At 73.0% G+C, this 57,671-nt stretch carries 46 protein-coding genes, 3 tRNA genes and 1 pseudogene (2 of these 50 cut by a window edge); 38 read left to right on the top strand and 12 right to left on the bottom strand.

The features are described from left to right. The 17 genes and pseudogenes from HUT16_RS11230 to HUT16_RS11150 all read left to right on the top strand — a co-directional run. A protein-coding gene (locus HUT16_RS11230; RefSeq protein WP_033217100.1) for a rod shape-determining protein crosses the window boundary here: on the top strand, nt 1-181 show its final stretch. It extends 845 nt beyond the left edge of the window; only the last 181 of its 1,026 coding nucleotides appear in the window; the start codon falls outside the window, past its left edge; it ends in the stop codon at nt 179-181. Nucleotides 182-250: 69 nt separating this feature from the next. Beyond that, the gene (gene mreC / locus HUT16_RS11225; RefSeq protein ID WP_176187878.1) at nt 251-1,186 is read left to right on the top strand and encodes a rod shape-determining protein MreC; all 936 of its coding nucleotides are present in this window, start codon (nt 251-253) and stop codon (nt 1,184-1,186) included. After that, nucleotides 1,186-1,830, top strand: a complete 645-nt coding sequence (mreD, locus tag HUT16_RS11220) for a rod shape-determining protein MreD (protein WP_176187876.1) — start codon at nt 1,186-1,188, stop codon at nt 1,828-1,830. Before mreC ends, mreD begins: the two co-directional genes overlap by 1 nt. 21 nt (nt 1,831-1,851) lie before the next feature. Then, entirely contained in the window at nt 1,852-4,086 is a 2,235-nt protein-coding gene (gene mrdA, locus HUT16_RS11215) for a penicillin-binding protein 2 (RefSeq protein ID WP_176187874.1), read from the top strand. After that, nucleotides 4,083-5,282, top strand: coding sequence for a rod shape-determining protein RodA (rodA, locus tag HUT16_RS11210; protein ID WP_176187872.1), 1,200 nt, complete (start codon nt 4,083-4,085; stop codon nt 5,280-5,282). The genes mrdA and rodA overlap by 4 nt, the downstream gene beginning before the upstream one ends. A gap of 87 nt (nt 5,283-5,369) precedes the next feature. Beyond that, a complete protein-coding gene (locus HUT16_RS11205) occupies nt 5,370-7,298 on the top strand; it encodes a TIGR03960 family B12-binding radical SAM protein (protein WP_176187870.1) in 1,929 nt (642 codons plus the stop codon). Nucleotides 7,299-7,393: 95 nt separating this feature from the next. Further along, the gene (locus HUT16_RS11200) at nt 7,394-8,017 is read left to right on the top strand and encodes a hypothetical protein (RefSeq protein ID WP_176187868.1); all 624 of its coding nucleotides are present in this window, start codon (nt 7,394-7,396) and stop codon (nt 8,015-8,017) included. Nucleotides 8,018-8,150: 133 nt separating this feature from the next. Then, nucleotides 8,151-8,924: a TIGR03936 family radical SAM-associated protein gene (locus HUT16_RS11195; protein WP_176187866.1), complete on the top strand. Its 774-nt coding sequence runs from the start codon at nt 8,151-8,153 to the stop codon at nt 8,922-8,924. Nucleotides 8,925-8,993: 69 nt separating this feature from the next. Beyond that, nucleotides 8,994-12,765 (top strand): annotated as a pseudogene (locus HUT16_RS11190) (ribonuclease E/G). A 240-nt stretch (nt 12,766-13,005) separates the two neighbouring features. Further along, a complete protein-coding gene (gene rplU / locus HUT16_RS11185; RefSeq protein WP_014135733.1) occupies nt 13,006-13,323 on the top strand; it encodes a 50S ribosomal protein L21 in 318 nt (105 codons plus the stop codon). Nucleotides 13,324-13,361: 38 nt separating this feature from the next. Continuing rightward, a complete protein-coding gene (gene rpmA / locus HUT16_RS11180; RefSeq protein WP_030906548.1) occupies nt 13,362-13,619 on the top strand; it encodes a 50S ribosomal protein L27 in 258 nt (85 codons plus the stop codon). Between the two features lie 102 nt (nt 13,620-13,721). Next, nucleotides 13,722-15,182, top strand: coding sequence for a GTPase ObgE (obgE, locus tag HUT16_RS11175; RefSeq protein ID WP_176187864.1), 1,461 nt, complete (start codon nt 13,722-13,724; stop codon nt 15,180-15,182). A gap of 172 nt (nt 15,183-15,354) precedes the next feature. Further along, a complete protein-coding gene (proB, locus tag HUT16_RS11170; protein ID WP_176187862.1) occupies nt 15,355-16,491 on the top strand; it encodes a glutamate 5-kinase in 1,137 nt (378 codons plus the stop codon). An 80-nt stretch (nt 16,492-16,571) separates the two neighbouring features. Continuing rightward, nucleotides 16,572-17,081, top strand: coding sequence for a hypothetical protein (locus tag HUT16_RS11165; protein ID WP_176187860.1), 510 nt, complete (start codon nt 16,572-16,574; stop codon nt 17,079-17,081). Between the two features lie 148 nt (nt 17,082-17,229). Then, nucleotides 17,230-18,537, top strand: coding sequence for a glutamate-5-semialdehyde dehydrogenase (locus tag HUT16_RS11160; protein ID WP_176187858.1), 1,308 nt, complete (start codon nt 17,230-17,232; stop codon nt 18,535-18,537). 132 nt (nt 18,538-18,669) lie between these two features. Further along, the gene (locus HUT16_RS11155; protein ID WP_176187856.1) at nt 18,670-19,314 is read left to right on the top strand and encodes a hypothetical protein; all 645 of its coding nucleotides are present in this window, start codon (nt 18,670-18,672) and stop codon (nt 19,312-19,314) included. An 88-nt stretch (nt 19,315-19,402) separates the two neighbouring features. Next, nucleotides 19,403-20,461 (top strand): hypothetical protein, encoded by a 1,059-nt coding sequence (locus HUT16_RS11150; RefSeq protein WP_176187854.1) that lies wholly within the window; start codon nt 19,403-19,405, stop codon nt 20,459-20,461. Nucleotides 20,462-20,539: 78 nt separating this feature from the next. Here HUT16_RS11150 and HUT16_RS11145 read toward each other — a convergent pair whose 3' ends face one another. Further along, nucleotides 20,540-21,607, bottom strand: a complete 1,068-nt coding sequence (locus HUT16_RS11145; RefSeq protein WP_176187853.1) for a M48 family metallopeptidase — start codon at nt 21,605-21,607, stop codon at nt 20,540-20,542. Between the two features lie 268 nt (nt 21,608-21,875). Here HUT16_RS11145 and HUT16_RS11140 point away from each other — a divergent pair, with 268 nt between their 5' ends. The 15 genes from HUT16_RS11140 (at nt 21,876) to HUT16_RS11070 (ending at nt 38,751) form a co-directional block, all read left to right on the top strand. Beyond that, entirely contained in the window at nt 21,876-22,103 is a 228-nt protein-coding gene (locus tag HUT16_RS11140) for a hypothetical protein (protein ID WP_176187852.1), read from the top strand. A gap of 215 nt (nt 22,104-22,318) precedes the next feature. Next, nucleotides 22,319-22,468: a hypothetical protein gene (locus HUT16_RS11135; protein ID WP_176187851.1), complete on the top strand. Its 150-nt coding sequence runs from the start codon at nt 22,319-22,321 to the stop codon at nt 22,466-22,468. 124 nt (nt 22,469-22,592) lie between these two features. Beyond that, nucleotides 22,593-23,270: a nicotinate-nucleotide adenylyltransferase gene (gene nadD, locus HUT16_RS11130; protein ID WP_303392075.1), complete on the top strand. Its 678-nt coding sequence runs from the start codon at nt 22,593-22,595 to the stop codon at nt 23,268-23,270. Nucleotides 23,271-23,289: 19 nt separating this feature from the next. Next, a complete protein-coding gene (locus HUT16_RS11125) occupies nt 23,290-25,467 on the top strand; it encodes an LCP family protein (RefSeq protein ID WP_176187850.1) in 2,178 nt (725 codons plus the stop codon). Between the two features lie 132 nt (nt 25,468-25,599). Next, nucleotides 25,600-26,037 carry a ribosome silencing factor gene (rsfS, locus tag HUT16_RS11120; protein ID WP_033250213.1) on the top strand — a complete coding sequence of 146 codons (438 nt, stop codon included), beginning with the start codon at nt 25,600-25,602 and terminating at the stop codon, nt 26,035-26,037. Beyond that, nucleotides 26,034-26,681: a histidine phosphatase family protein gene (locus HUT16_RS11115; RefSeq protein ID WP_176192613.1), complete on the top strand. Its 648-nt coding sequence runs from the start codon at nt 26,034-26,036 to the stop codon at nt 26,679-26,681. Before rsfS ends, HUT16_RS11115 begins: the two co-directional genes overlap by 4 nt. A gap of 108 nt (nt 26,682-26,789) precedes the next feature. After that, nucleotides 26,790-26,862: transfer RNA gene (locus HUT16_RS11110), tRNA-Ala, on the top strand. A gap of 38 nt (nt 26,863-26,900) precedes the next feature. Further along, a tRNA-Ala gene (locus HUT16_RS11105) sits at nt 26,901-26,973 on the top strand. A gap of 200 nt (nt 26,974-27,173) precedes the next feature. Then, a tRNA-Ala gene (locus HUT16_RS11100) sits at nt 27,174-27,246 on the top strand. Nucleotides 27,247-27,338: 92 nt separating this feature from the next. Further along, nucleotides 27,339-28,631 (top strand): hypothetical protein, encoded by a 1,293-nt coding sequence (locus HUT16_RS11095; protein WP_176187849.1) that lies wholly within the window; start codon nt 27,339-27,341, stop codon nt 28,629-28,631. A gap of 288 nt (nt 28,632-28,919) precedes the next feature. Then, nucleotides 28,920-31,793: a leucine--tRNA ligase gene (gene leuS, locus HUT16_RS11090; RefSeq protein ID WP_176187848.1), complete on the top strand. Its 2,874-nt coding sequence runs from the start codon at nt 28,920-28,922 to the stop codon at nt 31,791-31,793. A 360-nt stretch (nt 31,794-32,153) separates the two neighbouring features. Continuing rightward, nucleotides 32,154-32,948: a hypothetical protein gene (locus HUT16_RS11085; protein WP_176187847.1), complete on the top strand. Its 795-nt coding sequence runs from the start codon at nt 32,154-32,156 to the stop codon at nt 32,946-32,948. Between the two features lie 118 nt (nt 32,949-33,066). After that, nucleotides 33,067-34,047 carry a DegV family protein gene (locus HUT16_RS11080; RefSeq protein WP_176187846.1) on the top strand — a complete coding sequence of 327 codons (981 nt, stop codon included), beginning with the start codon at nt 33,067-33,069 and terminating at the stop codon, nt 34,045-34,047. Nucleotides 34,048-34,804: 757 nt separating this feature from the next. Next, nucleotides 34,805-35,434: a ComEA family DNA-binding protein gene (locus tag HUT16_RS11075; RefSeq protein ID WP_254897755.1), complete on the top strand. Its 630-nt coding sequence runs from the start codon at nt 34,805-34,807 to the stop codon at nt 35,432-35,434. 596 nt (nt 35,435-36,030) lie between these two features. After that, nucleotides 36,031-38,751: a ComEC/Rec2 family competence protein gene (locus tag HUT16_RS11070; protein ID WP_176187845.1), complete on the top strand. Its 2,721-nt coding sequence runs from the start codon at nt 36,031-36,033 to the stop codon at nt 38,749-38,751. Between the two features lie 151 nt (nt 38,752-38,902). On the opposite strand, the gene HUT16_RS11065 is transcribed toward HUT16_RS11070, so the two are convergent. Next, nucleotides 38,903-39,166 (bottom strand): hypothetical protein, encoded by a 264-nt coding sequence (locus HUT16_RS11065; RefSeq protein ID WP_176187844.1) that lies wholly within the window; start codon nt 39,164-39,166, stop codon nt 38,903-38,905. A gap of 160 nt (nt 39,167-39,326) precedes the next feature. On the opposite strand from HUT16_RS11065, the gene holA reads away from it, so the two are divergent. Further along, entirely contained in the window at nt 39,327-40,322 is a 996-nt protein-coding gene (gene holA / locus HUT16_RS11060; RefSeq protein ID WP_176187843.1) for a DNA polymerase III subunit delta, read from the top strand. A gap of 88 nt (nt 40,323-40,410) precedes the next feature. On the opposite strand, the gene HUT16_RS11055 is transcribed toward holA, so the two are convergent. The 3 genes from HUT16_RS11055 to HUT16_RS11045 form a co-directional block, all read right to left on the bottom strand. Next, nucleotides 40,411-41,043, bottom strand: a complete 633-nt coding sequence (locus HUT16_RS11055; protein WP_176187841.1) for a hypothetical protein — start codon at nt 41,041-41,043, stop codon at nt 40,411-40,413. A gap of 722 nt (nt 41,044-41,765) precedes the next feature. Beyond that, the gene (gene rpsT, locus HUT16_RS11050; RefSeq protein ID WP_030906414.1) at nt 41,766-42,029 is read right to left on the bottom strand and encodes a 30S ribosomal protein S20; all 264 of its coding nucleotides are present in this window, start codon (nt 42,027-42,029) and stop codon (nt 41,766-41,768) included. A 167-nt stretch (nt 42,030-42,196) separates the two neighbouring features. Next, nucleotides 42,197-42,502: an antibiotic biosynthesis monooxygenase gene (locus tag HUT16_RS11045; protein ID WP_176187839.1), complete on the bottom strand. Its 306-nt coding sequence runs from the start codon at nt 42,500-42,502 to the stop codon at nt 42,197-42,199. Between the two features lie 103 nt (nt 42,503-42,605). Between HUT16_RS11045 and lepA the strand changes: the two genes are divergently transcribed. After that, complete coding sequence (gene lepA, locus HUT16_RS11040) at nt 42,606-44,474, top strand: translation elongation factor 4 (protein WP_176187837.1); 1,869 nt, start codon at nt 42,606-42,608, stop codon at nt 44,472-44,474. A 69-nt stretch (nt 44,475-44,543) separates the two neighbouring features. On the opposite strand, the gene HUT16_RS11035 is transcribed toward lepA, so the two are convergent. The 4 genes from HUT16_RS11035 to HUT16_RS11020 all read right to left on the bottom strand — a co-directional run bounded on the left by HUT16_RS11035 (nt 44,544) and on the right by HUT16_RS11020 (nt 50,616). After that, nucleotides 44,544-45,644, bottom strand: coding sequence for an NAD(P)/FAD-dependent oxidoreductase (locus HUT16_RS11035; protein ID WP_176187835.1), 1,101 nt, complete (start codon nt 45,642-45,644; stop codon nt 44,544-44,546). An 81-nt stretch (nt 45,645-45,725) separates the two neighbouring features. Then, complete coding sequence (gene sigJ, locus HUT16_RS11030; RefSeq protein ID WP_176187833.1) at nt 45,726-46,637, bottom strand: RNA polymerase sigma factor SigJ; 912 nt, start codon at nt 46,635-46,637, stop codon at nt 45,726-45,728. 173 nt (nt 46,638-46,810) lie between these two features. Beyond that, nucleotides 46,811-48,709 carry an ABC transporter ATP-binding protein gene (locus HUT16_RS11025; RefSeq protein ID WP_176192611.1) on the bottom strand — a complete coding sequence of 633 codons (1,899 nt, stop codon included), beginning with the start codon at nt 48,707-48,709 and terminating at the stop codon, nt 46,811-46,813. Nucleotides 48,710-48,882: 173 nt separating this feature from the next. Continuing rightward, on the bottom strand, nt 48,883-50,616 hold the full coding sequence (locus tag HUT16_RS11020; protein WP_176187831.1) for an ABC transporter ATP-binding protein: 1,734 nt from the start codon (nt 50,614-50,616) through the stop codon (nt 48,883-48,885). Nucleotides 50,617-50,866: 250 nt separating this feature from the next. Here HUT16_RS11020 and HUT16_RS11015 point away from each other — a divergent pair, with 250 nt between their 5' ends. Together HUT16_RS11015 and hemW are read left to right on the top strand one after the other, a co-directional pair. Continuing rightward, entirely contained in the window at nt 50,867-52,768 is a 1,902-nt protein-coding gene (locus tag HUT16_RS11015) for a long-chain fatty acid--CoA ligase (RefSeq protein WP_176187829.1), read from the top strand. A gap of 69 nt (nt 52,769-52,837) precedes the next feature. Then, the gene (hemW, locus tag HUT16_RS11010) at nt 52,838-54,067 is read left to right on the top strand and encodes a radical SAM family heme chaperone HemW (RefSeq protein WP_176187827.1); all 1,230 of its coding nucleotides are present in this window, start codon (nt 52,838-52,840) and stop codon (nt 54,065-54,067) included. Between the two features lie 14 nt (nt 54,068-54,081). Here hemW and HUT16_RS11005 read toward each other — a convergent pair whose 3' ends face one another. After that, on the bottom strand, nt 54,082-54,927 hold the full coding sequence (locus HUT16_RS11005) for a DUF3097 domain-containing protein (protein WP_176187825.1): 846 nt from the start codon (nt 54,925-54,927) through the stop codon (nt 54,082-54,084). A 102-nt stretch (nt 54,928-55,029) separates the two neighbouring features. Here HUT16_RS11005 and HUT16_RS11000 point away from each other — a divergent pair, with 102 nt between their 5' ends. Beyond that, on the top strand, nt 55,030-55,737 hold the full coding sequence (locus tag HUT16_RS11000) for a hypothetical protein (protein WP_176187823.1): 708 nt from the start codon (nt 55,030-55,032) through the stop codon (nt 55,735-55,737). A 51-nt stretch (nt 55,738-55,788) separates the two neighbouring features. Here HUT16_RS11000 and HUT16_RS10995 read toward each other — a convergent pair whose 3' ends face one another. Next, a complete protein-coding gene (locus HUT16_RS10995; protein WP_176187821.1) occupies nt 55,789-56,376 on the bottom strand; it encodes a hypothetical protein in 588 nt (195 codons plus the stop codon). Between the two features lie 30 nt (nt 56,377-56,406). Then, on the bottom strand, nt 56,407-57,327 hold the full coding sequence (gene htpX, locus HUT16_RS10990; RefSeq protein WP_176187819.1) for a zinc metalloprotease HtpX: 921 nt from the start codon (nt 57,325-57,327) through the stop codon (nt 56,407-56,409). 307 nt (nt 57,328-57,634) lie between these two features. On the opposite strand from htpX, the gene hrcA reads away from it, so the two are divergent. Next, nucleotides 57,635-57,671: the beginning of a heat-inducible transcriptional repressor HrcA gene (gene hrcA, locus HUT16_RS10985; protein ID WP_217712052.1), read on the top strand. It continues 1,037 nt past the right edge of the window; the window shows 37 of its 1,074 coding nt (coding positions 1-37); the start codon lies at nt 57,635-57,637; the stop codon falls past the right edge of the window.

The following is a 57,671-nucleotide window of genomic DNA, read 5'->3' as shown; positions in this document are numbered from 1 at the left end:
CATCGTGCTCACCGGCGGCGGCGCCCTGCTGCGCGGCCTGGACGAGCGGCTGCGCCGGGAGACCGGCATGCCGGTGCACATCGCGGAGAACCCGCTGGACTCGGTGGCGCTGGGGGCGGGCAAGTGCGTCGAGGAGTTCGAGGCGCTGCAGCAGGTACTGGACGCCCAGCCGCGGCGTTGAGCAAGGCCATTCGAAAACACACCGAGCTGAGCTGATGAGCATGCAGCACGAAGGGGCGGCGGCGTCACCGTGAGGGACACCCGACAGAGTCGACTACTGCTGGTCCTGCTGGTCCTGGTGGCCTTCGCACTGATCACCGTGGACATCAAGGGCGGTGACGACTCGCCGCTCGGCGGCGCCCGCCGGGCCGCCGCCTCCGCGCTCGGCCCGGTGGAGGACGCCGCGGCCGGCGCGGTCGACCCGGTCGCCGGCTACATCCGGGCGATCCGCGACGCCGGCACCCACCAGCAGCGACTCGACCAGATCACCCGGGAGAACACCGAGCTGCGCCAGAAGCTGGCCTCCTCGGACGCCGCCGCCGGCCGCGGCAAGCAGCTCGACGACATGCTGCGCACCGCCGGCGCCGGCGGCTACACCGTCAAGGCCGCCCAGGTCATCGCGATCGGCGCGGCCCAGGGCTTCTCCTGGACCATCACCATCGACGCCGGCAGCGACGACGGCCTCACCCGCGACATGACGGTGATCGACGGCCAGGGCCTGGTCGGCCGGATCACCACCGTCGCGCCCACCACCGCCACCGTGCTGCTCGCCTCCGACCCCGGCTTCACCGCCGGCGTCCGGCTGGAGGGCAGCGGCGAGATCGGCTTCGCGGCCGGGCAGGGCGCCTCGCCGATGCGGATCGAGCTGCTCAACGGCCGGGCCCAGGTGAAGGCCGGCGACCGGCTGGTCACCTTCGGCTCGCAGAGCGGCCGCCCGTTCGTGCCCGGCGTGCCGGTCGGCACCGTCAAGGAGGTGCAGGCCACGCCGGGCCAGCTGACCAAGACCATCCTGGTCGAGCCGTACGTGCAGTTCACCCGGCTCGACCTGGTCGGCGTGGTGGTCGTCCCGCCGCGCACCGACCCGCGGGACGGCGTGCTGCCGCCGGTGCCCGCCGCCTCCGCCGGCGCCGAGGGCAACCCGCAGGCCCCGATCGCCGCCGCACCGCCGACCACCGGGGGGAACTGATGCCGCGTGTGAACCGGATCCTGCTGTCCGCCGTGCTGCTGGTGCTGGCCCTGGTCATCCAGGTCAGCATCCTCGGCCGGCTCCAACTGCCCGGCGCCACCCCGGACCTGCTGATGCTGGTGGTGGTCGGCCTGGCCCTGGTGTACGGACCGACCGGCGGCTGCCTGGTCGGCTTCTGCGCCGGCCTGCTGGCCGACCTCGCCCCGCCGTCCGACCACGCGGTCGGCCGGTACGCGCTGGTGCTGTGCCTGGTCGGCTACGGCGCCGGCCTGCTCAAGCCGGAGGGCGGCCGGCAGCGCTCGGCGCTCTCCGCGCTGGGCGTGGTCGCGGTCGCCGCGGTGGTCTCCACCCTGCTGTACGCGACGGTGGGCGCACTGGTCGGCGACACCGCCGCCCGGCACGTCGGACTGACCGGCCTGGTCTTCAGCGCCCTGCTGTACGACGTGCTGCTGGCCCCGTTCACGGTGCCGCTGGTGATGCTGCTGGCCCGCCGCTTCGACGGCGACCGGGTGGTCAACGAGACGGTGCGCGGCGCGGACGGCGGCTCCGGCCTCGGCGCGCTGGCCCGCTACCGGACCACCCGCGAGCCCTCCGCCACCCCCTACAAGAAGAAGCGCGCGCTCGGCCTCGCCAAGCGCCCCTGAGCCGGGACGGAGTCCGCGCACGTGAGCAACATCCCCGAGACCGGCCGGACCCGCCGGGTGACGATCCGGCTGATCGTCCTCCAGGTGCTGGTCCTGTCGCTGCTCGCCACCCTCGGCGGCCGGCTGTGGTACCTGCAGATCCGCAACGGCAAGGAGTTCAGCGAGAAGGCCCAGGGCAACCACATCCGCGAGGTGGTGGAGCCCGCCGTCCGCGGCGAGATCCTGGACGCCTCCGGGCGGATCCTGGCCGGCAACGAGACCAAGCTGGTGGTGTCGGTCTCCCGCACCGCGCTGCTCCAGCAGAAGGACAGGGGCAAGGCCGTGCTGGCCCGGCTCGCCGACGTGCTGGGCGTGCCGGCCGACGACGTGAAGAACAAGGTCCGGCTGTGCGACGCCAAGACGCCGCAGCCGTGCTGGAACGGCTCCCCGTACCAGCCGATCCCGGTCACCCAGCAGGCCACCACCCAGCAGGCGATGCAGATAATGGAGCGCCGCGAGGACTTCCCCGGCGTCACCGCCCAGCCCACCGCGCTGCGCCGCTACACCAACGCGGAGGGCGCCAGCGCCGCCCAGATCCTCGGCTACCTCTCGCCGGTCACCGACGACGAGGTCACCAAGAGCGCCGACAAGGCCGGCCGCGAGCGCCGCCTGCCGTCCGACCAGATCGGCCGGGCCGGCCTGGAGTCGGTGTACGACGACGACCTGCGCGGCACCACCGGCGTGGACCGGCTGGAGGTCGACAACCTCGGCCGGGTGATCGGCAGCGCCGGCAACACCCCCGCGCAGTCCGGCAACAACCTGGTCACCTCGATCGACGCCAGGGTGCAGAAGGTGGTCGAGGACCAGCTCGCCCAGGCCATGGTCGAGGCCCGCACCCAGTACGACAAGGAGACCAGCCGCAACTACATCGCCGACTCCGGCGCGGCCGTCGTGATGGACGTCCACACCGGCCGGATCGTCGCGATGGCCAGCGCCCCCACCTACGACCCCAACCTGTGGGTCGGCGGCATCTCCGCCAAGGACTACGAGTCGCTGAACAGCAAGGACTCCAACTACCCGCTGATCAACCGGGCCATACAGGGTCAGTCCGCCCCCGGCTCCACCTTCAAGGTGATCTCCACCACCGCCGCCGTGCAGGCCGGCTACGACCTCAACGGGCACTACCCGTGCCCGAAGTCGCTGACCATCGGCGGCCGCGAGTTCAAGAACTTCGAGTCCGAGAGCTTCGGCGACATCTCCCTGGAGAAGGCGCTGGAGGTCTCCTGCGACACCGTGTTCTACGGCCTGGCCTACGACCAGTGGATGAAGGACGGCGGCCTCAAGCCCAAGAAGGACGCCCAGGACTGGTTCTTCAAGACCGCCCACGAGTTCGGCCTCGGCGCCAAGACCGGCATCGACCTGCCCGGCGAGGTGGCCGGGCGCGTCCCCGACCGGCAGTGGAAGCAGTCGTACTACGACGCGATGAAGAACTCCTGGTGCGAGCAGGCGGCCAAGGGCGGCCACGAGTACGCCGACGAGATCGCCCGCGAGAACTGCGCCGACGGCAACCAGATGCGCGCCGGTGACATGGTCAACTTCGCCATCGGCCAGGGCGACACCCTGGTCACCCCGCTGCAGATGGCCCGGATCTACTCGGCGCTCGCCAACGGCGGCACGCTGTACCGGCCCACCATCGGCAAGGCGGTCGTCAGCCCCGACGGCACCCTGGTGCGCGACATCGCCCCGCACGAGGACGGCAAGATCCCCGCCCAGGGCAAGCTGCTGGAGTACATCGACCAGGCCACCGCCGGCGTCATCACCTCCGGCACCGCCGCCTGGAAGTTCACCGGCTCCGGCTGGCCGCAGGGCAAGATCGAGCTGCACGCCAAGACCGGCACCGCCGAGGTCGCCGGCAAGCAGACCACCTCCTGGCTGACCACCTACAGCAACGACTACGCGGTGGTCATGACGATCAGCCAGGGCGGCACCGGCTCCGGCGGCTCCGGCGACTCGGTCCGCCGGATCTACCAGGCGCTGTACGGCGTCGACGACAAGGGCACCATCGACAACGGCAAGGCGCTGCTGCCCAAGCCGCAGGCCGAACTGCCCAAGTTCAACCCGGACGGCACCGCGATCGTCCCCACCACCTTCAGCTACGAGCCCGGCGCCACCTTCCTGGACCCGGCCCCGCCGGCCCGGGCCGGCCAGCCGTCGGGCGTGCTGCCGGCCGCCGTCGAACCCACCCGCGGCGGCGGGTACGGAAGGGGCCGGGCATGACCTCCTACGACTCCTACCGCGCCGTCCGGCTGTCGCCCCGGCGCTCCTCGCTCGGCCGGGCGCTGGCCAAGGACTCCCCGCTGCGGCGGCTCGACTGGGTGATGATCCTGGCGGCGCTGGCGCTGTCCCTGCTCGGCTCGCTGCTGGTCTGGTCCGCCACCCGCGGTCGGGACCAGCTGACCCACGGCGACCCGCAGTACTTCCTGTACCGGCACCTGACCAACCTGGTGATCGGCATCGGCCTGTGCGCGGCGGTGATCCTGCTGGGCACCCGGCGGCTGCGCACCGCGGTGCCGTTCGTCTACCTGGCCGTCATCCTGATGCTGTTCGCGGTGCTCAGCCCGCTCGGCTCGACCATCAACGGCGCGCACTCCTGGATCCAGTTCGGCGGCGGCTTCTCCATCCAGCCCGCCGAGTTCGCCAAGCTGGCGATCGTGCTGGGCATGGCCGTGGTGCTCTCCTCCCGGGTCGACACCGGCGAGCGGGAGTTCCCGCCCACCCGCAGCGTGCTGCAGTCGCTGGCGGTGGCCGGCTTCCCGATGGCCGTGGTCATGCTGATGCCGGACCTCGGCTCGGTGATGGTGATGGTGGTCACCATGCTCGGCGTGCTGATGGCCTCCGGCGCCGCCAACCGCTGGGTGATCGGCCTGCTGGCCGGCGGCACCGCCGGGGCGCTGGCGATCTGGAAGCTCGGCATCCTCAGCCAGTACCAGGTCGACCGCTTCGCGGCCTTCGCCAACCCGGCGCTCGACCCGGCCGGCGTCGGCTACAACACCGCGCAGGCCCGGATCGCGATCGGCTCCGGCGGCCTGACCGGCATGGGCCTGTTCCACGGCACCCAGACGATAGGGCAGTTCGTCCCCGAGCAGCAGACCGACTTCGTGTTCAGCGTGGCCGGCGAGGAGCTCGGCTTCGCCGGCGGCCTGGTGATGTTCGGCCTGCTCGGCGTCATCCTGTGGCGCGCCTGCCGGATAGCGCGCCAGGCCACCGACCTGTACGGGACGATCCTGGCGGCCGGCGCGGTCACCTGGTTCGCCTTCCAGGCGTTCGAGAACATCGGCATGAACCTCGGCATCATGCCGGTCGCGGGCATCCCGCTGCCGTTCGTCTCCTACGGCGGCTCCTCGATGTTCGCGGTCTGGATCGCGATCGGACTGCTGCAGTCGGTGCGCTCCCAGCGGCCGATAGGGATCTAGCGCCGGTCGCCGGTGTGGAAACAGTGACCCTCGGGGCTCGGCTACCCTGAAGGGTCACTGCTTTTTCTGCCGTAAAGGTCCTCGTACATGACTGTCGAATCGGTCTTCCCACGCCTGGAGGCCCTCCTCCCGCACGTCCAGAAGCCGATCCAGTACGTCGGTGGCGAGCTCAACTCGACCGTCAAGGACTGGGACGCCTGCGACGTCCGCTGGGCGCTGATGTACCCCGACGCCTACGAGGTCGGCCTGCCCAACCAGGGCACCATGATCCTCTACGAGGTGCTGAACGAGCGCGAGGGCGTCCTCGCCGAGCGCAGCTACAGCGTCTGGCCGGACCTGGAAGCGCTGATGCGCGAGCACGGCGTCCCGCAGTTCACGGTCGACGCGCACCGCCCGATCAAGGCGTTCGACGTGTTCGGCCTGTCGTTCTCCACCGAGCTCGGCTACACCAACATGCTGACCGCGCTCGACCTGGCCGGCATCCCGCTGAACGCCGCCGACCGCACCGTGGACGACCCGGTCGTGCTCGCGGGCGGCCACGCCGCGTTCAACCCCGAGCCGATCGCCGACTTCATCGACGCCGCCGTGATCGGCGACGGCGAGCAGGCCGTCCTGGACATCACGGACATCGTCCGGGCCTGGAAGGCCGAGGGCCGCCCCGGCGGCCGCGACGAGCTGCTGCTGCGCCTGGCCAAGACCGGCGGGGTGTACATCCCGCGGTTCTACGACGTCGAGTACCTGGCCGACGGCCGGATCGGGCGGGTCGTCCCGAACCGCCCCGGCGTGCCGTGGCGGGTCTCCAAGCACACCGTGATGGACCTCGACGAGTGGCCCTACCCCAAGCAGCCGCTGGTCCCGCTCGCCGAGACCGTGCACGAGCGGATGTCGGTGGAGATCTTCCGCGGCTGCACCCGCGGCTGCCGCTTCTGCCAGGCCGGCATGATCACGCGCCCCGTGCGGGAGCGAAGCATCACCGGCATCGGCGAGATGGTGGAGAAGGGCCTGAAGGCCACCGGCTTCGAGGAGGTCGGCCTGCTCTCGCTGTCCTCCGCCGACCACTCCGAGATCGCCGACATCACCAAGGGCCTGGCCGACCGCTACGCCGAGGACAAGGTCGGCCTGTCGCTGCCCTCCACCCGGGTCGACGCCTTCAACATCGACCTGGCCAACGAGCTGTCCCGCAACGGCCGCCGCTCCGGCCTCACCTTCGCCCCCGAGGGCGGCTCCGAGCGGATCCGCAAGGTCATCAACAAGATGGTGTCCGAGGAGGACCTCATCAACACGGTGGCCGCCGCGTACGGCAACGGCTGGCGCCAGGTGAAGCTGTACTTCATGTGCGGCCTGCCCACCGAGACCGACGAGGACGTGCTGCAGATCGGCACCATGGCGAAGAACGTCATCGCCAAGGGCCGCGAGGTCACCGGCACCAACGACGTCCGCTGCACGGTCTCGATCGGCGGCTTCGTGCCCAAGCCGCACACCCCGTTCCAGTGGGCCCCGCAGCTGTCCGCCGAGGCCACCGACGAGCGGCTCACCAAGCTGCGCGACTCGATCCGCGGCGACCGCAAGTTCGGCAAGAACATCGGCTTCCGCTACCACGACGGCAAGCCCGGCATCATCGAGGGCCTGCTCTCCCGCGGCGACCGCCGGATCGGCGCCGTCATCCGGGCGGTCTACGAGGACGGCGGCCGCTTCGACGGCTGGCGCGAGCACTTCTCGTACGACCGCTGGATCGCCTCCGCCGAGAAGGGCCTGGCCGGCACCGGCGTCGACGTCGACTGGTACACCACCCGCGAGCGCTCCTACGAGGAGGTGCTGCCCTGGGACCACCTGGACAGCGGCCTCGACAAGGACTGGCTCTGGGAGGACTGGCAGGACGCGCTGGAGGAGGTCGAGGTCGAGGACTGCCGCTGGACCCCGTGCTTCGACTGCGGCGTCTGCCCGCAGATGGACACCCACATCCAGGTCGGCCCCACCGGCAAGAAGCTGCTCCCGCTGACGGTCGTCAACACCTGACGCGGCCTCACCCGCAGGGCCCCCGCCACGACCCCGTGGCGGGGGCCCTTTGCGCGGGCATTACCATCTGCTGATCGGTGGACGGGGGAGTGACGGTGGCTCAGCAGGGGCGGCAGGGGCAGGGCGAGGGCTGTCTGGTCGCGGTGGTGCGGCCGGTGGTGGTGGCGGTCGTGGTGCCGCTGCGGCTGCTGTGGGAGCTGGTGGTGCTGGTCGCGCGCGGCCTCGGCTGGGTGGTCGACAAGGTGCTGCTGTGGCCGCTGCGGATGCTGTGGCGGTACCTGCTGCGGCCGCTGCTGAAGTGGCTGGTGGTCGAACCGCTGCGGCTGCTGTGGCGGTACGTGCTGGAACCGGTGCTCGGGTTCCTCTGGAACTACGTGCTGGAACCGGCCTGGAACGGGATGGTCGCCGTCGCCGCCGGCTTCGGCAAGGTGATCGCCTGGCTGGGGTACTACCTGGTCGCGGTGCCGCTGCGGGCGCTGTGGCACTGGGTGCTGGTGCCGATCGGCAAGGCGTTCCACCACGGCCTGTGGCGGCCGGTGCTGTTCCCGGTGCTGCGCGCGCTGTGGCTGGCGTTCCGCTGGGCCTGGCGGATCGGCGGCCGGATCTGGCGCTTCACCGTGGTCGCCCCCTGCCGCTGGGTGCGCCGCAGCGTCTGGTGGCCCGTCAAGGCGGAGATCCGCCGGGTCGCCGGGGAGGTACGGCGGGCGCTGTTCGGCTGACGCACCGCGTACCCTTGGTGGGGACAAGGTCCGGCCGGAGCCGCACGCGGTGCGAGGCCGGACGGGGACAACTGACGAAGGACTGAGCCCCCTGGCACGCCGCACGCCCGACGGTCCGCCGCCCGCGCCGACGGTGCAGCGCATCCGTCTCCGCTACACCAAGCGCGGCCGTCTGCGCTTCACCAGCCACCGGGACTTCCAGCGGGCGTTCGAGCGCGCGCTCCGCCGCTCGGCCGTCCCGATGGCCTACTCCGCGGGCTTCACCCCGCACCCCAAGGTCTCCTACGCCAACGCCGCCCCGACCGGCACCGCGAGCGAGGCCGAGTACCTGGAGATCGGCCTCGCCGAGCCCCGCGACCCGGAGGCGCTGCGCCGCCAACTGGACGAGTCGCTGCCGCCCGGCCTAGACATCACCGAGGCCGTCGAGGTCGCCACGGGCAACTTCGTGGAGCGCCTGGAGGCCTCCGAGTGGCTGCTGCGCCTGCCCGGCGTGGAGCCGGTCGAGGCCGAGAAGGCCGCCGCCGCGTTCCTGGCCGCCGAGACGGTCGAGGTCCAGCGGATGACCAAGAACGGCCTGCGCACCTTCGACGCGCGCGCCGCCGTCGCCGCGGTGGAACTCCTCCCCGAGGGCTCCCCGCTGGTCGGGATCGGTGACGACACAGCCACGGAAGGTGCGGACGATGTTCGTACGGGTGCTCCCTGTGCGATACTGCGCCTGGTAGTACGACACGCCACACCCGCCGTACGACCCGACGACGTATTGTCCGGTCTCCGTTCGACGGCCGACCTCGCGCCGCCGGTCCCCGCAGAGGTGACCAGGCTGGCGCAGGGGCCGCTCGACGAGCAGACCGGCACGGTGACCGACCCGCTGGCGCTCGACCGCGCCGCGGCCGAGGTCGGCCGGTAGGCCGCCCCGCCGCGCGCAACCGCCGTCCGCCGAGTGGGCGGGAGCGCAGGCACGGAGAGAACTCCGGGCCTGTGGCTCCCCGGCCCCCGCGGCTCCCCAGGGGAGCGAGCGTCGTCGCGCGCAGGCCCGGCCACCCCCTCGGCCAGGCCCTTGAAAACTGAGAAGACTGGTCAGACCAGAAGACTTTTCGCCGCACCGCGCCCCGCGGTGGGCGAGCGAGACTACGAGCCCCTGTGCGGTCTCACGTCCGCACGACGGCACCGTGGGAGCCGGACCCGCCCGAAGCGGCGCCCGGCTGGTGAAATGCGGTGGAGCGTCGTGCCCGGACGCGGAGCCCGGGGGCCTGACGGGAGACACACCCGCATGCTCGAAAACACCGAACCGCAGCCCGCTGCGGCCGACAACAACGACAACGCCGCCGAAGGCGCCGCCGCGGCCCCGCCGCGCCGCCGCCGCCGGGCGGTGTCCCGCCCGGCCGGATCGCCGCAGGGCGCCGCGGGCGAGGGCGCCGGGACGGTGGTCGCTCCGCGCCCGCCGAGGAGCCCGCCGCTCCGGCCGCCGAGGCCGAGCCCCGCCGAGAAGCCGGTGCGCGCCGGCGCACCCGCAAGCGCCGAGGCACCGGCCGGTGCGCCGGAGGCGCCCGCCGCCGCCGAGGAGTCCGCTGCTCCGGCCGCCGAGGCCGAGCCGGTGGCCGCCGAGAGCGAGCCGGTGGCGGAGGAGAAGCCGGTCCGGGCCCGCCGGACCCGCAAGCGCGCCTCGGCCCCGGTGCAGTCGCCCGCGGCCGCCGAGGAGCCTGCCGCCGCGACCGTCGAGACCGCCGAGACCGTCGAGGAGGAGCCGGAGGCCGAGGAGGAGCCGGTGGCCGCCGAGGCCGTCGCGGAGCCCGAGCCGGTCGTCGAGGCCGAGCCGCCGCGCGCCCGCCGCCGGGCGGTCCGCCCGTCCACCGCGATCTTCCAGGCGCCGGTGTTCCAGGAGCCCGCGCCCTACACCGCGCCCGCCGCGCAGCCCGTGCAGCCCGCGAAGGCCGCCGCGTCCGCCGCCGCGCAGCCCGCCAAGGCCGCCGAGCCGGCTCCGGCCGTCGCGGCCGAGCCCGAGCAGCAGGCCACCGAGGAGGAGTTCGAGTACAGCGGCGTCGGCCGCCGTCGCCGGGTCNGCACCGCGGTGCGCGTCCAGCAGTCGGCCAAGCCCGCGAAGGCCTCCGCGCCCGCCAAGGCCGCCGCGCAGCCCGCCAAGGCCGCCGCGCCCGCGAAGGCCGCCGCCGCCCCGGTCGAGGCCCCCGTCGAGGTCGAGGCGCCCGCCGCCGGCCCCGAGCAGGACTCCGAGTGGGAGGACGACCGCCCGTCCCGCCGCCGCCGTCGCGGGGGCCGTCGCCGCCGCCGCGGTGACGCCGAGGACGCCCACGAGGCGGTCGAGGCCGACACCGACGCGACCGAGGCCGAGGACACCGCCCACGAGGGCGCCGGGGACGACCACGACGAGGCCGAGGACGACAACGAGGACGACCTGGCCGCCGGCCTGTCCTCCTCGCGCCGCCGCCGTCGCCGTCGCCGCCGCAGCGGTGAGGGCGGCACCGAGCCGGCCGAGACCACCGAGGACGGCGTGCGCACCGTGGTGAAGGTGCGCGAGCCGCGCCGCCGCTCCGGCGAGCCCGCGTTCGACCCGGACGAGGTGCAGTCGATCAAGGGCTCCACCCGGCTGGAGGCCAAGAAGCAGCGCCGCCGCGAGGGCCGCGAGCTGGGCCGCCGCCGCGTCCCGATCATCACCGAGGCCGAGTTCCTGGCCCGCCGCGAGTCCGTCGAGCGGGTCATGGTGGTCCGCCAGAGCGGCGCCCGCACCCAGATCGGCGTGCTGGAGGACGGCGTGCTGGTCGAGCACTACGTCAACAAGGAGCAGGCCACCAGTTACGTCGGCAACGTGTACCTGGGCAAGGTGCAGAACGTGCTGCCGTCGATGGAGGCCGCGTTCGTCGACATCGGCAAGGGCCGCAACGCCGTGCTGTACGCGGGCGAGGTCAACTTCGGCGCGCTCGGCGGCCACGGCGGTCCGCGCCGGATCGAGTCGGTGCTGAAGTCCGGCCAGTCCGTGCTGGTGCAGGTCTCCAAGGACCCGATCGGCCACAAGGGCGCCCGACTGACCAGCCAGATCTCGCTGCCCGGCCGCTACCTGGTGTACGTGCCCGAGGGGTCGATGACCGGCATCTCCCGCAAGCTGCCGGAGAACGAGCGGGCCCGCCTCAAGCAGATCCTCAAGAAGATCGTCCCGGACGACGCGGGCGTGATCGTGCGCACCGCCGCCGAGGGCGCCTCCGAGGAGGAGCTCACCCGGGACGTCCAGCGCCTCCAGCAGCAGTGGGAGGAGATCCAGAAGAAGGCCGCCACCGGCAACGCCCCGGCGCTGCTGTACGGCGAGCCCGACATGACCGTCCGGGTGGTCCGCGACATCTTCAACGAGGACTTCACCAAGGTCATCGTCAGCGGTGCCGAGGCCTGGAACACCATCCACGACTACGTCTCCAACGTCGCCCCGGACCTCACCGAGCGCCTGCAGCGGTGGACCTCGGACGTCGACGTGTTCGCCACCTACCGGATCGACGAGCAGCTGATGAAGGCGCTGGACCGCAAGGTCTGGCTGCCCTCCGGCGGCTCGCTGGTGATCGACCGGACCGAGGCGATGGTCGTCATCGACGTCAACACCGGCAAGTTCGTCGGCCAGGGCGGCAACCTGGAAGAGACCGTCACCCGCAACAACATCGAGGCGGCCGAGGAGATCGTCCGCCAGCTGCGGCTGCGCGACCTCGGCGGCATCATCGTGATCGACTTCATCGACATGGTGCTGGAGTCCAACCGGGACCTGGTGCTGCGCCGCCTGCTGGAGTGCCTGGGCCGCGACCGGACCAAGCACCAGGTCGCCGAGGTCACCTCGCTCGGCCTGGTCCAGATGACCCGCAAGCGGGTCGGCCAGGGCCTGCTGGAGTCCTTCTCCGAGCCCTGCGTGCACTGCAACGGCCGCGGCGTGATCGTCCACATGGACCAGCCCGGCCACGGCCACGGCTCGCACGGCGCGCCCGCCGCCGGTGCGGGCGAGGGCGGCGGCAAGCGCCGCCGCCGGGGCCGCGGCGGGGCCGGGGGCGCCGAGGCGGACGCGGTCGAGGGCACCACCGAGGCCGTCGAGGCCGCCGCCGAGGCCGTCCTCGACGTGGTCGAGGACCTGGAGCCGCTGGAGGAGCTCGCCGACGTCGAGATCGTCGAGCGGGCCGCGCCGGTGGAGGCCGCCGAGGCCGAGGCCGTCGTGGAGCCGGCTGCCGCCGAGCCCGCCGCGGCGCAGGAGCCGAGCCGGGTGGAGACCCGGCGGCCGCCCCGCCGGCCGTCCCCGGCGCCGCGCGGTGCGCAAGGCCACCGCTCCGGCCGGGGCCTCCGGCGAGGCCGAGATCGTGGTCCTGCAGGCCCGGGCCGAGGCCGCGATGGAGGCCGCGCTGAGCGCCGCCGAGAAGTCGGCCGCCGGGCAGCAGGCGGCGGCCACCGAGGTCGCCGAGGTCGCCGCGGAGGTGGCGGCCGAGGCCGTCGCCGCGGTGGAGCCCGGTGCCGAGGTCGTCGTCGAGGTCGAGACCGAGCAGGCCGCCGAGGCCGAGGAGGCCGAGGAGGCCGCGCCGAAGAAGCGCGCCGCCCGGAAGACCGCGACCAAGACCGCCGCCAAGAAGACCACGGCGGCCAAGAAGACCGCGGCGAAGAAGACCACCGCCACGGCCGCCAAGAAGACCACCGCCCGGAAGACCGCCACCAAGCGGACCGGCGCGGCGGCCAAGAAGGCGGCGGCCGCCGAGGGCGACGGCGCCGCGGAGTGATCCCCGGAGGGGGCCGGGAGCACCGCGGACGCGGCGCTCCCGGCCCCCTCGCACGTCCCGGTTTGTCTTCGGATGGACTGGTCCGTATTCTTGACCCTCGGCGTGTTGACGCCATGCTCCAGAGCACCTCACCTCCCGGGTGGACGCCGCTTCCGGCGTTTGACGGGGGAGGCCCGCTTGTGTCCATACCCAGGCGGCTGGCATCCGGAGTTCCGACCGAGTTAGGAAAGCAGGTACCGCATGTACGCGATCGTTCGCGCCGGCGGCCGCCAGCACAAGGTCGCCGTCGGCGACGTGCTGGAGATCGACCGCATCGACGCCAAGCCGGGTGACTCGGTGGAGCTCTCGACCATCCTCGTCGTCGACGGTGAGTCCATCACCTCCGACCCGTGGGTGCTCGGCGGCGTGAAGGCCCACGCCGAGGTTGTCGACCAGACCAAGGGCGACAAGATCGTCATCCTGCGCTACAAGAACAAGACCGGCTACCGCCGTCGTCAGGGCCACCGCCAGAAGCACACCGCGGTGCGCATCACCAGCATCGACTCGGTCAGCAAGTAACCACTTCCTGCGGTCTTTCCTAGAAAGGGGATAGCCAGATGGCACACAAGAAGGGTGCGAGTTCCACTCGCAACGGTCGTGACTCGAACGCCCAGCGCCTCGGCGTGAAGCGCTTCGGCGGTCAGGTCGTCTCCGCCGGCGAGATCATCGTCCGCCAGCGCGGCACCCACTTCCACCCGGGCGCCAACGTCGGCCGTGGTGGCGACGACACCCTGTTCGCGCTGACCGCCGGTGCCGTGGAGTTCGGCAACCGTCGCGGCCGCAAGGTCGTCAACATCGTGGCCGTCGAGGCCTGAGTCCGTACAGACTCGCTGTGAAGGGTGGGCCGGGATGATCCGGGCCCACCCTTCCGCTTTACCGCAGGACACCCTTTTTCTTTCGCCCGGGAGGCACCGCTCATGACCACCTTCGTGGACCGCGTCGAACTGCACGTCGCCGCGGGTAACGGGGGCCACGGCTGCGCCTCCGTGCACCGGGAGAAGTTCAAGCCGCTGGGCGGCCCCGACGGGGGCAACGGCGGCGAGGGCGGCTCGGTGATCCTGGTCGTCGACTCGCAGGTCACCACGCTGCTCGAGTACCACCACTCGCCCAAGCGCAAGGCCACCAACGGCAAGCCCGGCGCCGGCGGCCACCGCACCGGCGCGCTCGGCCCGGACATCGTGCTGCCGGTGCCGGACGGCACCGTCGTGCTGGACCGCCAGGGCAACGTGCTGGCCGACCTGGTCGGCCACGGCACCAGCTTCGTCGCCGCCCAGGGCGGCCGCGGCGGCCTGGGCAACGCGGCGCTGGCCTCCGCCCGCCGCAAGGCCCCCGGCTTCGCGCTGCTCGGCGAACCCGGCGAGGCCCGCGACATCGTGATGGAGCTCAAGTCCGTCGCCGACGTCGCGCTGGTCGGCTACCCGAGCGCGGGCAAGTCCTCGCTGATCTCGGTGCTCTCGGCCGCCAAGCCGAAGATCGCCGACTACCCGTTCACCACGCTCGTCCCCAACCTCGGCGTGGTGACCGCCGGCGAGACCGTCTACACGATCGCCGACGTCCCCGGCCTGATCCCCGGCGCCAGCCAGGGCCGCGGCCTCGGCCTGGAGTTCCTGCGGCACGTCGAGCGCTGCGAGGTGCTGGTGCACGTGCTGGACTGCGCCACCCTGGAGCCGGGCCGCGACCCGCTCACCGACCTGGAGACCATCGAGGACGAACTCGCCCAGTACGGCGGCCTGGAGGACCGGCCGCGGCTGGTCGCGCTCAACAAGGTCGACGTCCCGGACGGCCAGGACATCGCCGACCTGACCCGCGCCTCGCTGGAGGAGCGCGGCTACCGGGTCTTCGAGGTCTCCGCGCTCGCCCACAAGGGCCTGCGCGAACTCTCCTTCGCGCTGGCCGAGATCGTCGCCGCCGCGCGCGCCGCCAAGCCGGTCGAGGAGAGCACCCGCATCGTCCTGCGGCCCACCGCCGTGGACGACGCCGGCTTCACCATCGAGGAGGAGGACGGCGCCTACCGGATCCGCGGCGGCAAGCCCGAACGCTGGGTCCGGCAGACCGACTTCGCCAACGACGAGGCCGTCGGCTACCTCGCCGACCGGCTGGCCCGGCTCGGCGTCGAGCAGGAGCTGTGGAAGATCGGCGCCAAGGAGGGCGACACGGTCATCATCGGCCCCGACGAGAACGCCGTCGTCTTCGACTGGGAGCCCACCATGGCCGCCGGTGCGGAGATGCTCGGCCGGCGCGGCGAGGACCACCGGATGGAGACCCAGCGCCCGGCCGTCGACCGCCGCCGCGAGCGCCAGCGCGGCCGCGACGCGGCGGAGCAGGAGTACCTGGACTTCGAGGCGCTCTCCTCCGGCCGCGAGCAGCTCGACCAGTAGGCTCGGCGGGCGGCCCGGCAACGGGCGCGAACGGGGGCGCGGACGACGAGTCCGCGCCCCCGTTCGCGCGCTCCGCGCCCGCGACGTCTCACGCCTCGTCGCGATTTCGTGACCGGCAATCGCGCTCGCTAGATTGCGGACGTACACAGGCTGCGTCGGAAGGGTCGGACTGATGGTGGATCAGTTGCTCCGCGAGGAGGTCGTCTCGGCGCGCCGGATCGTGGTGAAGGTCGGCTCGTCCTCGCTGACCACCGCCGCCGGCGGGCTGGACGCGGACCGGGTCGACGCCCTGGTGGACGCGCTGGCCAAGCTGCGCGCCCGCGAGGACGCGCCGGAGGTCGTGCTGGTCTCCTCCGGCGCCATCGCGGCCGGCCTGGCCCCGCTCGGACTGGCCAAGCGCCCCAAGGACCTGGCCCGGCAGCAGGCCGCCGCCAGCGTCGGCCAGGGCCTGCTGGTGGCCCGGTACACCGCCTCCTTCGCCCGCTACGGGGTGCGGGTCGGCCAGGTGCTGCTGACCGCCGAGGACGCCAGCCGCCGGGCCCACTACCGCAACGCCTACCGGACGCTGGACCAGCTGCTGACAATGGGCGCGATGCCGGTCGTCAACGAGAACGACACCGTCGCCACCGCCGAGATCAAGTTCGGCGACAACGACCGGCTGGCCGCCCTGGTGGCGCACCTGGTCCGGGCCGACCTGCTGGTGCTGCTCTCCGACGTGGACGGCCTGTACGACGGCGACCCGGCCAAGCCCGGCAGCAGCCGGATCGGGGTGGTGCGCGGCCCCGAGGACCTCGCGGGCGTGGAGATCGGCAGCGCCGGCAAGGCGGGCGTCGGCACCGGCGGCATGGTCACCAAGGTCGAGGCGGCCCGGATCGCCACCGGCGCGGGCATCCCGGTGGTGCTCACCGCCGCCAGCCAGGCGGCCGACGCCCTGGCCGGCCGGCCCACCGGCACGCTGTTCCTGCGCACCGGCAGCCGCTCCGCCGACCGGCTGCTCTGGCTGGAGCACGCCTCCTCCCCGCGCGGCACGCTGACCCTGGACGACGGCGCGGTGGCGGCCGTCGTGCACGGCGGGAAGTCGCTGCTGCCCGCCGGGGTGACCCGGGTGGAGGGCGAGTTCGCCGCGGGCGATCCGGTCGACCTTCTTGGCGAAAACGGTCACATCGTCGCCCGCGGACTGGTCAACTTTGATGCGAGGGAGTTGCCCCGTCTGCTCGGCCGGTCCACCCGAGAACTGGCCCAGGAGCTCGGCGCCGCGTACGAACGCGAGGTCGTCCACCGCGACGACCTGGTCGTGCTGCGCGGCTGAGCGCGGGCGGCGGGGCCGGTACGGGGGGTGGGAGCAGCGGGCCGGGGGGCCCGCGCGACACGCTGAACAGGAGGCCGCCGGTGGTTCGCAGGCGGGAGGAAGCGCTGCCGGGGCAGAGGCCCGAGCGGCGGCTCACCAGCATCGACGGCGGCCGGGGCGTCGAGCAGCGGGCTCCGCTGGAGGCCGACGGGGAGAGCGGGCGGGGCGGCGCCGCCCAGGAGGCCCCCGGGCCGGGCGCGGCGCGCGAGCAGGCCCGGATGTGGCACGTGGTGCTGAGCGTGGCCGGGGCGGCGACACCGCTGCCGGAGCTGCGGACGGCACTGGAGAAACTGGCGCACGACCACTCGTTCTTCCTGACCGCCCGGTACGCCGCGGACCACGCCGAGGTCCGCTACTGGGAGGAGGCGCGGGACCTGCACGACGCGGCGGCGATCGCGTTGCGGCTGTGGGGCGAGCACAAGGCCAGCGCGAAGCTCCCGGCCTGGGAGATCGTCGGCCTGGAGGTGGTGGACCGCCCCACCTACCACAAGCGGGTCGCGGAGGGCTTCGGGGACCCGCCGCCGCAGCCGGGCGGGGTGCACCCGTACTGAGTCGGGCCGTGCCAGGGGCGTGCGGGTCCGGGGAGCGCGGGTTCGGGGAGCGCGGGTTCGGGGAGTGCGCCCGTGGCGTGCGTCCGGGACGTCTCAGCGGGCGAAATGCGCGGCGGGCCCGGGCCGTCGGCTCGCTAGGCTTTGCGGCATGAGCGATCTCACCGCCACCGCCGACAGCCCCGTCCTCGCCGCCGCGCGCCGTGCCCGGGAGGCGGCCGCCGCCCTGGCGCCAGTGCCGCGCTCGGTGAAGGACGCCGCGCTGCTGGCGATCGCGGACGCGCTGGTCGAGCGGTCCGCGGAGATCACCGCCGCCAACGCGCAGGACGTCGAGCGGGCCCGGGCGGCCGACACCGCCGAGTCGGTGGTCGACCGGCTGACGCTCACCGAGGAGCGGATCGCCGCGATCGCCTCCGACGTCCGCAGCGTGGTCGGCCTGCCCGACCCGGTGGGCGAGGTGGTCCGCGGCTACACGCTGCCCAACGGCCTCGACGTGCGCCAGGTCCGCGTCCCGCTGGGCGTGGTCGGCATCATCTACGAGGCCCGGCCGAACGTCACGGTGGACGCCGCCGCGCTGTGCCTGAAGTCCGGCAACGCGGTGCTGCTGCGCGGCTCCGCCTCCGCGTACCGCTCCAACACCGCGCTGGTGGAGGTGCTGCGCGCGGCGGTGGCCGGTGCGGGCCTGCCGGCCGACGTGATCCAGCTGGTGCCGGGCGAGAGCCGGGAGTCGGTGCAGGAGCTGATGCGCGCCCGCGGCCTGGTCGACGTGCTGATCCCGCGCGGCGGCGCCTCGCTGATCCGCACCGTGGTCGAGGGCTCGACCGTCCCGGTGATCGAGACCGGCACCGGCAACTGCCACGTGTACGTCGACGCGCAGGCCGACCTGGCGATGGCCGTCGGCGTGCTGCTGAACTCCAAGGCCCAGCGGGTCAGCGTCTGCAACTCCGCCGAGACGCTGCTGGTGCACCAGGACGTCGCGGACGCCTTCCTGCCGCTCGCGCTGGCCGCGCTGGCCGAGGCCGGCGTCACCGTGCACGGCGACGACGCGGTGCTCAAGGCCGCGGAGGGCACCGGGGTGACGGCCGTCCCGGCGACCGAGGAGGACTGGGGGACCGAGTACCTCTCGCTGGACCTGGCGGCCGCCGTGGTGCCCTCGCTGGAGGCCGCGGTGGAGCACATCCGCCGCTACTCCTCGGGCCACACCGAGGCGATCGTCACCGGCTCGCAGCCCGCCGCCCGCCGCTTCACCCAGCTCGTCGACTCCACCACGGTGGCCGTCAACGCCTCCACCCGGTTCACCGACGGGGGCGAGTTCGGGTTCGGCGCCGAGATCGGCATCTCCACCCAGAAGCTGCACGCCCGCGGCCCGATGGGCCTGCCGGAGCTGACCAGCACCAAGTACATCGTCACCGGTGACGGCCACGTGCGCGGCGAGGCCCGGCAGACCGTCGGCGGCTGACGCCGCCGCTCCGGCCCGCCCCCGGCTCCCGGGGAGCCCGGTCCGGGCGGCGCGCGGCCGAATGCCGTAGCCATCCGGACCCGATCGGCGAGACCCACAGACAAATGTCCCGGCCGGTAATACATTGAATCCGTGGCTGAGGATGTGGGGGGCTCGCCGTACTCCGACGGCGCCGACCACGGTGGTGCGGACGACGAGTTCGCCACCGTGGTCTTCGACGAGAGCTTCGTCCGCTCCGCCGCCGTGCACGAGCCGAGCGCCCTGGAGCGGCAACTCGCCGCCGCCGAGGCCCGGCTGGAGCCGGAACAGGCGGGCGCGGCCCGGAGCTACGAGTTCACCGAGCACGCCGAGCACGCCGGCGGGGGCGACGTCCTCCCGCTGGAGCTCCGCCCGCTGCCCGGCGGACTGGACGAGGACCGCTTCTACCCGGACCCGTGGTCGGGCGGCGACCGGCAGGAACGGCGCGTCCGCCGCTCCCGGGTCCGCGCCTTCGACCCGCTGCGCGGCGGCACCGTCGCCCAGCAGCGCTGGCACCGGCCGGTGGCCTGGGTGCTGGCGCTGGTGATGGGCATCGGGCTGGTCGCGCTGTCGGTCGCCGCGGTGTACCGGGGCGTCGGCGGGGCGGCCCAGGAGTCGCCGGCCCGGCCGAGCAGCGGCAGCAGCCAGAGCGGCAGCGGCCAGAACGGCGGGGAGCAGGGCGGCGACCACCCGGCGGGCGGGAGCCCGGCCGCGGTGCCGGTGCAGCCGTCCGCGGTGGCCGCCGTACCCGTCGGCTGACGGTTCCCCGGCCTCCGTCACCCGCCGTCGGCGCGCTCGTTGCCCGCGCACCCTCGTCGTGGGCGGCCCGCGAGTCTACCCTGGTGTCATGGGTGACCCGCGCGAGCCTCCTGGGGGCACGCCCGAGGGTGGTTCCAACGACGACGAGTTCCGGTCCGTCGTCTTCGACGAATCGTTCGTCCGGGCTGCCCGGATCCAGGAGCTGTCCGCGCAGGAGCGGCTGGCGGGCGCCTTCGGCCGGGCCACCCGGTCGCGCGGCTGGGGCCGGCTGTCGCTGCCCCGGCAGGCCGTCCTCCTGCTGCTGGTGGTCGCGCTGGCGTTCGCCGCCGCCGTCTACTTCGGGATCAGCTCCCCGCGCGACCGGACCGCCCCGCCCAGCGGCTCCCAGCTGACCCTCAGCCTCACCCCGCTCGCCCCGTCCGGGGCGGTCACCGCGGTCGCCGACCCCGGCAACCCGTTCGCCGGGCTGCCCGGCGGGTACGCCGACGGCCAGGCCGGGCTGGGCCTGCCCGCCGCCACCGCCACCGCCCACTTCACCGGCTCCCAGGTGCAGCGGGCCCTGGACTCCGTCCAGCACTACCTGGTGCTCTCCGAACTGGCCCCGGCCACCCTGACCGCCAACGAGACCGCGCAGGTCAGGGCCATGATCACGGCCGGCGAACTCACCCAGTACGACGACAGCACCAACTCGCCCCGCGACGACCAGCACCACGCCGCCACCGGCTGGATGGTGCGCTTCGACCCCGGGCAGATCGCCCTGGCCACCGACACCGTCAAGGTCACCGGGAACGTCCGGGTCGGCGAGCTGGACGCCGACACCCTGGAGGTCACCGCCGACCACACCCTGGTGTACGCGCTGCGCCCGGCCGGCACCACCAGCGACCCCGCGGTCACCCTGTACGCGGTGCGCCGGGCGGTGCGCATCGACATCGACCGCACCGACCTGGACACCGGCCGGCTGCGGGTGGTCGACGCCGCGGTGCAGGCCGGGCCCGGCTCCTGCACCGCCGGGCAGAGCGACTACCTGCAGCCGACGCTGGCCACCACGGCGGGCGTCCGCCCGAGCAACCCGCCCGCCGTGGACCCGGCCGACCACGGCCGGCCGGTCTGGGACACCTGCGGGGTGCTCGGGCCGATCATCGGCTGAGACCGGGCGCTGGGCGCTGGGCGCCGGGCGTCGGGTGCCGGGCCCGGCGAGGGGCGGGTCGGCCGGGTGGGCGTCCGGTCAGTCCTGGGAGTCGCCGCCGTCCTTGCCGCTGCCGTTGCCGCGGCCGGCGTTGGTGAAGGTGTCGCGGAGCTTGCCGCCGACCGTGCCGACGCCGTTGCCCAGGTCGCGCAGCAGGCCCATCAGCGGGTCCTTGCTCTCCTTCACCGACTGCGAGTACGACTCGGCGGCGGCCTTCCACTGCGCGCCGACCGAGGCCTCCGGGTCGTCGCCGCGGCGCGGGTACGCCCCGGCCAGGATCGAGCGGTACTCCTCGCTCTCCGCCCACTTCTTCAGCTGCGCCACCCGCACCACCGCGAACGGGTGCGACTGCGGCAGCACCTGGAGCAGCTTCAGCACGCTGTCGCGCAGGTCGCCGGCCTTGTCGTACTCGGCGGCCTGCTCCAGGAACGCGTCCACGTTCATCTCGGCCATGTGCGCGCCGCCGGCCAGTTTCATCAGCGACCGCATCGACGCCTGCAGGTCCTGCCCCGCCAGCAGGCCGGCCCGGTCGCTGGACAGCTCGGCCTTGCGGAACCACTCCTTGAGCGCGGTGATCAGCGCGGTGATCGCCAGGTTGCCCAGCGGTATCCAGCCGATCCGGGCCGCCAGGTTGGTGAGGATCAGCAGCATCGTCTGGTACACGGCGTGCCCGGACATCGCGTGGCCGACCTCGTGGCCGATCACCGCGCGCAGCTCCTCCTCGTCCATCAGCTCGATCAGCCCGGTGGTGACCACGATCACCGGGTTGTCCATGCCGATGCAGTACGCGTTGACCTTCGGGTCCTGGGAGACGTACAGGTCCGGGACCTTCTCCAGGTCGAGCACGTACGCGGCGTCCCGCACCATGTCGTACAGCTCGGGGAACTGGCGCTCCGACGTCTTGACCGCGGTGGCCAGGAACAGCAGCCGCACGCTGCGTTCGGACACCAGGCCGGCCAGCTTCTTCAGGATGTCGTCGAAGCCGCTGAGCTTGCGCAGCGCCACCAGCCCGGAGCGGTCCGCCGGGTGCTCCCAGGCCCGGGTGGAGATCTCCGGGAAGCGCTGGCGGCGACGGCTCGGCGCGGAACCCTTGGTCATGTCGGTCATTGAGTACCTCTCTGGATCGACGCCGGCACCGGCACCACGGCCGGCCCCCGCTGCTTTCCACTTCAACGTCGGTGTGTCCGTACTCGTCCCCGCGGTCACGCTACGCGCTCCGCACCCCGGCCGGGGAGACCGGGGACGGCTGCGCGGGCGCTCCGGGGTGCTTTGGGGTGCTGCCGCCGGTGTCGCGCGGGCGCTCCGGGGGTGCCGGGGCCGGGGCGGCGGTAAACGGGATTACCCTGGCTCTGCCGTACCGAACAAGGAGCCCGTGATGTCCACTGCCGCCCTGGTCCAGCTCGCCGGACCGATCTCCAGCGAGAACGGCCCCGGTCTGTTCCTGCGGTTCATCCTGATCGCCTCCTTCGTCGGAGTCGGCCTGATGGTGTGGGCGCTGGCCCGGGCGGGCCGCGACGGCGCCAAGCGCGACGCGGAGCGCCGGGCCGCCCGCGAGGCCGAGTCGGCCGCGACCGCCGGGCGCACCGCCGACGACCTGGGCTGACGCGGGCCGCCGGAGCCGTCCGGCCCCGCTCCGCGTGCTGCTTCGCACCCGGTTTCGGGCCCTGCCGGGGTGCGGGCGGTCGGACGACGGCTCACGGGTGGTCAGACGCGGTGGGCCGCCGCGCGGTTGCGTGTCGGGCCCCCGTACGATGAGCGCGCGGGCCGCACGGTCCGTGACCGCCTGGTCCTCACCGAGCCGCGAAGGTCCCGCCGATCATGAGCAATGCTGCCCTGCCCGCCATCGTCCACCTCGCCGAGGAGGGCGGTAACCACGACAGCCTCAACCCCCTGCTGACGGGTGGCTCGGCGCTGTTCATCCTGCTGCTCCTGCTGTTCATCACCACCCGCTTCAACCGCGACCGCTGACCGGCCGCGCCGCCGCCCCGCCCGCCGCGCGTCCGCGGCCCCCGGGGTGGCGGAGCGCGGTGCGCCCGGGGCCCGTCCGCGGGCGCAAGCCCCGGGACATCCGGGTCGCGTAAGGTGTGGCGCCATGAGAGAGCAGGTCGAGACCCCCGGGACGAACGTGGCGCCGGACACCTCCGCGCCGGGCACCCCGGCGCCGGACGGCGGTTCCCGCAGGCGACGGCTGGGCGTGATGGGCGGCACCTTCGACCCCATCCACCACGGGCACCTGGTCGCCGCGAGCGAGGTGGCGAGCGCCTTCCAGCTGGACGAGGTGATCTTCGTCCCCACCGGGCAGCCCTGGCAGAAGTCCGACCGGCAGGTCTCGCCGGCCGAGGACCGCTACCTGATGACCGTCATCGCCACCGCCGAGAACCCCCAGTTCTCGGTCAGCCGGATCGACGTCGACCGCGACGGCCCCACCTACACCGTCGACACCCTGCGCGAGCTGCGTGGCCTGCACCCCGACGCCGAGCTCTTCTTCATCACCGGTGCCGACGCCCTCGCGCAGATCATCTCCTGGCGCTCCTCCGAGGAACTCTTCGAGCTCGCGCACTTCATCGGCTGCACCAGGCCGGGCCATACTCTCTCCGACACCGGCCTGCCGGTCGGCGGCGTCTCGCTGGTCGAGGTGCCCGCACTCGCCATCTCCTCCACCGACTGCCGGGTGCGCGTCGCCAAGGGCGAACCCATCTGGTACCTGGTGCCGGACGGCGTGGTCCGATACATCCACAAGCGGGCGCTCTACGCGTCGGCCCGGCCTTGATGCCCCCGGGAGGGACGACGTGACCGGAACGTCCGACGACCAGAACTGGTTCGGCCAGCAGCCCCCGGCCCAGCCCCGCCCGCCCCGTCCGGAGCCTCCGCAGCCCGGCTACTACGCGCAGCAGCAGGGGTACGAGGGGTACGAGCAGCAGCACGCGTACGGGCAGCAGGGGCAGTCGCCGCAGCAGGCCCAGCCGCAGGCGCAGTCTCCGTCGCAGCCGTACGGGCAGGGCGGCGGCCAGTACGAGCAGTACGACCAGTACGGCGCTCCCCGGCAGTACCAGCAGCCGCACCAGCAGCAGGGAGCCGGTGCGTACCCGCAGGACCCTTACGGTGCCGGGCAGCAGGCCGCGACCGGGTACCCGGCGCAGGGCTACGAGCAGTCGGGCTACGAGCAGTCGGGCTACGAGCAGCCGGGCTACGAGCAGCCGGGGTACGAGCAGTCCGGGTACGCGCAGGGCGGCCGGGGTGGTCGGGGCGGCCAGTACGGGCAGGGCGGCTACGAGCAGCCGGGGTACGAGCAATCCGGGTACGTGCAGGGCGGGTACGGGGCGCAGGGGTTCGAACAGCGCGGCTACGAGGGGCAGTTCGACAGGCAGCCGGGCGGGGACGGGTACGGGCAGCAGCCCTACGACCCCTACTACGGGCAGCAGTCGGCGCCGGGTGCCGGGCAGGTGCCGGGCCAGGTGCCCGGGCAGGCTGCCGCGCGGCAGGCGGAGCGTCCGGCGGCTCCGGTGAGCCCGGTGGCCGCGACCGGTGTCGGCGCCGGGGCCGGCGCGGGTGCCGGTACGGTGCCGCCGCCGCGGGTGCGTCGGGGTGCCGGGGCCGCTGCTCCGGCTCCGGCGGGCGGGGCGGCGGACGCGCCGGTGGAGGAGCCGTCCGAGCTGGTCGGTGGACGGGCGGCCGCGGCGGCGGCCCGGGCCAAGGCCAAGGGCGGCGATTCGTACACCACGGGCGAGTTCAGCTTCGTCGACGAGCAGACGGAGGAGTCCGAGGACGCGATCGACTGGCTGAAGTTCGCCGAGTCGCGCAGCGAAGTGCGGGCCGAGCGCCGGCGACGGCTGCGCAACCGGCTGCTCTCGCTGCTGGTGGTGCTGGCGGTGCTGGCGGCCGGCGGGGTGGGCTACCTGTGGTGGACCGGCAAGATCGGCGGCGGTGACGACTCGGACGCGGCGGTCGGCGGCCGGTACGTGAACGTGGTGCACCTGCGCGACCCGCAGGGCAAGGTCACCACCGCGCTGCTGGTCGACGACGAGGGCGGTAGGAAGGCGACCGTGCTGCTGCTGCCGGACACCCTGCAACTGCCCAGCAACGGCGTGACCTCCACCACCACGGTCGGCAAGTCCCTGGACGACGTCGGCGCCTCCGCCACCCGCGACGGCCTGTCCGCGGTGCTCGGTGCCAAGGTGGCCGGCACCTGGCGGCTGGACACCCCCTACCTGCTGCTACTGGTCTCCCAGCTCGGCGGCATCAAGGTGGACACCAACGCCGAGGTGCGCGAGGACAACAAGGCGGACGGCAAGGTGCTCGCCGCGGCGGGCAAGGACGTCCTGCTGAACGGGCGCGCCGCCGTCGCCTACGCGACCCTGCAGGCGCCCGGGGAGAACCGGGACGCCCAGCTCGCCCGCTTCGGGCAGGTGATGGCCGCGCTGATCAACACCATGCCGACCACCATGGCGGACGCCACCGACGACGTGCACCGGATGAACTCGGTCGCCGACCCGTCGCTCCCGGAGGAGGCGCTGGCCGGCGTGCTGGTCAACATGGCCAAGCAGGCGAAGGCGGGACACCTGGCCACCGCCACGCTCACCGCCAAGGCCGACGGCACCCTGGACGACGCCACCGCGGGCAAGCAGGTGAAGGAGATCCTCGGCGGCACCATCGGCAAGGCCAAGGGCACCGGCGGCGCCACCCGCGTCGCCGTGGTGAACGCCTCCGGCAGCGACGCCACCTCGATCGCCGCGCAGGCCGCGGTCACCAACACCGGGATGGACGTGCTGCCCTCCACCGCCAAGACGGCGGACCAGGCGGCCTCCGAGATCCGCTACACCGACGACGCCACCCGGCCGGCCGCCCTCACCCTGGCGACCAGCCTGGGCCTGCCGGACTCGGTGGTGAAGAAGGTCACCGACGCGCAGAACGCGGACCTGGTGCTGGTGATCGGCAAGGACTACCAGCCGCCGGCGCAGAAGCAGTAGCAGAAGCGGTGGCGGCGGGTCGGCCGCGGCCCGCAGCCGTGATCGGGGCCCCCGGGCGGAAAACGCTCGGGGGCTCCGTCGCGTTCGTGAGATCCTGGGAGGGTATCCCCACAGCCGATCCGGAAGAGCATCGTGACCGTCACCGACCGAAGCCAGGAACTCATCACCGTCGCCGCGCAGGCGGCGGCCGACAAGCTGGCGCACGACATCATCGCCTTCGACGTCAGCGAGGTGCTGTCGATCACCGACGCCTTCCTGATCGCCTCCGCCGCCAACGACCGCCAGGTGCGGGCGATCGCGGAGGAGATCGAGGACCAACTGCGCGAGAAGCTCGACGTCAAGCCGGTGCGCCGGGAGGGCGAGCGCGAGGGCCGTTGGATCCTGCTCGACTACCTGGACATCGTGGTGCACGTCCAGCACTCCGAGGAGCGCTCCTTCTACTCGCTCGACCGCCTGTGGAAGGACTGCCCCGAGCTGCCGATCCCCGAGGACGCGCTGGCCACCCGCAACCGGCCGGAGAACGCCGTCACCGACGCGGCCGGCAACGCCGTCTCCGGGGGCGACCTCTGAGCCGCGCCGGGGCCTGGCCGCGCATCGTCTTCTGGCGGCACGGCCAGACCTCCTGGAACCTCGAATCGAGGTTCCAGGGCACCACGGACATCGAGCTCACCGACCAGGGCGTCTTCCAGGCCCAGCGGGCGGCCCGGCTGCTCGCCGGGCTCCGGCCCGACCTGCTGATCTCCTCCGACCTGCAGCGGGCCCGGCGCACCGCCGCCGAGCTCGCCGAGCTCACCGGCCTGGAGGTGCACCACCACGAGGGCCTGCGGGAGGCCTACGCGGGGGAGTGGCAGGGGCTCACCAAGACTGAGATCCAGGCCCGCTACCCGCAGCAGTACGAGGCGTGGGCGAAGGGCGAGCTGGTGCGGCGCGGCGGCGGCGAGCTGGCCACGGAGGTGGCCGACCGGTCCGTCCCGGTGGTGCTGGACGCGGCGGAGAAGCTGCCGGAGAACGGCACCCTGGTCGTGGTCAGCCACGGCGGCACCATCCGCACGATGATCGGCCGGATGCTGGGCTTCGAGCCGCAGTCGTGGGAGCGCTTCGGCGGCCTCTCCAACTGCTGCTGGTCGGTCCTCGGCCAGGACTCGCGGGGCTGGCGACTGCTGGAGCACAACGCGGGCACGCTGCCGCAGCCGGTCATCGGCGACGAGAGCTGACGGCCGACCGACCCGGATTTCACAGTTCCGGCTCTGACCAGCTAGAGTCTTCCTCGTTCGCAGCGAGGAACGCAGACGGGAAACCGGGGGCGGGAGTCGCGGAACTGCGGGGCTATAGCTCAGTTGGTAGAGCGATTGCATGGCATGCAATAGGTCAGGAGTTCGATTCTCCTTAGCTCCACTCCGCACCGGTGGTCCGTGAGTGGTCGTCAGTGTCGCGGGGCTATAGCTCAGTTGGTAGAGCGATTGCATGGCATGCAATAGGTCAGGAGTTCGATTCTCCTTAGCTCCACAGCAGTTCCGCGAGGCCGCCGCCCGAACAGGGTGGCGGTCTTCGGTGTTTTCGGGGCCGGGCCCGGGGCGGGCCGGGGCTCGGGTCGCGGTCGCTGCGGGTGCTGCGGGCGCTCCGGAACGGATTAGGGCCGGGGCCGCCGACCGTGTACAGTTGTCGATGTCGCCAAGGGAAACCGCAGGTGACAGCAGCAAAAGCATGGGGCTATAGCTCAGTTGGTAGAGCGATTGCATGGCATGCAATAGGTCAGGAGTTCGATTCTCCTTAGCTCCACAGCAGTCCGAAGGCCGTCCCGCGAGGGGCGGCCTTCGGCCGTTCACCGGACTTCGCTGCCGAGCGGGGCGCGGGGCCGCTACGGTCGTGCCATGGCCGACCTGGTGCGAAAACGGAACGACGAACTCGCCCGGATACTCCACCAGCTCGGCTGGAGCCCGGAGCGGCTGGCCCGCGAGGTGAACGCGGTGCTCCCGGCCGGCATGGCGATCAGTTCCACCGCACCGTACAAGTGGCGCGACCGGGGCATGGTGCCGCGTTCGCCGCACGATCAGACCGTCTGCGAGGTGCTGGGCCGCAGCGTCGGCATCGCGGTCACCTACGAGCAGCTCTGGGGGCAGATGGGCTCCCACCGGGGCGCGAAGATGCTCTCGCCCCGGCTGCTGACCGACCCGTGGACCGCCGACACCGCGCAGACCGCGCTCCGCGAGGCGGGCGCCGACGGCGCCCCGGTGCGCCTGACCGACCTGTTCCGCGGCGACGAGCTGGAACAGGCGGCCCGGCACTGGGCCTCCCCGCCCCCGGCGGTCACCGGCGGGGAGGGCGCGCTGCGGATCGCCCCCGAGCAACTGGCCGACCTTCGGCTGTCCTACGAATCCAAGCAGCGCCTGGAACGCGCCTACGGCGGCGGCCTGATCCTCGACCTGGCCAAGGCGGAACTCGCCATGGTCGGCAAGCTGTTGGAGCTCGGCAGCTACGACGAGCCGCTCGGCCGGGAACTGTACGGGGCGGCCAGCCGGCTGGCCCGGCTGGTCGGCTGGGCCAACTACGACATGGGCAACGACGCCGCCGCCCAGCGGGCCTTCGTCGCCGCCCTGCGGGCCGCCCACGTCTCGGGCGACCCCCGGCTCGGCGTCGGCGTGGTCGGTTGCCTCGCCGTCCAGGCGACGTACAACTCCGGCGGCCGGGGGCTCGACCCGGTGGCGATGCTCTCCACCGCGCTGCGCGCCGCCGACGCCGTGCTGACGCCGCGTGAGCGGGCCCTGCAGCTGGGGCGGATCGCCCGGGCGCACGGCCGCAAGGGGGAGCAGATCAGCGCGGAGGCCGTCGCCGAGCGGGCGTTCCGGGTGCTGGAGGGCGTGGACGGGCACGCCCAGGAGCGGGCCGACCTGGAGGGGATGGTCGGTGAGGGGTACCTGCTGCTCGGGGAGCACGAGCAGGCCCGCAGCCTGCTGCTGGCCTCGATCGAGGCCCTCTCGGTGGAGCGGGCCAGGGCCAAGGCGCTGCTGATGGTGCGCCTCGCCGACTCCTACCGCCGTACCGGCGAACGGGCCGAGGCCGAGCGGACCGCCGACCGGGCCCGGATGCTCGCGGCCGGCATGCAGTCGGCGCGGGTGGCCCGGGCCCTGCGGGACTTCGACACCGCGATGCGTGCGGAGGCGTAGCCCGGGACCGGACCGGGCGGGCACGGCGGACTGGCCGGGTCGGCGGGACGAGCCGGGCGGGGTGGGCAGGGGTGTGGGCGCGGGCGGGGGGTTGACGCGGTGAGGCGAAAGGGGGTTGAGGGGGTGCGGTACCCTGAGCCCATGCGAACTGTGCGCCTGCTTCTTAGCCGGCCGCGCTGACCAGGACCGGCTTGATGGCCGGAGTCGGCGTGGCGTCCCCTCCTGAGGAGGGGCTTTCTGCTTTCTACGGCCTGTTCGCTGACTGATGACGATGGAGCCTGAAGGACCATGAGCGAGACGACCCCCGCTTCCGGCGCGGCCGAAGCCGCCACCGAGCCTTTCCGCTACGGCGCCGCGCTGGCCGCCGAGATCGAGTCCCGCTGGCAGGACCTGTGGGAGAAGGAGGGGACGTTCAACGCCCCCAACCCGACCGGCCCGCTGGCCGACGGGACGTCCGTCGCCACGAAGCCGCACAGCTTCATCATGGACATGTTCCCGTACCCGTCGGGCTCCGGCCTGCACGTGGGCCACCCGCTGGGCTACATCGCCACCGACGTGTACGCCCGCTACCAGCGGATGACCGGCCACAACGTGCTGCACACCCTGGGCTACGACGCCTTCGGCCTGCCCGCCGAGCAGTACGCCGTCCAGCACGGTGTCCACCCGCGGGTGTCCACCGAGGACAACATCGCCAACATGCGCCAGCAGCTGCGCCGGCTGGGCCTGGGCCACGACTCGCGCCGCTCGATCTCCACGATCGACCCGGACTACTACCGCTGGACGCAGTGGATCTTCCTGCAGATCTTCGACTCCTGGTACGACGAGGACGCGGCCAAGGCCCGCCCGATCGCCGAGCTGGTCGCCCAGTTCGAGTCCGGTGAGCGCGAGGTGCCGGGCGGCCGCGCCTGGGCGGAGCTGTCCGGCGTCGAGCGCGACGAGGTGCTGGGCGAGTACCGGCTGGCGTACTCCAAGGAGGTGCCGGTCAACTGGTGCCCCGGCCTGGGCACCGTCCTGGCCAACGAGGAGGTCACCGCGGACGGCCGCTCCGAGCGCGGCAACTTCCCGGTGTTCAAGTCCAACCTGCGCCAGTGGATGATGCGGATCACCGCCTACGGGGACCGCCTGATCAACGACCTGGACCTGCTGGACTGGCCCGAGGCGATCAAGCAGCAGCAGCGCAACTGGATCGGCCGCTCCGAGGGCGCCCGGGTCGATTTCGCGGTCGGCGGCGACACCGTCACGGTCTTCACCACCCGCCCCGACACCCTGTTCGGCGCCACCTACATGGTGCTGGCGCCCGAGCACGCCCTGGTGGACGCCATCGTCCCGGCCACGTGGCCGGCCGGCACCCGTGACGAGTGGACCGGTGGCGCCGCAGACCCGGCCGCCGCCGTCGCCGCGTACCGGGCTGCCGCCGCCGCCAAGTCCGACCTGGAGCGGCAGGCCGACGCCAAGGTCAAGACCGGTGTGTTCACCGGCGCCTACGCGACCAACCCGGTCAGCGGCGAGCAGATCCCGGTGTTCATCGCCGACTACGTGCTGATGGGCTACGGCACCGGCGCGATCATGGCCGTCCCGGCGCACGACAGCCGCGACTTCGCCTTCGCGCAGGCGTTCAACCTGCCGATGCGCTGCGTCGTCCGGCCCACCGACGGCCGCGGCGAGGACCCGCACACCTGGGACGACGCCTTCGACACCTACGACTCGGTGCTGGTCAACTCCGAGCGCGACGGCATCTCGCTGGACGGCCTGTCCGTGGTCGACGCCAAGGCCCGGGTCACCGCCTGGCTGGCCGAGCAGGGCATCGGCGAAGGCACCGTCAACTTCCGGCTGCGCGACTGGCTGTTCAGCCGCCAGCGGTACTGGGGCGAGCCCTTCCCGATCGTCTACGACGAGACCGGCGCGATGCACGCCCTGCCCGCGTCGATGCTGCCGGTCGAGGTCCCCGAGGTCGACGACTACTCGCCGCACACCTACGACCCGGACGACGCCACCTCCTCGCCGAAGACCCCGCTGTCGCGCAACGCGGACTGGGTCAACGTCGAACTGGACCTGGGCGACGGGCCGAAGACCTACCGCCGCGAGACCAACACCATGCCCAACTGGGCGGGTTCGTGCTGGTACGAGCTGCGCTACATCGACCCGGTCAACTCGGCCTCGGTCGTCGCCCCCGCCAACGAGGCCTACTGGATGGGCCCGACCGCCGAGAAGCCGGCCGGCGGCGTCGACCTGTACGTCGGCGGCGCCGAGCACGCGGTGCTGCACCTGCTGTACGCCCGCTTCTGGCACAAGGTGCTGCACGACCTGGGCCACGTCTCCTCGGTCGAGCCGTTCCACAAGCTGTTCAACCAGGGCATGATCACCGCCGACGTCTTCCGCGACGACCGGGGCTTCCCGGTGCCCGCCGCCGAGGTCGAGGAGATCGGTGACGAGTTCTTCTGGAACGGCGAGAAGGTCCGCCGGGAGGCGGGCAAGATGGGCAAGTCGCTGAAGAACGCGATCGCCCCGGACGAGTTCGCCGACGAGTACGGCGCGGACACGCTGCGCCTGTACGAGATGTCGATGGGCCCGCTGGACGTCTCCCGCCCCTGGGACGCCCGTGCCGTGGTCGGTTCCTACCGCTTCCTGCAGCGGCTGTGGCGCAACATCGTCTCGGAGGTCACCGGCGAGCTGGTGGTCACCGAGGAGGAGCCGGACGAGGCGACGCTGCGCGCGCTGCACAAGACGATCGACGGCATCCGCGGCGACATGGCGGGCATGCGGTTCAACACCGCCGTGGCCAAGGCCATCGAGCTGAACAACTTCCTGGTGAAGCGCGGCTCCACGCCGCGGTCGGTGGCCGAGCAGATCGTCCTGCTGATCGCCCCGCTGGCGCCGCACATCGCCGAGGAGCTGTGGCGCCGCCTGGGCCACGAGCAGTCGCTGGCCTTCGCGGACTACCCGGTGGCCGACCCGGCGTACGTGGTCGACGAGACCGTGACCTGCGTCGTGCAGATCAAGGGCAAGGTGAAGGCCCGCCTGGAGGTCGCGCCGTCCATCTCGGACGCCGACCTGGAGGCGCTGGCCCTGGCCGACCCGACCGTGGTCGCCGCCATCGGCGGCGCCCAGGTGCGCAAGGTCATCGCGCGGGCCCCGAAGCTGGTGAACATCGTCACCGGCTGACGTGACCCCGGCCGACGCGCCGTCGGCCAGGCAGGGCCGGTCGTCCCCGTCACGGGGCGGCCGGCCCTTCGCCGTCCCCGGTCGCTGCCGGAAGGGCGGTCGGGCCAGGGCGTGGGGGAGTCGGAGGAAGGCGAACAAGGTGGCTCCGTTCTTCGTGGTTCCTCGTGCGAATGCGTCGTGGGATCTCTGAGATCTCGGGGAGATCGCTTGGGGACATCCCTGAGCTGTCCCTGATCTCGGGTGCGAGGGGCGCCCGCGGACTGCTCTCGAGCGCCGCTCCGGGCTACGGTGGAAGTCCGGCGGACAAGCGGACCGCACCCGGCGGTCCAGGGCCGGTCACGGGCGGAAGGTGGGCTCCCGATGGAAGCGCTCGGTGTGGTGATTGCTCTGGTCGCGCTGTTCGGGGTGACGCTGCTGGTGATGGCCGTGGTCGGAACGGTGAAGGCGGCGAAGTCGGTGGCGGCCAAGGTCGACCGGCACAGCGCCAACGCGCAGCGGGCGATGGAGAACGCGGCCCTGAAGGCGAAGAGCTTCGCCAGGCCCGGCGAGCAGGGCCGGATCGCCGCCCTCCGGCTGTCCCTGCGCACCGCGTTGGACTCCACCCGACAGGTACTGCAGAGCGGCCTGCCGCAGGACGGCCAGCTCGCGGACGCCCTCCAGCTGCTCACCCGCCTCGACTCGCACGCGGCGGAACTCGACGCCGAACTCCGGATGCTGGAACGCGAGCCGACGAACGACCGGGTCACCGCCAAGCTTCCCGAGCTGCGCGAGCGCACCGAGCGGATCACCCACTCCGCGGACTCCCTGCGCTGGGCCGCTCAGGACCGGATGCGCCGCTTCGCCGACGACGAACTCGCCCGCCTCGGAAAGGAGTGCCAGGACGAGGCCGGAGCCCTGCGCCACTGGACCCCCGCCGAGCCCGCTGCCGCCGATGGCGCGGACTCCCCGGGCACCGCTTCCTCGGCTGCCTCCGCCGCTTCCGCTGCCTCCGCCGCTTCCGCTGCCTCCGCGGAGCAGCCGGCCGATCGCCGGAAGGGGCTCGGCTCCGCCCGGCCGAGCAGCGCCGAGGAACTGCTCGGACTGGCCGCCGAGCCGCTCTCCCGCCTCGCCGACCGTCTCCGCAAGCCGAACCCCGCGGGACCCAACCGCCCCTGACCCCGCGTCATCGGACGGTTGCTCTTCGTGCTCGGAGAAGTTACCCGGCGCATTCGGGGCCAAACCAGCGAATGCCGAGCGCTGTCATCCCGGCCCGGTGGCGGGTAACCTCCGGCTCATGCCCGGCCACCTCGCACTTGTCACGGATTCCACCGCGTATCTGCCTCAGGAGGCGGTGGACCGGCACCGCATCCGGGTGGTGCCGCTCAGCGTCGCGGTCGGTGACGAGGTCTTCGCGGAAGGCGTCGAGATCTCTCCGAAGGACGTGGCCGAGGCCCTGCGCGCCAAGCAGCGGGTGACGACCTCCCGGCCCAGCCCCGAGACCTTCGCCGCCGCCTACCGGGCGGCCGCCGAGGCCGGTGCGCGCGGCATCGTCTCGATCCACCTGTCGGCCGAGCTCTCCGGCACCGCCGAGGCGGCCCGGCTGGCGGCCTCGGCCGTATCGATCCCGGTCCGGGTGGTCGACAGCCGGCTCGTCGGCATGGCGTTGGGCAGCTGCGTCCTCGCCGCCGCCGAATCGGCCGAGGTGCTGGACGCGGCGCACGCCGACTCGGGACCCACCGCTGGCGCGGAGGCCGTTGCGGGTTCCAGCGGGTCCAGTGGTTCCACTGGTTCCAGCGGGGGCGACGGGACGGGTGCCCGTACCGTCGAGGCGGACCTCGACCTGGTGGTCGCCGCCGCCGAGGACCGGGCGGCCCGCACCGCGGGTTTCTTCTACGTCGACACCCTGGAGCACCTGCGGCGAGGGGGCCGGATCGGCACCGCCCAGGCCCTGGTCGGCTCCGCGCTGGCGGTGAAGCCCCTGCTGCACCTGACCGGGGGCCGGATCGAGCCGTTGGAGAAGGTCCGCACCGCCTCCCGTGCGATCGGTCGGCTCGAAGAGATCGCCGTCGAGTACGCGGGCCGGCAGCCGGTCGACGTCACCGTCCACCACCTGGCCGCCGAGCACCGGGCCGAACCGCTGGCGGAGCGGCTGCGGGAGCGGATTCCCGGCCTGAAGGAGCTGTACGTCAGCGAGGTCGGCGCCGTCATCGGGGCGCACGTCGGCCCCGGCCTGCTGGCAGTGGTGGTTTCTCCGATCATCGCCTCGTCGCACTGAATCCCACTGGAATCACTCGTTCGAGCGACAAGAGTTATCCACAACCCCGAGTTGTCCACAGGGGCGAACGAATTCTCGGACGGACCGTCAGCATCGTTCTAACGTCCTCGCCATGAGGACCGTCATCACACCCCAGGCCCGTCGACGCCAGACCGCGGAGAACGCCCGAGCCCGCCTCGACCACCTTTTCCCGGCGGACCCGTCCATCGATTCCGACCCCTTCGAACCGGCCTTCGGAAGCGCCGCTGTTCCGTCGGCCCGAACAATGCTCGGCACGGAGACCGGCCCGGACGAACTGCCGGAACCCGATTGCGGCAGCCTTCGGGCCACCGAGTCCACCGAATGCACCGAACCGCCCGAACCGGAGGACGCGGCTGATCCGGGCCCGCCGCCAGCCCCCGACCCGCCGCCGGCTTTGTCGGCCGCACGCATCCTGGCGATGTACGGCGTGCCCAAACGCTCCGAACATTCCGCAGATGCGGAGTCATCCGCCGCCGATGGAGCCGACGGCCCCCACCCGGGCCCTTGCCCCGGCTCCGCAACCGACCGCGCGGCAGCCCCCGGCCAGGGGAGAGCCGATTCACCACCGGAACGGGACCCGCCCGGGGGAGCGCCTGCCCCGGGCGAGGCCGCCTCGCCGAAACAGCCCTCGGCATCCCGTCTCCCAGACCAAGGCCGAACCGACGCGCCATCGGATCCGGACCCACTGCCGGAAACCCCGCCAACTCCGAACCCTGCCGTCTCGCCCCACACCACCGTGCCGAAATTGCCCCTGCGGTTCCGCCTCCCAACCGCCTTCGCCCTCGACCGCCGGGCCGTGCTCGGCCTGACCGTCCTGCTCGTCCTCGCCACGGGCTACGCCGTCCAGCACTTCTGGCTCGGCCGGCCGCACCCCGTTCCCGTTCCGTCCATCGCCATGGCCGAAGCCCTCCCCGACCGGACCACGGAAGGAGCACCGGCACCCCAACCGACCGATCCGCCCCTCGTCATCGACATCGCCGGGAAAGTCCCCCACCCCGGCCTGCGAACCCTCCCCGCGGGTTCACGGGTCGCGGATGCCCTGGCCGCCGCAGGCGGACCGCTTCCCGGTGCCGACACCAGCCTCCTCAACCTCGCCCGCCCACTCACCGACGGAGAACAGATCCTCGTGGACACCGGCCCCCTCCCCGCCGCAGCGGTCCCGGCCGGGCCCACGGGCCCCGTGAGCCTCAACCACGCCGGTGCCGACCAACTCGACTCCCTCCCCGGCGTGGGGCCCGCCCTGGCCCAGCACATCCTCCAGTACCGCCTCACCCACGGCCCCTTCCAATCCGTCGACCAACTCCGCCAAGTCCCGGGTATCGGCCCGCGGAAGTACGAGGACCTCAAGCCGCTCCTGACTCTCTGACCCCTTGGCCCCTTGACCCCCCTGACCCGCTCGCCAGGCCGACCGGTCGCCTGGCCCACTGCTCCGCCCCGCTCTCCCAAGCCCAGAGAGGAGGCCCCAGCCCGCCCGCCGAACCGTCATCGAGTCGCCGCACCACGTGCCCGAGGCCGAAGACCGTGACTGCCGTCCGGGCGCACAGAACCGGCCTGCTGTGGTCGCCGCCCTGCCAAGCGAGGCCCGTGCACCTCCACTGCGGAGAAGGCGCCCCCGCCGCCCGCATCCGCGCTCTGTCCGGGCCCGCCGTCGAGGCGAGGCCGCCACGACAACACCGTTCCACCATCCGGAGATCGCCCCTGGAACCAGTTCCCGCCACTCGACCCGACCCGATACGACCAGCGCCTCGCTCCAGGCACAACCGCCGTGCGGGACAGGGCATTCGAGCTCCCCGCCGCCTCGTAACGCCGCCGCCCGTGCGATGCGGATTCGGCCCTGTCGACAACGCGCCCCCGGCCCCGGGCGCCCAACCAGCACCGCAGCGAAGGAGGTTGAACCCAGGAGTAAACGCCACCGCCTTACCGACCGTCCCGCCGCCACCCATGCCGAGAGGAGACAGCCTGATGCCGGCCACAACTGCCGCAGTTCACCACCGGACCGACTACCGACTGCTCCTCCCGGCCGGAACGGCCTGGGCGGTCAGCGCCGCCGTCCTCGGTCTGGATCCGGACCGACATCCGGCGCTGCTGCTGGCCGCGCTGGTGGCCGCAGCGGCCTCCCTCGCTCTGCTCGCCGCCAAAGGACCCCGCCGTTCGATCCACCGCCTCGCCGCAGCCGTCCTGCTGACCGCCGCCGCAGCGGCCACCACCACCGTCCTGCACACCGCCGACCTGCACCGGGGCCCACTGCCCGCGCTGGCCCACCCATCCGTACCACCCGCCGTCGCACCGCCCACTGCCGCACCGCCCACCGCCTTACCGCCCGCCGGGGCAGGGCAGCGGGCCGATGGCGACGAGCGGAGCGGGGCGGGAGAACCCGAAGCGGAGAGACCCGCCAACCCTGAGATCACCGTCGAACTGACCGTCACCGGCGATCCGAAACAGCACCGTTCGCACACCCGGGGCAGTTCGCTGTCCCGGCCGACCCTCACCATTCCCGCACTCGTCACCCGGGTTCGTGCCGCCCCCGTCTCCCGTGGCGGCCCCGCTCCGCCGTCCACCGCCACCCGCACACCCGTCACCCTGCTGATCCGTTCCCAGGAGGACTACCCGTGGCAGCGGCTGACCCCCTCCACCGGACTGGAACTACGAGCCGAGGTGCTGCCGGAGCGGGCGCCGACCGCAGGCGGGTCGGGAGCGCCCCGCACCGATACCGCGGCGCTGCTCGTCCCGCAGGGGCCGCCACGCGTCATCGCGCCGCCGAACCTCCCGCAGCGTCTCGCGGCCCACCTCCGCAAAGGGCTCCGCGACGCCTGCGACCATCTCTCGCCGGACATCCGGGGGCTGCTCCCCGGGCTGGTGGTGGGGGACGTGTCCCGGCTGCCCGACGACCTGTCGGACGCGTTCCGGGCCACCGACCTCGGCCACCTGGTCGCGGTGAGCGGCGCCAACCTGGCGATCGTCCTGGCCGTTCTGGTCGGCGGCACACCGAGCGACCCCGACGCACCCGTCCGGGGCGGCCTGGCCGGGCTGCTGGGTCTCTCGTTCCGCACCACGGCGCTGTTCGGGACGGCGCTGACGCTGGCGTTCGTCACCGTCTGCCGACCCGACCCGAGCGTGCTCAGAGCCGCCGCCACCGGGCTGATCGGACTGCTGGCCCTAGCCACCGGCCGGCCCCGGAGAGGAGTCCCGGCCCTGTCCGGCGCGGTACTGATCCTGATCCTGGTGGACCCGCACCTGGCCCGTTCCTACGGGTTCCTGCTCTCCGCGCTGGCCACTGCCGGGCTGCTGGTGCTCGGCCCGAGATGGACGGCGGCGCTCCGGGCACGCCGCTGGCCGCACCACCTGGCGGCGGCGGTCGGGGCCACCGCAGCGGCCCAGGCGTTCTGCTCGCCGGTCACCGTCCTGCTCGCACCCCGGGTCAGCCTGGTCGGGGTGCCGTGCAACCTCCTGGCCGAGATCGCGGTCGCCCCCGCCACCCTGCTGGGGTTCGCCGCGCTCGCGATCGCGCCGCTCTGGAAGGGAGCGGCGGAGTTCCTGACGGACCTCGCGGCGCTGCCGGTCGGCTGGCTGGTCGCCGTCGCACGGCACGGAGCGGAGCTTCCGGGGGCCGAACTCGCCTGGCCCGCAGGGATGTTCGGTGCGGTCCTGCTGGCCGTGGTGATCGTCTCACTGGCCTGGGCGGTACCACCGCTACTGGCCGGCCACCGCTCCCGCAGCCGGAAGACGAGAGCCCTGGTCGTGCTCGCGGTCGCTCTGCTACTGCCGGTACTGCTGCTGCGCCCGGCCTCCGTCGTCCGGCTGGCAACCGGTTGGCCCGCACCGGGGTGGCGGTTGGCGATGTGCGACATCGGGCAGGGCGACATGACCGTCCTGCCCGTCGAACCGGGGGCCGCCGTGGTGGTGGACGTCGGGCCGGACCCCAAGGCGGCCGACGCCTGCTTGCGCGGCCTCGGAGTGACCAGGATTCCCGTGCTGATCCTCACCCACTTCCACGCCGACCACGTGGAAGGCACCCCCGGGGTGCTGCGGGGCAGGTCGGTCGGAGCGATCGAGGTGACAGGTGCGGGCGAATCGGACGGCGAACGGTCCCGGGTGCTCCGCTGGGCGGCTGCCGGAGGCATCCCGGTGGAGCGCGCGCAGCGCGGCGAGCGGCGCACCGCCGGAGCGGAACTCTCCTGGGAGGTCCTGTGGCCGAGCGTGCCCCCGGCTCCCGAGGCCGAGGGGCCGAACAACTCCAGCATCGCGATCCTCGCCGTACTCGGTCCGCCCGCCGCCCCACTGCGAGTCGCCCTGCTCGGAGACCTGGAACCCCCGGCCCAGGCCGCCGTGCTGGCACTCGGCGCACCACCCCGCCCCCCGCCTCCGGCCCCGGCTTCGGCTTCGGCTCAGCGGGCGGAGAGCGGGCCCGGGCCGCCGAGGGTGGGGAGGGTGGACGTCCTCAAGGTGGCGCACCACGGGTCGGCGAACCAGGACTGGACGTTGATGGCGGCGCTCCGCCCGAGACTGGCCCTGATCTCCTGCGGGACGGACAACCCGTACGGGCACCCGGCGCCCCAGACCGTGACCGGGTTGGAGGCGCTCGGTGCAACGGTGGTCCGGACCGACCGCTCCGGGGACATCGCCGTCCTCGGCGACTCGCGGAGCCTGGCGGTGGCGACGCGTTCGCATCCGGTCCACGGATGACCGCCGCATCGGGTGACGACCGGGGCGGTCGCCGCGGTGGCCTCCGGGATGAAAACGCCCGCCCGAGCGGGTGGGGGCACCTCGTTCGGGCGGGGCCATCGATAGGGAGGAAAGGGAGGAAAGAGTGTGGTCGACAGTGGGTGGGAGAGCGTCAGCCCTGTTCTCGCCAGCCGTCCTGTTCGGCGACCAGCTGGTCGAGCTGGGTCAGTAGCCGGGTGGTCCAGCCCTCGTCCTCGGGGGCCTCGACCACTACCAGCCACTGGGCGTCCTCGGCGTCGTCCTCACCGGCGAGGGAGTCCCGGACCACCTCGACGTCGCCCAGTTCGGGCCAGCGCACGCTCAATTCCTCAGCGACCTCCTCCGCCGCATCGCGGTCGGGGAGGACGAGCAACTGACGGTCATTGTTCTCGATCACGCCAACATTCTCCTCAGCCCTGAGGCGGGTACGGCATTGGCCCCGCCTCCCAGCGGGGAGGGCGGACGGAGCACGGACGGAGCACGGACGGGTGCGGACGGAAGGAGGGAAGGGCCGTGGTGCGGTGGGCTGTCCGCGCGGCGTGCGATCCTGGTGGGCGATGGCCAGGAAGAGTGCACCCGATGACCTGCTCGCCCCGCTGACCGTTGCGGTCGGCCAGGAGGAGCTGTTGCTCGACCGCGCGGTGGCCGCGGTGGTGGCCGCGGCTCGGGCGGCCGACCCGGAGACGGACGTCCGGGATCTCGCGCCGGGCGCCCTGCAGCCGGGGCAGTTGGCGGAGCTCACCACGCCCTCGCTCTTCGCGGAGCGGAAGGTCATCGTGGTCAGGGCCGCACAGGACCTCTCGGCCGACTCGGTCAAGGAGGTCAAGGCGTACCTGGAGTCGCCGGCCGAAGAAGTGATCATGGTGCTGGTGCACGCGGGCGGCGCCAAGGGCAAGGGGTTGCTGGACGCGGCGAAGAAGACGGGCGCCCGGGAGGTCGCCTGCGCGAAGCTCACCAAGGCGAGCGAGAAACTGGCCTTCATCCGCAACGAGTTCCGCACCCTGGGGCGGGCCGCCAGCCCCGAGGCCTGCCAGGCGCTGCTGGACTCCCTGGGCAGTGATCTGCGTGAACTGTCCGCCGCGTGCAGCCAGTTGACCGCGGACGTCGAAGGACCGATCGACGAGACGGCGGTCGCCAAGTACTACAGCGGCCGCGCCGAGGCGACGGGCTTCGAGGTGGCCGACCTCGCGGTGACCGGGCGGGCCGCCGAGGCGCTGGAACGGCTGCGCTGGGCCCTGGCCGTCGGCCAGCCGCCGACCGGCATCACCTACGCGCTCGCCTCCGGCGTCCGCAGCATCGGCCGGCTCGCCTCTGCGGGCCGCAACCTGCGGCCCGGTGACCTGGCGCGCGAGCTCGGCATGCCGCCCTGGAAGGTCGACCGGGTGCGCCAGCAGATGCGCGGCTGGACCGGCGACGGCGTGGCCGCCGCGCTGACCGCCGTCGCGGAGGCCGACGCCGCCGTGAAGGGCGGCTCCGACGACCCGGCGTACGCGCTCGAACGCGCCGTCGTCGCCGTGGCCCGGGCCTCCCGGGCGGGCTCCCGCCCCTACTAGGGTCCTGCGCAGCCCGGACTCCGACCCCGACCCCGAACCCCGGCCATGGGCCCCGGCCCGGAGCAGGGACGGTCAAGGCCCGGGACGGTCAGGCAGGGGAGCCGCCGAGGCCGCGCAGCAGGTCGCGGGTGTCGGAGACGAGGGCGCTGCGGATCCGGTCGAGGTCGGGGGCGGTGGCCCGGCCGTCCTGGTAGGAGCCGGACCAGCCCGCGTAGCAGGTCATGCCGCCCTGCCGGACGTACAGGACCTGGGTGAGGTGGTGCCGGGCGGGGTCGTTGCGGTCCGGGTCGTCGAGGTAGCCGAGGTAGGCCTCGTCGCCGAGTTCGGACACCGGGCTGATCAGGTAGCTGCGCTGGGCCAGGCCCTCGCGCTGGGCGCCGAACTCCGGGCGCGGGTCGACCTGGTGGTGCAGTTGCACCTGGAGGTAGAGCGAGTAGTGCTCGGAGTCGTTGTCGGCCTTCGTGCGGTACTGGCTGCAGTACATCTCGTCCAGCACCCGGTGGCGCGTCGTGTAGTGGTACGGGCTGCCGGACGGGGCGGGGTACAGCCGGTCGAGGGCGGGCAGGGCGGCGGTGGCGCACAGGTCGTCGGAGACCCGGTAGCCGGCGGGGGAGGGGGCGGCCGGCTCGCCGAGGATGCCGCGCACCAGCGGCGGCATGGTCAGTACGGCGACCGACCACACCGCGGAGGCCAGCACCGCGCCGCCGACGCCCCACCACACTCCGCGTCTGCGTTCCCGGCGCCGCCCCCGCCCGCCGGTACCGCGCCCTCCGGCTCGGCCGCCCCCGCCCGTCGCGGTGCCCGTTCCGCCGCCGTGCCGCCCGCGAGGCACCGCCGGGGACCCGTGGCCGGGCCCGCCGACCGGCCCGTTGCCGACAGCCGAGGCCGCAGCCGCAGCCGCCCCGACGGCAGGGCCGTGCCCCGGGGGCGGCGGCGGAGGAGGTGGAGTCGACATCGTTCCCCTGCGTAGTCGATCGGGCACGGAAGGTGCCACGCACCCTACCCCCGCCGTCCGGCCGGAGCCGATTCCGAGCGGGTACGCAGGTTGACGCCCGTCACCCGTTCAAACGACCCGATCGGCCGCAGGCGAGCGGTCGAGTCGAGCGGTCCAGCGGGGAGGCGGGGGAGGCGGTAGGAGGCGGGAAGCGGTGAACGAGCACCGGGCCGGAAACGCCGACTGCCCGCCCGGAGGCCCGGGCGGGCAGTCGGGGCGAGGGCCCGGAGTCGGGCGCTCTCGCCGTGGAGCTGGGGTACCGCACCCGCGTGGCGAACGCAGGCCGCGTGCGGTACGGGGTCGTGCGGCTCCTCGGGACTCCGGGTAGAGGGCCGGGGCGCCGGGAGCGGTGGTCGGTGGGGGCGGGTAGAGGGCCGCTGGTCACATCGACCGGGGTGGTGCCCGGTGGGGCACCGGGGTACGGGCGGGCCGTACCGGGAAGAACTCGATCAGGCGGCGGCGTTGACGCGCTTGGTGATCGCCGACTTCTTGTTGGCGGCCTGGTTCTTGTGGATGACGCCCTTGCTCACGGCCTTGTCGAGGGCCTTGGAGGCGGCGCGGGCCAGCACGGTGGCCTTCTCGGTCTCACCGGCGGCAGCGGCCTCGCGGGCCTTGCGCAGGGCGGTCTTCAGCGAGGACTTGACGGCCTTGTTGCGCAGGCGCGCCTTCTCGTTGGTCTTGTTGCGCTTGATCTGGGACTTGATGTTCGCCACGAATGAGCCTCAGTCTGTGTGAATCGTTTGCTACGACGGGTCGCACCCCGGGTGCCGCTCGGGCCTGCTGAGAGGGCATGCCGAGGGCGGAGTGCAGCGGCCCACGCTACCAGGGCCGTCCCGGTCGGCCCAAACCGGACCGGCGGGGCCGCACGGCTGACGGCGGGTCAGGCGGTGAGCAGCGGCTCGCCGTAGTGCTCGACGGTCGGGAACGGGTCGTAGAAGTGGTGCAGCAGTTCGCGCCAGCGCCCGTACTCGGCGGAGCGGCGGAAGCCCTCGGTGTGGTCCTCCAGGGTGTCCCAGCCCACCTGCAGCAGGAAGCGCGAGGTGCTGCCCGCGTCCAGGCAGCGGCGCAGTTCCAGCGAGCGGAAGCCGGGCTGGGCGGCGATCAGCGGGCGGGCCTCGGCGAAGGCGGCGAGGAAGGCCTCCTCCCGGCCGGGGCGGACGTCGAGCAGCGCGCTTTCCAAGATCATGGAGGGATCGTCCCGCACCCCCGCTCGGGCGGGAAGGACCGAGGGCCGTTCGGCATGGGAGGATGGACGGAACCATATTGATCGGATCAGAAATCGGACCAAGGTGCCCGCGACCCCCAGCAACGTGCCAGAGCCCAGCCGTACTGACCCGGCGGTGATCCGCAACTTCTGCATCATCGCCCACATCGACCACGGCAAGTCGACGCTCGCCGACCGGATGCTGCAGATCACCGGCGTGGTGGACCCCCGGCAGATGCGCGCCCAGTACCTCGACCGGATGGACATCGAGCGCGAGCGCGGCATCACCATCAAGTCCCAGGCCGTCCGCCTCCCGTGGGCGCCCAGGTCCGGTGAGAACGCGGGCACGACGCACATCCTCAACATGATCGACACCCCCGGCCACGTGGACTTCACGTACGAGGTGTCCCGCTCCCTCGCGGCCTGCGAGGGGACCATCCTGGTGGTCGACGCCGCCCAGGGCATCGAGGCGCAGACCCTCGCCAACCTGTACCTGGCGCTGGAGAACGACCTCACGATCATCCCGGTGCTCAACAAGATCGACCTGCCGGCCGCCCAGCCGGAGAAGTACGCCGCCGAGATCGCGCACATCATCGGCTGCGACCCGGCCGACGTGCTGAAGGTCTCCGCCAAGACCGGCCTCGGCGTCGAGGACCTGCTCGACCACGTGGTCGAGAAGATCCCGGCCCCGGTCGGCGTCAAGAACGCCCCGGCCCGCGCGATGATCTTCGACTCGGTGTACGACGCCTACCGCGGCGTGGTCACCTACGTGCGAGTGGTGGACGGCCAGCTCACCAAGCGCGAGCGGATCGCCATGATGTCCACCGGCGCGACCCACGAGCTGCTGGAGATCGGCGTCATCTCGCCGGAACCCAAGGTCGCCGACGGCCTCGGCGTCGGCGAGGTGGGCTACATCATCACCGGTGTGAAGGACGTCCGGCAGTCCAAGGTCGGCGACACCATCACCTCGCAGAACAAGGGCGCCACCGAGGCCCTCGGCGGCTACAAGGACCCGCGCCCGATGGTGTTCTCCGGCCTCTACCCGCTGGACGGCTCGGACTACCCGCTGCTGCGCGACGCGCTGGACAAGCTGCGGCTGAACGACGCCGCACTGGTCTACGAGCCGGAGACCTCGGTCGCGCTCGGCTTCGGCTACCGCTGCGGCTTCCTCGGCCTGCTGCACCTGGAGATCATCCGGGAGCGCCTGGAGCGCGAGTTCAACCTCGACCTGATCTCCACCGCCCCGAACGTGATCTACCGGGTGATCATGGAGGACGGCACCGAGCACACCGTCACCAACCCGAGCGAGTTCCCCACCGGCAAGATCGCCGAGGTGTTCGAGCCGGTGGTGCGCGGCACCATCCTCGCCCCGAACGAGTTCGTCGGCGCGATCATGGAGCTCTGCCAGTCCCGCCGCGGCACCCTCCAGGGCATGGACTACCTCTCCGAGGACCGGGTGGAGCTGCGCTACACCCTGCCGCTCGCCGAGATCGTCTTCGACTTCTTCGACCAGCTGAAGTCCAAGACCCGCGGCTACGCCTCGCTCGACTACGAGCCCATCGGCGAGCAGTCCGCCAACCTGGTCAAGGTCGACATCCTGCTGCACGGCGACGCGGTGGACGCGTTCTCCGCGATCGTGCACAAGGACAAGGCCTACAACTACGGCGTGATGATGGCCGGCAAGCTGCAGAAGCTGATCCCGCGCCAGCAGTTCGAGGTGCCGATCCAGGCCGCGATCGGCTCCCGGGTGATCGCCCGCGAGACGGTCCGGGCGATCCGCAAGGACGTCCTCGCCAAGTGCTACGGCGGTGACATCTCGCGCAAGCGCAAGCTGCTGGAGAAGCAGAAGGAAGGCAAGAAGCGGATGAAGATGGTCGGCCGGGTGGAGGTCCCGCAGGAGGCCTTCATCGCCGCGCTGTCGACGGACGCGGAGGCCCCGAAGGAGAAGAAGTAGCTTCTCCGGACGGGCTGCTACGGCGGGCTGGCACCCCCTTCCACCGGGGGGTGCCGGCCCGCCGCCGTTTCAGCGCAGCGACAGCGGCAGGCCCTTGACGATGCCCGCCTTGACCAGCCGCCCGGCCACGCCGGTCAGCACCCGGGGCCGCATCGAGTCGTCGCCGTGGATCAGCTGCACCAGCGCCTCGCCGCGCCCCAGGCTCAGGCACTGGGTGACGTAGCGGTAGGAGAACGGCTCGTCGGTGCGGCCGGTGAGCAGCTTGGCCAGGTAGCGGCCCTGCGGCATCGCGGTGGCGCAGGCCATCCGCAGCTCGCCGATGCCGGGCACCTCGACGGCGGCGGCGTCCCCGACCACGTGCACCTCGGGGTGCGAGCGCGAGCGCAGGTGCTCGTCCACCAGGGCCCGGCCGCGCGCGTTGACGGCCAGGCCGGAGGCGGCGGCCAGCGGGTGCGGCTCCATCGAGGCGGCCCACACCACCACCTGGGCGGGCAGCTCCGCGCCCGCGCGGCCCGGCCCGTCCGCGTCCGCGCCTTCGCAGACCAGCCCGTCCGCGGTGACGACGGTGACCCGGTGGTGCTCGTGGACCCGCACCCCGAGGCGGCCGAGCACGGCCAGGACGTGCGCCCGGCCGCGTTCCGACAGCCAGCCGCCGACCTGCCCGGCCGCGACCAGCCGGACCTGCCGGTCGGGGTACGCCTCGGCCAGTTCGGCGGCCAGCTCGATGCCGGTGGCCCCGCCGCCGACCACGGCGAGCGTCGCGGGCGCCGGGTCCGCGGTGAGCCGGCCGCGCAGTTCCTCGGCGCGCTCCGCCGAGTAGGCGTGCTCGGCGGCGCCCGGCACGTCGCCCCAGGCGGTGCGGCTGCCGCGCGCGTACACCAGGGTGTCGTACCCGACCCGGCCGCCGTCCTCGGTGCGCACCTCGCGGGCGGCCAGGTCGAGCGCGACGGCCCGGGTGGCCAGGTGGACGACCCGGCGCCCGCGCAGCACGCGGGCGATCTCGGGGCGGGCGACCCGGCGGCCGGCGGCGATCTCGTGCTGCCGGACGCGGTGCCCGAAGCGCTGCTCGGGGGCGATCAGGGTGACCCGGTCCGGCCCGCGGCCGATCCCGGCGGCGGCGGACAGCCCCGCGTAGCCCGCGCCGATCACCACGATGTGCTTGCCGGTCATCTCGTCCTCCTCGGTGACCCCGCCGGTGGCGGTTCTGGAAGGGGGACGGGACGGCCCGCCGGAGTGTGACCGTGATCCGGGTCACAACCCTTGGAGGTGGCCGAGCTTCTCCGGGTTCACCATCACGTACGCGGCGGTGATCAGGCCGTCCTCGACGGTGAACGCCATCACGCCGCCGACCTCGCCGGGCGCCGAGTACCAGACCGCGCCCGGCTCGCCGTTGACCGAGGCCGGCACCAGCGGGCGTTCGGCGTCGATCCAGCGGCCGGAGAGCTTGTGCAGCAGCCGGGCGACGCGCAGCGCGCCGAACACCGGCCGGCGCACCGCGTTGACGATGCCGCCGCCGTCGGCGTGCCAGGCCACCTCGGGGTCGAGCAGCGCCAGCAGCGCGGCCAGGTCGCCGCCGGTGGCCGCGGCGGTGAACGCCGTCACCACCCGGTGGTGCTCGGCCGGGTCGACCGGGCCGCGCCGGCCGCCGTCCCGGATCCGGCGGCGGGCCCGTGAGGCGAGCTGCCGGGTGGCCTCGGGGGAGCGCTCCAGGGCCGGGGCGATCTCGTCGAAGCCGACCGCGAAGACGTCGTGCAGCACGAACGCCGCCCGCTCGGCCGGGGTCAGCTGCTCCATCACCGCCAGCATCGCCACCGACACCTGCTCGCCCAGTTCGGCCAGTTCGGCGGGCTCGGCGGGGCCGCCGGTGGTCAGCACCGGCTCCGGCAGCCACTCGCCGACGTACGCCTCCCGCCGGGCCCGGGCCGAGCCCAGCTGGTCGTAGCAGAGCCGGGTGACCACCGTGGTCAGGTACGCGCGCGGGTCGGCCACGTCCGAGCGGTCGGCGGACTGCCAGCGCAGCCAGGCGTCCTGCAGCACGTCCTCGGCGTCGGCGATCGAGCCCAGCAGGCGGTAGGCGACCGCGCCCAGGTAGCGGCGCTCGGCCTGGAAGACCTCGGCGGCAGCGGCGGCGGACGCGGTGGCGGCGGCGTTCTGATCGGGCACCCGGCCACCGTAGCGCGGCCAACGGCGCCCGGAGCGGGCGGCACTGACCTGCCGTCAGGAGCGTGGAAAAGCGACGGGAGGCCGGAGGCGGGGCCGGGCCGGGGAGCACGAACGCGCCGGGGGAGGCCCGCTGGTGCGGACCTCCCCCGGCGCGTCGGGCGGCGGGGCGGCCGTCAGTCGACCTCGGCCACGGCCTGGGCGAACTGGGCCTGGTAGAGGCGGGCGTAGGCGCCGTCGGCGGCGATCAGCTCGTCGTGGGTGCCCTGTTCGGCGATCGAGCCGTTCTCCATCACCAGGATGACGTCGGCGTCCCGGATGGTGGAGAGGCGGTGGGCGATGACGAAGCTGGTGCGTCCGGTGCGCAGTTCGGCCATGGCGCGCTGGATCAGCACCTCGGTGCGGGTGTCGACGGAGCTGGTGGCCTCGTCGAGGACCAGGATGGAGGGCTGGGCGAGGAAGGCCCGGGCGATGGTGATCAGCTGCTTCTCGCCGGCGCTGACGCCGGTGCCCTCGTCGTCCAGGACGGTGTCGTAGCCCTCGGGCAGGGTCCGCACGAAGCGGTCGACGTGGGCGGCCTTCGCGGCGGCGACGACCTGCTCGCGGGTGGCGGACCCGGCGCCGTAGGCGATGTTCTCGGCGATGGTGCCGCCGAACAGCCAGGTGTCCTGGAGGACCATGCCGATGCCGGAGCGCAGGTCCTCGCGGGACATCGCGGCGATGTCCACGCCGTCCAGGGTGATCCGGCCGCCGCTGACCTCGTAGAAGCGCATCAGCAGGTTGACCATGGTGGTCTTGCCCGCGCCGGTGGGGCCGACGATGGCCACCGTGTGGCCGGGTTCGACCTTCAGCGACAGGCCGTCGATCAGCGGCTTGCCGGGCTCGTAGCGGAAGGAGACCTCCTCGAACGCGACCCGGCCGCGGAGCTCGGCGGGGCGCTCGGGGTGCTGGGGCTCGGGGGACTGCTCCTCGGCGTCCAGCAGTTCGAAGACCCGCTCGGCGGAGGCCACGCCGGACTGCACCAGGTTGGCCATCGAGGCGACCTGACTGAGCGGCTGGCTGAACTGCCGGGAGTACTGGATGAACGCCTGCACGTCGCCGATCGACAGCGCGCCGCTGGCCACCCGCAGGCCGCCGACCACCGCGACCAGCACGTAGTTGATGTTGCCCACCAGCATCATCGCGGGCTGGATGACGCCCGAGATGAACTGCGCCTTGAAGGACGCCTCGTAGAGCGCCTGGTTCTCCTGCTCGAAGAGCTCGGCGGCCTCCTTCTGGCGGCCGAAGACCTTCACCAGGCTGTGCCCGGTGAACATCTCCTCGATGTGCGCGTTCAGCTTGCCGGTCGAGCCCCACTGCTTGACGAACTGCGGCTGGGCGCGCTTGCCGACCTTGGTGGCGACCACCACCGAGACCGGTACCGAGACCAGCGCGATCACGGCCAGCAGCGGGGAGATCCAGAACATCATCGCCAGCACGCCGACGATGGTGAGCAGCGAGTTCACCACCTGGCCCATGGTCTGCTGCATGGACTGGTTGATGTTGTCGATGTCGTTGGTGACCCGGCTGAGCACCTCGCCGCGCGGCTGCCGGTCGAAGTAGCTGAGCGGCAGCCGGGACAGCTTCGCCTCGACCTCCTCGCGCAGCCGGAACACCGTCCGGTTGATCGCCAGCGCGGCCAGCCGGCCCTGCACCACGCCGAACAGGACCGCGGCCAGGTAGATGCCGAGCACCCAGAGCAGGATGCTGCCGATGGCGCCGAAGTCCATGCCGTGGCCGGGCGTGAAGTCGATGGTGGAGAGCAGGTCGGCGGCGTTGTCACCGCCCCGGGCACGGGCGCCCTCGACGGCGGCCGCCTTGCTGGGCGCACCTTCGGTCTGCATGCCCGTCCAGCCGGCCACGATCAGGTCGGTGGCCTTGCCGAGCACCCGGGGGCCGAGCACCTGGCAGCCCACGCCGAGCACGCCGAAGCCCAGCACGGTGAACAGCAGCGTGCGCTCGGGACCGAGCAGGGCGAACAGGCGTTTGGCGGAGCCGCCGAAGTCCTTGGACTTCTCGGTGCCCTGCGCGCCCATGAACCGGCCCGGGCCGCCTCCACCGCGCCGGGCGGCGGCTTCCTGCGAGCCGGACGGCGCGGGCGTCCCGGAGCCTCCGGGCGCCTCGGCGGCCCCGTCGGCTCCGGCCTTGGACAGGTCGGGCTTGCCGGGGGCCCCGTCCGTCGGCGGGTTCTCGGGGGTCTCGGGGCTGGTCACGCCGCCTCCTGCTCGGTGAGCTGGGAGAGCACGATCTCCCGGTACGTCGGGTTGTCGGCCATCAGCTCCCGGTGGGTGCCGGTGCCGACGACGGCGCCCTCGTCGAGGACGACGATCCGGTCGGCGTCGCGGATAGTGGAGACCCGCTGGGCGACGATCACCACGGTGGCGTCCCCGGTCTCCCGGGAGAGCGCGGCGCGCAGCCGGGCGTCGGTGGCGTAGTCGAGGGCCGAGAAGGAGTCGTCGAACAGGTAGATCTCCGGCCGGCGGACCAGCGCCCGGGCGATCGCCAGGCGCTGGCGCTGGCCGCCGGAGACGTTGGTGCCGCCCTGGGCGATCGGGGCGTCCAGGCCCTCCGGGAACCGCTCCACGAAGTCCTTGGCCTGGGCGGTCTCCAGGGCCTGCCAGAGCTCCTCGTCGGTGGCCTCGGGCTTGCCGTAGCGCAGGTTGGAGGCGACGGTGCCGGAGAACAGGTACGGCTTCTGCGGGACGAGGCCGATGATCTCGGACAGCTTCTGCGGGTCGAGCTCGCGCACGTCCACGCCGTCGATCAGCACCTCGCCGGCGGTGGCGTCGAACAGCCGGGGGACGAGCCCGAGCAGGGTGGTCTTGCCGGAGCCGGTGGAGCCGATGACGGCGGTGGTCTCGCCGGGCCGGGCGGCCAGGTCGATGCCGCGCAGCACCGGGGCCTCGGCGCCGGGGTAGCGGAAGTCGACGCCGCGCAGCTCCAGGGTGCCGCGGCCGCGCAGCTCGGTGACCGGGTGCAGCGGGGGCACGACGCTGGACTCGGTGTCCAGCACCTCCTGGATGCGCTCGGCGCAGACCTCGGCGCGCGGCACCATCATGAACATGAAGGTGGCCATCATGACGCTCATCAGGATCTGCATCAGGTAGGAGAGGAACGCGGTGAGCGCGCCGATCTGCATGTCGCCGCTGTCGATGCGGTGCGCGCCGAACCAGAACACGGCGACGCTGGAGACGTTCACCACGCCCATCACGATCGGGAACATCAGCGCCATCAGCCGGCCGACCCGCAGCGCGTAGTCGGCGAGTTCGCCGTTGGCGCCGGTGAAGCGGGCCTTCTCGTGGTCGTCCTTGACGAAGGCCCGGATGACCCGGATGCCGGTGATCTGCTCGCGCATGATCCGGTTGACCGAGTCGATCCTGGTCTGCATGCCGCGGAACTGCGGACGCATCCTGGCGACCAGCACGGTGACCACCGCGCCCAGCGCGGGCACCACGGCCAGCAGCAGGCCGGACAGCGCCACGTCCTGGTTCAGCGCCATGACGACGCCGCCGACGCACATGATCGGCGCGGCGACCATCAGCGTGAAGGTCATCAGCGCCAGCATCTGGACCTGCTGGACGTCGTTGGTGGTGCGGGTGATCAGCGAGGGCGCGCCGAACTGGTTGAGCTCGCGGGCGGAGAAGTCCTGCACCCGGGAGAACACCGCGCCGCGGATGTCCCGGCCGATGGCCATGGCGGTGCGGGCGCCGTAGTGGACCGCGCCGATCGAGCAGGCGGCCTGGGCCAGCGACACGCCGACCATCACGCCGCCGACCCGCAGGATGTAGCCGGTGTCGCCCTTGAGCACGCCGCTGTCGATGATGTCGGCGTTGAGCGTCGGCAGGTAGAGCATGCCGATGGTGGACACCAGCTGCAGCAGCACCAGCAGGGTGATGTCCCGGGAGTAGGGGCGCAGATGGGCCCGTAGGAGTCTGAAAAGCACCGTGACACTCTCGTCTGCGAGGGGGATGAGCGCATCCCAAATTCTGGTACCTGTGGGAAAGCTTCACGTCCGGGTGGGTGCTGCACTGCCGGCCCGGGGGCGTGCCGCCTCGCGTCACCCCCTTACGGATCGGCTTCCCACCCCCTAGGCTGCTGGTGCCCTCTTGTTACTCACCGGTTAAGTCGGTGTCCGGCCGCCCCCGTGTCCGGCGTCCGCCCGCGCTCGGTCCACCCGTCCCCGGAGGTCCTCGTTGAGTTCAGCGCAGTCCGTGATCGAGCGGCGTCCGCCCTCCGTGGCGCACCTGTTGCTCAGCAGGGTAAGCGCCACCCCGAACGGTGAGGCCTACCGGTACCCGGTTCCGGTGGACGAGCAGGCCGCCGACAGCGCGCCGGGCGCCGAGCAGTGGCGCTCGCTGACCTGGGCGCAGGCGTTCCGGCGGATCTCCGCGGTGGCGGCCGGCCTGATGGCGCTGGGCGTGCGGGCCGAGGACCGGGTCGCGATCGCCTCGGCCACCCGGATCGAGTGGATCCTCGCCGACCTGGGCAACATGTGCGCCGGCGCGGCGACCACCACCGTCTACCCGAGCACCAACGCCGACGAGACCGCGTTCATCCTGGCGAACTCCGGCAGCCGCGCGCTGTTCGCCGAGAACGAGGGCCAGCTGCGCAAGGCCGCCGAGCAGAAGGACGCGCTGCCCGCGCTGGAGTGGGTCGTCCTGTTCGACGTCCCGGAGAAGGGCGTCCCGGAGGTCGAGGGACTGACCGTGCTCAGCCTGGCCGAGCTGGAGGAGCGCGGCGCCGCGCACCTGGCCGAGCACCCCGGCGCGGTCGAGGCGGCGATCGGCTCGCTCGACAAGGAGCAGCTCGCCACCCTGATCTACACCTCCGGCACCACCGGCCGCCCCAAGGGCGTGCGCCTGGTGCACGACTGTTGGGCGTACGAGGGCGTGGCGCAGGAGGAGAGCGGGCTGCTGCGCGCGGACGACGTGCAGTTCATGTGGCTGCCGCTGTCGCACGTGTTCGGCAAGACGCTGATCTCCGGCCAGATCGCCACCGGCCACGTGATGGCGGTGGACGGCCGGGTGGACCGGATCATCCACAACCTGCCGGTGATCCGCCCGACCCTGATGGCCTCCGCGCCGCGGATCTTCGAGAAGGTCTACAACGGCATCGCGGGCAAGGCCCGGGCCGAGGGCGGCGCCAAGTACAAGATCTTCATGTGGGCGGCGAAGACCGCCCGCGCGTACGCGCAGACCGTCCAGGCCGCGCAGATCGCCACCGGTCGGGAGAGCGCCCCGCTGGGCCTGCGGCTGCGGCACTCGCTGGCCGACAAGCTGGTGTACACCAAGATCCGGGCCGCGTTCGGCGGCCGGCTGCGCGGCGCGGTGTCGGGCAGCGCGGCGCTGGCCCCGGAGATCGGCTACTTCTTCAAGGGCGCGGGCGTCCCGGTGCTGGAGGGCTACGGCCTGACCGAGACCTCGGCCGGCTCCACGGTCAACCGGGCCGAGGACTTCCGGGTCGGCACCGTCGGCCCGCCGCTGCCCGGCACCGAGGTGCGGATCGGCGAGGACGGCGAGATCCTGCTGCGCGGCCCCGGCGTCATGCGCGGCTACCACGAGATGCCCGAGCAGACCGCCGAGGTGCTGGAGCCGGACGGCTGGTTCCACACCGGGGACATCGGCGAGCTCACCGAGGGCGGCTACCTGCGGATCACCGACCGCAAGAAGGACATGTTCAAGACCTCCGGCGGCAAGTACGTCGCCCCCAGCGAGGTGGAGGGCAAGTTCAAGGCGATCTGCCCGTTCGTCAGCAACGTCCTGGTGATCGGCAACGGCCGCAACTACTGCACCGCGCTGATCGGCCTGGACGAGACGGTGATCATGCCGTGGGCCGCCGAGCACGGCCTGGCCGGCAAGTCGTACGCCGAGGTGGTCGCCGACCGGGCCACCGTCGAGCTGATCGACGGCTTCGTGCAGCGCCTCAACGGCGACCTCCAGCGCTGGCAGACGATCAAGAAGTTCGCGCTGCTCCCGCGCGACCTGGACATCGAGCACGGCGAGCTGACCCCGAGCCTGAAGATCAAGCGCCCGGTGGTCGAGCGGACGTACGCCGACGAGGTCAGCGCGATGTACGCGGGCACCAACGAGGCCTGAGCCCCGCCCGTCCGGTACGGCCGGCGGACCCTTTTCGGGTTTCGCCGGCCGCTACCGGACAATGGGCGCATGCCCTCCGCACTCCCCGACGGCGAACCCGTGCCGTCCGACGGCTCGCTGCCCGCCCGCGCCCTGCACGGACTCGGCGGGCGGCCGTTCGGCTTCTACCTGCACGTGCCGTACTGCGCCAGCCGCTGCGGCTACTGCGACTTCAACACCTACACCGCCACCGAGCTGCGCTCCTCCGGCGCCGTCGCCTCGCAGGAGACGTACGCGGACAACGTGATCGCCGAGATCCGGCTGGCCCGCCGGGTCCTCGGCGACACCGACCTGCCGGTCGAGACGGTCTTCCTCGGCGGCGGCACCCCCACCCTGCTGCCCGCCCGCGACCTGGTGCGGATGCTGGCCGCGCTGCGCGAGGAGTTCGGGCTCGCCCCCGGCGCGGAGGTCACCACCGAGGCCAACCCGGAGTCCGTCGACCCGGCGTACCTGGCCGAACTGCGCGCGGGCGGCTACAACCGGATCTCCTTCGGCATGCAGAGCGCCCGCCCGCACGTGCTCGCCCTGCTCGACCGCCACCACACCCCCGGCCGCCCCGAGGCCTGCGTCGCCGAGGCCCGCGCCGCCGGCTTCGAGCACGTCAACCTGGACCTGATCTACGGCACCCCCGGCGAGAGCGACCGGGACTGGCAGACCTCGCTGGACGCCGCGATCGGCGCCGGCCCCGACCACGTCTCCGCCTACTCGCTGATCGTCGAGGACGGCACCCGGCTGGCCGCCCGGGTCAAGCGCGGCGAACTGCCGATGATCGACGACGACGTGCACGCCGACCGCTACCTGATGGCCGAGACGGCGCTCGCCGCCGCGGGCTACCACTGGTACGAGGTCTCCAACTGGGCCACCACCCCCGAGGGCCGCTGCCGCCACAACGAGCTGTACTGGACCGGCGCCGACTGGTGGGGCGCCGGCCCCGGCGCGCACAGCCACGTCGGCGGCGTCCGCTGGTGGAACGCCAAGCACCCCGCCGCGTACGCGCAGGCCCTCGCCGAGGGCCGCACCCCCGCGCTCGGCCGCGAGGTGCTGGCCGACGAGGACCGCCGGGTCGAGCGCATCCTGCTGGAACTGCGGCTGGCCGAGGGCTGCCCGCTGGACCTGCTCACCGCCGACGGCCGCGCCGCCGCCGACCGGGCCCTCGCCGACGGCCTGCTGGAGCCCGTGCCGTACGCGGCGGGCCGGGCGGCGCTCACCCTGCGCGGGCGGCTGCTGGCGGACGGGGTGGTCCGCGACCTGGTCGACTGACCCGGTCCGGGGGCTCAGGCCCCGGCACCGCCCGGCAGTGTGACGAAGTCGATCAACTCCTCGACCCGGCCCAGCAGTTCCGGCTCCAGGTCCTTCCAGCCGTCGACCGCGGCGAGGATCCGCTTCCAGGCGGCGGGGGTGTCCACCGGCCAGCCCAGCCGGCGGCACACCCCCTCCTTCCAGACCTCGCCGCGCGGCACCGCGGGCCAGGCGGGGATGCCCAGGGCGGCCGGTTTGACGGCCTGCCAGACGTCCACGTACGGGTGGCCGACGACCAGCACGTGGTCGCCGGTCACCCGCTCGGCGATCCGGTGCTCCTTGGTGCCGGGCAGCAGGTGGTCGACCAGCACGCCCAGCCGGCGGCCGGGGCCGGGGGCGAAGGAGTCGACGATGGCGGGCAGGTCGTCCACGCCCTCCAGGTACTCCACCACCACGCCCTCGATCCGCAGGTCGTCGCCCCAGACCCGTTCGACCAGCTCGGCGTCGTGCCGGCCCTCCACGTAGATCCGCGACTCCCGGGCCACCCGGGCCCGCGCGCCCGGCACCGCGACCGAACCGGACGCGGTGCGCCCCGGGCCGCGCGGCGGGGCCGGGGCGGCCGCGGCGGGCCGCACCAGCGTCACCACCCGCCCCTCCAGCAGGAACCCGCGCGGCACCAGCGGGAACACCCGGTGCTTGCCGAAGCGGTCCTCCAGCGTGACGGTGAACCCCTCGGCCGTCCGCTCGCAGCGCACCACCGCCCCGCAGAACCCGGTGGCCGCCTCCTCCACCACCAGGTCCCGCTCCGCCGCCACCTTCGGGGCCGGCTGCTGCCGCTTCCACGGCGGGGTCAGATCCGGTCCGTACTCCCTGCTCCGCATGGTCGGCAGTCTACGGACCCCGCCGCCGGGCCGACGGCGCGTCAGGCCGCGGCCGGGGCGGGTGTGCGAGGGTACGGAGCGGGCGGGGACGGGAGGGCACGGGTGCGCGGACGGGGCTGGACGGCGGTGGCGGCGGCCACCGCGATCGTGCTGGGCGCGACGGGCTGCACTGGCGCCGCCGCCCGGACGGGACCGCGCGCGCTGCGGGACGCGCTGCTGACCGCCGACCGGCTGCCGCCCGGCTACGCGCTGCGCACCGGCGCCGCGGACCTCACCACCACCCGGGCGCCGAGCGGCGGGGGCAGCCCGGAGCCGCTGGCCGAGGTGCCCTGCGAGGAGCTCGACACCGACTCCTTCCTGACCCGGCACGCCCCGCCGCTGGAGGACGTCGCGGTGGGCGTCGAGCGCCCCCCGGCCGACGACCTGGACCGGGGCTGGTCCGGCCGGGAGTCGCTGGAGCGCTACCCGCCCGGCCGGGCCGCCCGGATACTGGCCGACCTGCTGGCCGCCGCCCTGCGCTGCGCCGCCCCCGGCACCGCGCTCGTCGACGGCACCCGCAGCGAGCGGACGGTGGCCGTCGAACCGCTCGGCGGCGGTCTGCTGCTGCACGTCACCTGGCGCGCCGTCGACGGCGGCGGCCCGGTCTGGACCGACCGGACCGCGGTGCTGCGCGACGGCGACGTGCTGCTGGTGGTGCAGGAGAACGGCGGCGAGCGGGAGGCCGCGGACCTGCGGGCGGTCGTCGACGCGGCGGTGGCCGCCTACCAGGACGCCTACCAGACCGCCTACCAGGACGTCGGCCGGGGCTGAGCCGGGGCTGAGCCGGAGCTGAGCCGGGCGCGGGGACGGGCCCCCGCGGGCTCAGTCCTCGATGCCGGGAGCGCCCCAGACCGGGAACCAGCGGGACAGGTCCGGCTCGATCCGCAGGTCGTCGCGGAGCAGGTGGGAGACCTCGATCTCCAGCGGGTTGTCCCGCTTCTCCTGCCCGGCGACCTTGCACATCGGGTAGAAGGTGCCGCGCTTGTACAGGTACACCAGCGCCAGCGAGCGGCCCTCGGCGTCCCGGAAGCCGACCAGCGAGCAGAGCAGCTGCGGCCCGAAACCGCCGGCCTCCAGCTCGCTGTTGACCGCGTGCAGGTCGTTGACCAGGTCGGGCAGCTCGTCGGGGGTGTGCCGGGCCAGCAGCCAGGAGTACCCGTACGCGTCCCGGGACGCCTCGACCGGCACGCCGCCGCGCCCGGTGTCCGCGTCCAGCAGCGCCCGCACCTGCTGCTGCACCTCGGTGAAGGCCGCGCCCTCGACCGCGGCGAAGCAGACCGATCCCAGGCCGGTCGGGAGGAACCCCTTGGCGGCCTGCAGGGTCAGCGCCGCCGACGGGACGCCGAACAGCTGGTCGAGGTCGGGCTTCACCGGCTTGCTCCGGCCGAACAGGGCGTCCAGGAATCCCACGCGGAAAGCTCCTTCTGACGGTGGACGGGCTCAGCGCCCGAGTTCTTCGGAGACCTTCCGCAGCTGTGCCAGCCGCTGCTCCAGCGACGGGTGGGTGGCGAACAGCTGCGAGGCCGCCTCCTTGGCGCTCAGCGCCGGGGCGAAGTAGAAGGCGTTGTACGGCTGGGCCTGCCGCAGGTCCTTGCTCGGGATGGCGGCGATCTGCCCGGTCACCTTGGTCAGCGCCGAGGCCAGCGCGGCCGGCCGGCCGGTCAGCTGGGCGGCCGCCCGGTCGGCGGCCAGCTCGCGGTAGCGCGACAGCAGCCTGGTCAGCAGGAAGCTGATCGCGTACACCACCATCGAGGCCAGCGGGATCAGCACCATCGCGATCGCCGCGTTCTGGTCGTTGCTGTTCCGGTTGCCGCCGCCCATCATCCCGCCGTACAGGGCGATCCTGGTCATCGCGCCGGCCAGCACGCCGAGGAAGCCGGCCACCGTCATCACCGCGACGTCCCGGTGCGCGACGTGCGACAGCTCGTGGGCCAGCACGCCCTCCAGCTCCTCCGGCTCCAGCCGGCGCAGCAGCCCGGTGGTCACGCAGATCACCGCGTTCTGCGGGTTGCGGCCGGTGGCGAAGGCGTTGGGCATGTCGTTGTCGGCGACCGCGACCCTGGGTTTGGGCATGTCGGCCAGCGCGCACAGCCGGTCCACCGCGCCGTGCAGCTGCGGGTACTGCTCGGGGGTCACCCGGTGGGCGCCCATCGCCCGCTCGGTGATCTTGTCGGAGAACCAGAACTGCGCGACGAACAGGCCGCCGGAGATCAGCACCACCAGCGGCCAGGCGCCGCGCAGCAGCACGATCAGCAGGCCGGTGAAGCCCACGTAGACCAGGCCGATCAGGAACATGGTGGTGACCATCCGGCCGGTCAGGCCGCGGTCGGGGGTGAACCGGGAGTGCTGTGCCGCCGACATCGCTGCTCCTCCTCTGCGCTTCGTGCGGCCCGGACCCGCGGCCCCGCCGCGCCGTCCGCCCCGCTCGTCTTCGATGCTGCCACCGGGCGGGCCCGCGGGCACCATCCGAAACGGTGGGAATTCGGTGGGAACGGGACACCCCCCGGGCGCGTCGCGGCGCCATCGGACGAGGATCACGCGGGCGTACCGTTCCTGCCGTCAGGCCCTGGCCGTACACTGGCACGTACGGTTCTGGCACTCTGCCCGGCTGAGTGCCAGGCCCGGACCGGACACCGGAACAACGGACGACGACGGAGGTGCGTGCCCCATGCCGGACGACGGCAAGCCCGACGGCCGACTCATCG

It is taken from the genome of Kitasatospora sp. NA04385 (genome assembly GCF_013364235.1).
Lineage (GTDB): Bacteria > Actinomycetota > Actinomycetes > Streptomycetales > Streptomycetaceae > Kitasatospora.
The sequence above is the reverse complement of the archived record's forward strand: the minus strand, read 5'-3'. Positions and strand labels throughout refer to the sequence as shown.

What these genes read in the sequence shown, in the direction of transcription:
- HUT16_RS11085 (WP_176187847.1), top strand. Translation starts at nt 32,154, where the DNA reads ATGGAAGCGCTCGGTGTGGTGATTGCTCTGGTCGCGCTGTTCGGGGTG.
- HUT16_RS11045 (WP_176187839.1), bottom strand. Translation starts at nt 42,502, where the DNA reads ATGATCTTGGAAAGCGCGCTGCTCGACGTCCGCCCCGGCCGGGAGGAG.
- proB (WP_176187862.1), top strand. Translation starts at nt 15,355, where the DNA reads ATGGTGGATCAGTTGCTCCGCGAGGAGGTCGTCTCGGCGCGCCGGATC.
- holA (WP_176187843.1), top strand. Translation starts at nt 39,327, where the DNA reads ATGGCCAGGAAGAGTGCACCCGATGACCTGCTCGCCCCGCTGACCGTT.
- HUT16_RS11035 (WP_176187835.1), bottom strand. Translation starts at nt 45,644, where the DNA reads ATGACCGGCAAGCACATCGTGGTGATCGGCGCGGGCTACGCGGGGCTG.
- mreD (WP_176187876.1), top strand. Translation starts at nt 1,186, where the DNA reads ATGCCGCGTGTGAACCGGATCCTGCTGTCCGCCGTGCTGCTGGTGCTG.
- rpmA (WP_030906548.1), top strand. Translation starts at nt 13,362, where the DNA reads ATGGCACACAAGAAGGGTGCGAGTTCCACTCGCAACGGTCGTGACTCG.
- rodA (WP_176187872.1), top strand. Translation starts at nt 4,083, where the DNA reads ATGACCTCCTACGACTCCTACCGCGCCGTCCGGCTGTCGCCCCGGCGC.
- obgE (WP_176187864.1), top strand. Translation starts at nt 13,722, where the DNA reads ATGACCACCTTCGTGGACCGCGTCGAACTGCACGTCGCCGCGGGTAAC.
- HUT16_RS11140 (WP_176187852.1), top strand. Translation starts at nt 21,876, where the DNA reads ATGTCCACTGCCGCCCTGGTCCAGCTCGCCGGACCGATCTCCAGCGAG.
- HUT16_RS11080 (WP_176187846.1), top strand. Translation starts at nt 33,067, where the DNA reads ATGCCCGGCCACCTCGCACTTGTCACGGATTCCACCGCGTATCTGCCT.
- htpX (WP_176187819.1), bottom strand. Translation starts at nt 57,327, where the DNA reads ATGTCGGCGGCACAGCACTCCCGGTTCACCCCCGACCGCGGCCTGACC.
- HUT16_RS11145 (WP_176187853.1), bottom strand. Translation starts at nt 21,607, where the DNA reads ATGACCGACATGACCAAGGGTTCCGCGCCGAGCCGTCGCCGCCAGCGC.
- HUT16_RS11095 (WP_176187849.1), top strand. Translation starts at nt 27,339, where the DNA reads ATGGCCGACCTGGTGCGAAAACGGAACGACGAACTCGCCCGGATACTC.
- nadD (WP_303392075.1), top strand. Translation starts at nt 22,593, where the DNA reads ATGAGAGAGCAGGTCGAGACCCCCGGGACGAACGTGGCGCCGGACACC.
- leuS (WP_176187848.1), top strand. Translation starts at nt 28,920, where the DNA reads ATGAGCGAGACGACCCCCGCTTCCGGCGCGGCCGAAGCCGCCACCGAG.
- rplU (WP_014135733.1), top strand. Translation starts at nt 13,006, where the DNA reads ATGTACGCGATCGTTCGCGCCGGCGGCCGCCAGCACAAGGTCGCCGTC.
- HUT16_RS11070 (WP_176187845.1), top strand. Translation starts at nt 36,031, where the DNA reads ATGCCGGCCACAACTGCCGCAGTTCACCACCGGACCGACTACCGACTG.
- HUT16_RS11005 (WP_176187825.1), bottom strand. Translation starts at nt 54,927, where the DNA reads ATGCGGAGCAGGGAGTACGGACCGGATCTGACCCCGCCGTGGAAGCGG.
- HUT16_RS11135 (WP_176187851.1), top strand. Translation starts at nt 22,319, where the DNA reads ATGAGCAATGCTGCCCTGCCCGCCATCGTCCACCTCGCCGAGGAGGGC.
- HUT16_RS11150 (WP_176187854.1), top strand. Translation starts at nt 19,403, where the DNA reads ATGGGTGACCCGCGCGAGCCTCCTGGGGGCACGCCCGAGGGTGGTTCC.
- HUT16_RS11025 (WP_176192611.1), bottom strand. Translation starts at nt 48,709, where the DNA reads ATGGGCGCGCAGGGCACCGAGAAGTCCAAGGACTTCGGCGGCTCCGCC.
- hemW (WP_176187827.1), top strand. Translation starts at nt 52,838, where the DNA reads ATGCCCTCCGCACTCCCCGACGGCGAACCCGTGCCGTCCGACGGCTCG.
- HUT16_RS11160 (WP_176187858.1), top strand. Translation starts at nt 17,230, where the DNA reads ATGAGCGATCTCACCGCCACCGCCGACAGCCCCGTCCTCGCCGCCGCG.
- HUT16_RS11205 (WP_176187870.1), top strand. Translation starts at nt 5,370, where the DNA reads ATGACTGTCGAATCGGTCTTCCCACGCCTGGAGGCCCTCCTCCCGCAC.